At 41.9% G+C, this 46,889-nt stretch carries 45 protein-coding genes and 2 pseudogenes; 17 read left to right on the top strand and 30 right to left on the bottom strand.

Annotation, left to right across the window (positions count from 1 at the left end; all coding sequences use genetic code 11):
• The 3 genes from ENH88_RS10320 to ENH88_RS10310 all read right to left on the bottom strand — a co-directional run.
• On the bottom strand, nucleotides 1–561 hold a 561-nt coding region (locus tag ENH88_RS10320), incomplete at its 3' end, for a GIY-YIG nuclease family protein (RefSeq protein WP_304182176.1).
• Between the two features lie 9 nt (nucleotides 562–570).
• Nucleotides 571–1,221 (bottom strand): UvrY/SirA/GacA family response regulator transcription factor, encoded by a 651-nt coding sequence (gene uvrY / locus ENH88_RS10315; protein ID WP_016707677.1) that lies wholly within the window; start codon nucleotides 1,219–1,221, stop codon nucleotides 571–573.
• Between the two features lie 108 nt (nucleotides 1,222–1,329).
• Complete coding sequence (locus tag ENH88_RS10310; RefSeq protein WP_304182175.1) at nucleotides 1,330–2,481, bottom strand: dicarboxylate/amino acid:cation symporter; 1,152 nt, start codon at nucleotides 2,479–2,481, stop codon at nucleotides 1,330–1,332.
• 344 nt (nucleotides 2,482–2,825) lie between these two features.
• Between ENH88_RS10310 and cysK the strand changes: the two genes are divergently transcribed.
• Together cysK and ENH88_RS10300 are read left to right on the top strand one after the other, a co-directional pair.
• The gene (gene cysK / locus ENH88_RS10305; RefSeq protein ID WP_304182174.1) at nucleotides 2,826–3,794 is read left to right on the top strand and encodes a cysteine synthase A; all 969 of its coding nucleotides are present in this window, start codon (nucleotides 2,826–2,828) and stop codon (nucleotides 3,792–3,794) included.
• 141 nt (nucleotides 3,795–3,935) lie between these two features.
• Entirely contained in the window at nucleotides 3,936–4,376 is a 441-nt protein-coding gene (locus ENH88_RS10300; RefSeq protein WP_304182173.1) for a hypothetical protein, read from the top strand.
• Nucleotides 4,377–4,466: 90 nt separating this feature from the next.
• On the opposite strand, the gene ENH88_RS10295 is transcribed toward ENH88_RS10300, so the two are convergent.
• Nucleotides 4,467–6,743, bottom strand: coding sequence for an acyl-CoA dehydrogenase (locus tag ENH88_RS10295; protein ID WP_304182172.1), 2,277 nt, complete (start codon nucleotides 6,741–6,743; stop codon nucleotides 4,467–4,469).
• Nucleotides 6,744–6,924: 181 nt separating this feature from the next.
• On the opposite strand from ENH88_RS10295, the gene ENH88_RS10290 reads away from it, so the two are divergent.
• Nucleotides 6,925–8,769 carry a M2 family metallopeptidase gene (locus ENH88_RS10290; RefSeq protein ID WP_304182171.1) on the top strand — a complete coding sequence of 615 codons (1,845 nt, stop codon included), beginning with the start codon at nucleotides 6,925–6,927 and terminating at the stop codon, nucleotides 8,767–8,769.
• An 86-nt stretch (nucleotides 8,770–8,855) separates the two neighbouring features.
• Here ENH88_RS10290 and ENH88_RS10285 read toward each other — a convergent pair whose 3' ends face one another.
• From ENH88_RS10285 to ENH88_RS10225, 13 genes are all read right to left on the bottom strand, one after another.
• Nucleotides 8,856–9,650, bottom strand: a complete 795-nt coding sequence (locus ENH88_RS10285; RefSeq protein WP_304182170.1) for a putative porin — start codon at nucleotides 9,648–9,650, stop codon at nucleotides 8,856–8,858.
• A gap of 212 nt (nucleotides 9,651–9,862) precedes the next feature.
• A complete protein-coding gene (locus ENH88_RS10280; RefSeq protein WP_304182169.1) occupies nucleotides 9,863–10,237 on the bottom strand; it encodes a PH domain-containing protein in 375 nt (124 codons plus the stop codon).
• A complete protein-coding gene (locus tag ENH88_RS10275; RefSeq protein ID WP_304182168.1) occupies nucleotides 10,237–11,151 on the bottom strand; it encodes an ABC transporter ATP-binding protein in 915 nt (304 codons plus the stop codon). The genes ENH88_RS10280 and ENH88_RS10275 overlap by 1 nt, the downstream gene beginning before the upstream one ends.
• Nucleotides 11,148–11,966 (bottom strand): ABC transporter permease subunit, encoded by an 819-nt coding sequence (locus ENH88_RS10270; protein ID WP_304182167.1) that lies wholly within the window; start codon nucleotides 11,964–11,966, stop codon nucleotides 11,148–11,150. The genes ENH88_RS10275 and ENH88_RS10270 overlap by 4 nt, the downstream gene beginning before the upstream one ends.
• A gap of 123 nt (nucleotides 11,967–12,089) precedes the next feature.
• Nucleotides 12,090–13,271: a cystathionine beta-lyase gene (locus ENH88_RS10265; RefSeq protein ID WP_304182178.1), complete on the bottom strand. Its 1,182-nt coding sequence runs from the start codon at nucleotides 13,269–13,271 to the stop codon at nucleotides 12,090–12,092.
• A 43-nt stretch (nucleotides 13,272–13,314) separates the two neighbouring features.
• Nucleotides 13,315–14,238 carry an NAD(+) diphosphatase gene (nudC, locus tag ENH88_RS10260; protein WP_304182166.1) on the bottom strand — a complete coding sequence of 308 codons (924 nt, stop codon included), beginning with the start codon at nucleotides 14,236–14,238 and terminating at the stop codon, nucleotides 13,315–13,317.
• A 133-nt stretch (nucleotides 14,239–14,371) separates the two neighbouring features.
• Entirely contained in the window at nucleotides 14,372–15,166 is a 795-nt protein-coding gene (gene nagB, locus ENH88_RS10255; protein WP_304182165.1) for a glucosamine-6-phosphate deaminase, read from the bottom strand.
• Between the two features lie 213 nt (nucleotides 15,167–15,379).
• Complete coding sequence (nagX, locus tag ENH88_RS10250; protein ID WP_304182164.1) at nucleotides 15,380–16,522, bottom strand: transmembrane glucosamine N-acetyltransferase NagX; 1,143 nt, start codon at nucleotides 16,520–16,522, stop codon at nucleotides 15,380–15,382.
• Nucleotides 16,523–16,585: 63 nt separating this feature from the next.
• Nucleotides 16,586–17,704: an N-acetylglucosamine-6-phosphate deacetylase gene (gene nagA / locus ENH88_RS10245; protein WP_304182163.1), complete on the bottom strand. Its 1,119-nt coding sequence runs from the start codon at nucleotides 17,702–17,704 to the stop codon at nucleotides 16,586–16,588.
• Entirely contained in the window at nucleotides 17,704–18,618 is a 915-nt protein-coding gene (nagK, locus tag ENH88_RS10240; RefSeq protein WP_192541971.1) for an N-acetylglucosamine kinase, read from the bottom strand. The genes nagA and nagK overlap by 1 nt, the downstream gene beginning before the upstream one ends.
• Before the next feature lie 375 nt (nucleotides 18,619–18,993).
• A complete protein-coding gene (locus tag ENH88_RS10235) occupies nucleotides 18,994–19,206 on the bottom strand; it encodes a helix-turn-helix transcriptional regulator (RefSeq protein ID WP_304182162.1) in 213 nt (70 codons plus the stop codon).
• Between the two features lies 1 nt (nucleotide 19,207).
• Nucleotides 19,208–19,636, bottom strand: a complete 429-nt coding sequence (locus ENH88_RS10230; protein ID WP_304182161.1) for a hypothetical protein — start codon at nucleotides 19,634–19,636, stop codon at nucleotides 19,208–19,210.
• Between the two features lie 124 nt (nucleotides 19,637–19,760).
• Nucleotides 19,761–20,267: an NYN domain-containing protein gene (locus ENH88_RS10225; protein ID WP_304182160.1), complete on the bottom strand. Its 507-nt coding sequence runs from the start codon at nucleotides 20,265–20,267 to the stop codon at nucleotides 19,761–19,763.
• A gap of 149 nt (nucleotides 20,268–20,416) precedes the next feature.
• Here ENH88_RS10225 and ENH88_RS10220 point away from each other — a divergent pair, with 149 nt between their 5' ends.
• Nucleotides 20,417–21,043 carry a hypothetical protein gene (locus tag ENH88_RS10220; RefSeq protein WP_304182159.1) on the top strand — a complete coding sequence of 209 codons (627 nt, stop codon included), beginning with the start codon at nucleotides 20,417–20,419 and terminating at the stop codon, nucleotides 21,041–21,043.
• Nucleotides 21,043–21,789 (top strand): DUF3307 domain-containing protein, encoded by a 747-nt coding sequence (locus tag ENH88_RS10215; RefSeq protein ID WP_304182158.1) that lies wholly within the window; start codon nucleotides 21,043–21,045, stop codon nucleotides 21,787–21,789. The genes ENH88_RS10220 and ENH88_RS10215 overlap by 1 nt, the downstream gene beginning before the upstream one ends.
• A 73-nt stretch (nucleotides 21,790–21,862) precedes the next feature.
• On the opposite strand, the gene ENH88_RS10210 is transcribed toward ENH88_RS10215, so the two are convergent.
• Entirely contained in the window at nucleotides 21,863–23,257 is a 1,395-nt protein-coding gene (locus ENH88_RS10210) for a DEAD/DEAH box helicase (protein ID WP_304182157.1), read from the bottom strand.
• Nucleotides 23,258–23,457: 200 nt separating this feature from the next.
• Entirely contained in the window at nucleotides 23,458–24,297 is an 840-nt protein-coding gene (locus ENH88_RS10205) for an isopenicillin N synthase family dioxygenase (protein ID WP_304182156.1), read from the bottom strand.
• A gap of 241 nt (nucleotides 24,298–24,538) precedes the next feature.
• Between ENH88_RS10205 and ENH88_RS10200 the strand changes: the two genes are divergently transcribed.
• Complete coding sequence (locus ENH88_RS10200; protein WP_304182155.1) at nucleotides 24,539–25,741, top strand: bifunctional alpha/beta hydrolase/OsmC family protein; 1,203 nt, start codon at nucleotides 24,539–24,541, stop codon at nucleotides 25,739–25,741.
• 31 nt (nucleotides 25,742–25,772) lie between these two features.
• On the opposite strand, the gene ENH88_RS10195 is transcribed toward ENH88_RS10200, so the two are convergent.
• Nucleotides 25,773–26,510, bottom strand: a complete 738-nt coding sequence (locus ENH88_RS10195) for an alpha/beta hydrolase (protein ID WP_304182154.1) — start codon at nucleotides 26,508–26,510, stop codon at nucleotides 25,773–25,775.
• A gap of 175 nt (nucleotides 26,511–26,685) precedes the next feature.
• Between ENH88_RS10195 and ENH88_RS10190 the strand changes: the two genes are divergently transcribed.
• On the top strand, nucleotides 26,686–27,009 hold the full coding sequence (locus ENH88_RS10190; protein WP_304182153.1) for a hypothetical protein: 324 nt from the start codon (nucleotides 26,686–26,688) through the stop codon (nucleotides 27,007–27,009).
• Nucleotides 27,010–27,044: 35 nt separating this feature from the next.
• On the opposite strand, the gene ENH88_RS10185 is transcribed toward ENH88_RS10190, so the two are convergent.
• The 3 genes and pseudogenes from ENH88_RS10185 to aspS all read right to left on the bottom strand — a co-directional run bounded on the left by ENH88_RS10185 (nucleotide 27,045) and on the right by aspS (nucleotide 29,744).
• Entirely contained in the window at nucleotides 27,045–27,635 is a 591-nt protein-coding gene (locus ENH88_RS10185) for a pentapeptide repeat-containing protein (RefSeq protein ID WP_304182152.1), read from the bottom strand.
• Nucleotides 27,628–27,851 (bottom strand): annotated as a pseudogene (locus tag ENH88_RS10180) (hypothetical protein). The gene ENH88_RS10185 and the pseudogene ENH88_RS10180 overlap by 8 nt, the downstream one beginning before the upstream one ends.
• A gap of 114 nt (nucleotides 27,852–27,965) precedes the next feature.
• Nucleotides 27,966–29,744, bottom strand: coding sequence for an aspartate--tRNA ligase (gene aspS / locus ENH88_RS10175; RefSeq protein WP_304182151.1), 1,779 nt, complete (start codon nucleotides 29,742–29,744; stop codon nucleotides 27,966–27,968).
• Nucleotides 29,745–30,028: 284 nt separating this feature from the next.
• Here aspS and ENH88_RS10170 point away from each other — a divergent pair, with 284 nt between their 5' ends.
• On the top strand, nucleotides 30,029–30,877 hold the full coding sequence (locus ENH88_RS10170; RefSeq protein ID WP_304182150.1) for a DUF72 domain-containing protein: 849 nt from the start codon (nucleotides 30,029–30,031) through the stop codon (nucleotides 30,875–30,877).
• A gap of 37 nt (nucleotides 30,878–30,914) precedes the next feature.
• Nucleotides 30,915–31,415: a M48 family metallopeptidase gene (locus tag ENH88_RS10165; RefSeq protein WP_304182149.1), complete on the top strand. Its 501-nt coding sequence runs from the start codon at nucleotides 30,915–30,917 to the stop codon at nucleotides 31,413–31,415.
• Between the two features lie 57 nt (nucleotides 31,416–31,472).
• Here ENH88_RS10165 and ENH88_RS10160 read toward each other — a convergent pair whose 3' ends face one another.
• Together ENH88_RS10160 and ENH88_RS10155 are read right to left on the bottom strand one after the other, a co-directional pair.
• Nucleotides 31,473–32,486 (bottom strand): DUF5924 family protein, encoded by a 1,014-nt coding sequence (locus tag ENH88_RS10160; protein WP_304182148.1) that lies wholly within the window; start codon nucleotides 32,484–32,486, stop codon nucleotides 31,473–31,475.
• A gap of 135 nt (nucleotides 32,487–32,621) precedes the next feature.
• Nucleotides 32,622–33,512 (bottom strand): LysR family transcriptional regulator, encoded by an 891-nt coding sequence (locus ENH88_RS10155; RefSeq protein ID WP_304182147.1) that lies wholly within the window; start codon nucleotides 33,510–33,512, stop codon nucleotides 32,622–32,624.
• A 122-nt stretch (nucleotides 33,513–33,634) separates the two neighbouring features.
• Here ENH88_RS10155 and ENH88_RS10150 point away from each other — a divergent pair, with 122 nt between their 5' ends.
• Nucleotides 33,635–34,891 carry an adenylosuccinate synthase gene (locus ENH88_RS10150; protein ID WP_304182146.1) on the top strand — a complete coding sequence of 419 codons (1,257 nt, stop codon included), beginning with the start codon at nucleotides 33,635–33,637 and terminating at the stop codon, nucleotides 34,889–34,891.
• Nucleotides 34,892–35,013: 122 nt separating this feature from the next.
• Here the strand turns inward: ENH88_RS10150 and ENH88_RS10145 are convergent, their stop codons facing one another.
• Complete coding sequence (locus ENH88_RS10145) at nucleotides 35,014–35,703, bottom strand: DUF3334 family protein (protein WP_304182145.1); 690 nt, start codon at nucleotides 35,701–35,703, stop codon at nucleotides 35,014–35,016.
• A 116-nt stretch (nucleotides 35,704–35,819) separates the two neighbouring features.
• Here ENH88_RS10145 and cmoA point away from each other — a divergent pair, with 116 nt between their 5' ends.
• The 5 genes from cmoA (at nucleotide 35,820) to ENH88_RS10120 (ending at nucleotide 40,208) form a co-directional block, all read left to right on the top strand.
• Nucleotides 35,820–36,545 carry a carboxy-S-adenosyl-L-methionine synthase CmoA gene (cmoA, locus tag ENH88_RS10140; RefSeq protein WP_304182144.1) on the top strand — a complete coding sequence of 242 codons (726 nt, stop codon included), beginning with the start codon at nucleotides 35,820–35,822 and terminating at the stop codon, nucleotides 36,543–36,545.
• 15 nt (nucleotides 36,546–36,560) lie between these two features.
• Nucleotides 36,561–37,529: a tRNA 5-methoxyuridine(34)/uridine 5-oxyacetic acid(34) synthase CmoB gene (gene cmoB, locus ENH88_RS10135; RefSeq protein WP_304182143.1), complete on the top strand. Its 969-nt coding sequence runs from the start codon at nucleotides 36,561–36,563 to the stop codon at nucleotides 37,527–37,529.
• A 228-nt stretch (nucleotides 37,530–37,757) separates the two neighbouring features.
• Nucleotides 37,758–38,810 (top strand): phosphoribosylformylglycinamidine cyclo-ligase, encoded by a 1,053-nt coding sequence (purM, locus tag ENH88_RS10130; protein WP_145242360.1) that lies wholly within the window; start codon nucleotides 37,758–37,760, stop codon nucleotides 38,808–38,810.
• Nucleotides 38,810–39,457 (top strand): phosphoribosylglycinamide formyltransferase, encoded by a 648-nt coding sequence (gene purN / locus ENH88_RS10125; protein ID WP_304182142.1) that lies wholly within the window; start codon nucleotides 38,810–38,812, stop codon nucleotides 39,455–39,457. The genes purM and purN overlap by 1 nt, the downstream gene beginning before the upstream one ends.
• 55 nt (nucleotides 39,458–39,512) lie before the next feature.
• The gene (locus ENH88_RS10120) at nucleotides 39,513–40,208 is read left to right on the top strand and encodes a DUF3108 domain-containing protein (protein WP_304182177.1); all 696 of its coding nucleotides are present in this window, start codon (nucleotides 39,513–39,515) and stop codon (nucleotides 40,206–40,208) included.
• A 99-nt stretch (nucleotides 40,209–40,307) separates the two neighbouring features.
• On the opposite strand, the gene ENH88_RS10115 is transcribed toward ENH88_RS10120, so the two are convergent.
• The gene (locus ENH88_RS10115) at nucleotides 40,308–41,072 is read right to left on the bottom strand and encodes a class II glutamine amidotransferase (protein ID WP_304182141.1); all 765 of its coding nucleotides are present in this window, start codon (nucleotides 41,070–41,072) and stop codon (nucleotides 40,308–40,310) included.
• A 307-nt stretch (nucleotides 41,073–41,379) separates the two neighbouring features.
• On the opposite strand from ENH88_RS10115, the gene fadE reads away from it, so the two are divergent.
• The gene (gene fadE / locus ENH88_RS10110) at nucleotides 41,380–43,836 is read left to right on the top strand and encodes an acyl-CoA dehydrogenase FadE (protein ID WP_304182140.1); all 2,457 of its coding nucleotides are present in this window, start codon (nucleotides 41,380–41,382) and stop codon (nucleotides 43,834–43,836) included.
• Between the two features lie 4 nt (nucleotides 43,837–43,840).
• Here the strand turns inward: fadE and ENH88_RS10105 are convergent, their stop codons facing one another.
• Together ENH88_RS10105 and ENH88_RS10100 are read right to left on the bottom strand one after the other, a co-directional pair.
• Nucleotides 43,841–44,956 carry a DUF6136 family protein gene (locus ENH88_RS10105; protein ID WP_304182139.1) on the bottom strand — a complete coding sequence of 372 codons (1,116 nt, stop codon included), beginning with the start codon at nucleotides 44,954–44,956 and terminating at the stop codon, nucleotides 43,841–43,843.
• The gene (locus ENH88_RS10100; RefSeq protein ID WP_304182138.1) at nucleotides 44,953–45,543 is read right to left on the bottom strand and encodes an ABC transporter ATP-binding protein; all 591 of its coding nucleotides are present in this window, start codon (nucleotides 45,541–45,543) and stop codon (nucleotides 44,953–44,955) included. The genes ENH88_RS10105 and ENH88_RS10100 overlap by 4 nt, the downstream gene beginning before the upstream one ends.
• A 191-nt stretch (nucleotides 45,544–45,734) precedes the next feature.
• Here ENH88_RS10100 and ENH88_RS10095 point away from each other — a divergent pair, with 191 nt between their 5' ends.
• Nucleotides 45,735–46,790 carry a hypothetical protein gene (locus ENH88_RS10095; protein WP_304182137.1) on the top strand — a complete coding sequence of 352 codons (1,056 nt, stop codon included), beginning with the start codon at nucleotides 45,735–45,737 and terminating at the stop codon, nucleotides 46,788–46,790.
• On the opposite strand, the pseudogene ENH88_RS23210 reads toward ENH88_RS10095, so the two are convergent.
• Nucleotides 46,744–46,889 (bottom strand): annotated as a pseudogene (locus tag ENH88_RS23210) (alpha/beta hydrolase family protein); the annotation flags it as partial. The gene ENH88_RS10095 and the pseudogene ENH88_RS23210 sit on opposite strands and share 47 nt — an antisense overlap.

Here is a 46,889-nt window from a genome sequence, read left to right as displayed (position 1 = left end):
GCTATATTCAGCATCAGTGACTTCGCCAACGCATGGGGCTGAGCAACGTTTTAATTGAAATTGCAAACAAGGGCGACTGCGAGCACGATAATAGGCATCTTCGCATTGACGAACTGGAAATATTTTTTGCATTAACCGCAAACTTTCAGAAACAGCGCCCGCACTTGGAAAAGGACCAAAATACTCCCCTTTTACTTTGCGACTACCGCGATGAAATGCAAGTCTAGGATGTTTGTGTGCCGTTAATAAGATATACGGATAGGATTTATCATCACGTAGTAAGATGTTGTAACGAGGCTGGTATTTTTTTATTAGGTTGTTTTCAAGCAGTAAGGCTTCAGTCTCAGTGTTAGTTAAGGTGATATCAATATCACTAATATTACTAACCAGGGCACGCGTTTTACCGTCGGTGACATTACTGCGAAAATAGCTGCTAACACGTTTTTTAAGGTTTTTAGCTTTACCGACGTAAATAACCTTGTCGTCACTATCAAGCATCCGGTAAACGCCTGGATCGCTTGATAGTGTTTTTAAGAAGTGGGCGTGATCAAATTCTGCCATGGGGCAAGACTAATGAGCGCTGTCGATGTCAATCATCTTATGGCGAATAGCTAAATGGGTAAGTTCAACATCACCACCCACATTGAGCTTTTCAAACATTCTATAACGATAGCTGTTCACTGTTTTAGAGCTTAAATTAAGGCGCTCGGCAATATCTTGCACTTTCTCACCTTTGGTGATCATTAGCATGATCTGCAATTCGCGCTCAGATAAACTCTGAAACGGGCTTTCATCTGTACGACCCGTCACTTGTGCTAAGGCAATTTGTTGCGCGATTTCAGGTGCAATATAGCGTTGCCCCGCATTTACTGCGCGAATAGCATTGACCATTTCGTCAGAGCCTGCACCTTTGGTTAAATAACCGTGCGCACCAATTTGCATCACTTTGCTTGGGAATGGATCTTCACAATGCACAGTTAACACGATGATTTTCACATCGGGGCAATAACGGCAAATCTTTTTAGTCGCTTCTAATCCGCCAATACCTGGCATATTCATGTCCATTAACACAATATCAGGAGAATGCTGACGGCAAAATTGTACCGCTTCTTCACCTGTTTTAGCTTCACCAATTACTTTAAACCCACGAACATCATCTAAAATACGTTTGATACCCGTTCGTACGAGTTCATGGTCATCAACTAAAAGTACATTAATCAATGGGACACCCTCATATAACCTAACAGTATGTCAGTGTGACAATTTAATTCGCCACACTAACACAGAAAATCTGAAACGATAACTCAATTATAGTTCCAGATAACTAATTTACGATGACGCTTTTTCACTAAAGCGGTCTACCCACAAGGCAATAACTCCATCACCGGTAACATTACAGGCTGTACCAAAGCTGTCTTGGGCTAGATAAAGCGCGATCATTAACGCCACTGCACCTTCATTAAATCCTAGCATACTGGTTAACAAACCTAATGCTGACATCACAGCGCCACCTGGTGCACCGGGTGCGGCAATCATCACCACGCCTAGCATCATGATAAATGGCAACATGCCAAATAATGAAGGAACGTCCATATTAGGTGATAAGAACATCACCGCCATCGCACATGTAACAATGGTAATTGTTGAACCGGATAAATGTATAGTGGCGCACAGTGGTACAGTAAAGTTGGCTACATCTTCTTTCACATTATTTGCTTTGCTCGAACGAAGTGATACTGGGATCGTCGCCGCACTAGACATTGTACCTAATGCAGTAAAATACGCGGGGAGCATATTCTTAATTAATTCTATTGGGTTGCGCTTTAATAATAACCCAGTACCAATATAGAGAATGCTTAACCAAAGCCAATGCATGATTAATGCAGCAATCAACACCACACCAAACGTTTGCAAGGTATCGACGACTGTACCTGCGACCGTCATTTCAGCAAATACACCTGCGATATAAAAAGGTAATGCCGGAATGATCACTTTCGCTAATAAACCATCAATAACGTCACGACCTTGATCTGATACTTTTCTCAATGTTTCTAGTTGTAATTGACTCATCCCAATACCAAACACGAATGCTGTCGCAAGCGCTGTCATCACGCCCATCAGCGGTGGAATTTCTAAATCAATAAAACTGGCTACTTCAGTAGCAACTTCGGCTTCAAAACTCAAACCACCATCGAACAGCGGAATAATCGCACTAACGGCTATCACCGCAAGTATACCTGCTATAATTGTTGAGCCGTATGCAAAGCCGACTGTTTTGCCAAGTAAATGGCCAGAACCTTTCGGTAAACCAGCAATACCAGAGGCAATAAAGAACAAAATAATCAACGGAATCGTGAAAGTGATCAACTGGCCAATTATTTCTTTTACCGTGTAAAGGAGTTCAACTCCAGTAAGTGGAACATATAAGCCCACTAAAATACCGCCTAAGATGCCGGCAATTAATTTTAAGATTAATGTCATTGTGATCACTTTATAAATTTTGGTGGATGTGGTTTTAACATGTTTTTAATTACTTGTATCATAAAACCGCTCAACAGCGGCCTGTTTGCACAAAATACCACCATTTTTATCATTAAACACCCAACCTAATTTCTTAGCCATTATAATATGCTATACCTTGTGCATTATGATCTAACGCATGTGAACGTTAAGCTGTTTTTATTTCATTCAATTATAACTCGAATAGATATATCTTATAGCCAAACTTTACTTTAGTTTTTTTAATTCAGCAGTAAAGTGTCAGTATTACAGATCGATTGCTTAAAATCGGTCCCGATTGAATAAATTGCACCTAAGGGAACATTATGTCTACAATTTTTGAAGATAACTCACTCAGTATTGGTAATACACCATTAGTAAAGCTAAACCGTGTAACTACTGGTAATATTTTTGCTAAAGTTGAATCACGTAACCCTAGTTTTAGTGTTAAATGCCGTATCGGTGCATCAATGATCTGGGAAGCTGAAAAATCAGGTGAGCTAACGAAAGACAAAGAATTAATTGAACCAACCTCTGGTAACACAGGTATTGCGCTTGCCTTTGTAGCTGCTTCTCGTGGTTACAAGTTAACACTTACTATGCCAAATACCATGAGCCTTGAGCGTCGTAAATTACTAAAAGCATTAGGTGCTAATTTAGTATTAACGGATGGCGCTAAAGGAATGAATGGTGCAATTGAAAAGGCTAAACAAATTCAAGCCAGTGATCCTGAAAAGTTCATTCTATTACAACAGTTTGAGAACCCAGCGAATCCAAAAATTCACTTTGAAACAACCGGTCCTGAAATCTTCGAAGCAACAGACGGTAACGTTGACTTCTTCGTAGCAGGTGTGGGTACTGGTGGCACGATCACTGGTGTTAGTCGTTATTTGAAACTTGAAAAAGGCCTTGATGTTAAATCAATCGCTGTAGAGCCGACAAATTCTCCAGTTATCAGCCAAACTTTAGCGGGCGAAGAAATTAAGCCCGGCCCTCATAAAATCCAAGGTATTGGTGCAGGCTTCATCCCTGGTAACTTAGATCTTAGTGTCATTGATGGCGCTGAACTTGTTTCAAATGAAGAAGCAATTGAAATGGCCCACAAGCTTATGAAAGACGAAGGTATCTTAGTCGGTATTTCGTCAGGGGCTGCGGTTGTTGCCGCTAAGCGTATTGCTGAGTTACCTGAAAATGCAGGTAAAAATGTGGTAGTTATTTTACCAAGTGCAACAGAGCGTTATTTATCAAGCCCGCTTTTTGCTGAAGAGTTTACTGAACAAGAGCTTGTTCAATAACTGTATTGACCTTGAAAAAAGGATGCTAAATGCATCCTTTTTTATTATTTATTGTACTAACCTCACTAATTCTTATCGTAAACTTTACATCTGCCGCATTTCGTCACACACTAAATCATCACTAATAAGTCTATTTATCTAATGAAATTATTTATAACTCTTTTTACTGCTACATTTTTATTGCTACTAAGCGGCTGTGGCAATGATGATTCACCTAAAGGTGAAAAAAATACGCCAGGAAATAGTGCCACACTATTTTTTGATACCCTGTATAACGAACAAGATCTTACCAAAGCCAGTACCATGGCAACGCCAAGAATGGCGCGGATCATGATGTCATATGGCACATCTAAACAATTTGCTCGTAATTTAGTCAACATGCAATACGATAACGTGGTTATTGAAGTTGATATGACTAATATGAGCTTAAGAGAGCAGTACGGTGATACAGCAAATATCAACCTTATTTTTACTGGCCAATTTAATGGTAATAAAGTCGATGATATGCGCAGCGTAAAAATGGTCCGTAAAAAAGGCAACTGGTATGTTGATAAAATTAATGCCGATCCATTTGCCCGCTAAAAACACATTATTTGCGAGTTAAACTAGCAAAAAGCCTTGCATCAGCAAGGCTTTTTATTATTCAGTTAATCATCATAAATGATGCTAAAATTACAATTCACCCGCTTGATAATTATCTACCGCTATGGCCTGTTTGCGTAAATTATTTGCCCCGTGTAGTTTTTCTGCTTGCTCATCGGTGATCAACTGTTTCTCACGCGCACTGTTAATCGCAGTCTCAATATCATGGTTACGATTAAGCGTGCCCTCACGTTGCCATTTTTTTAATCGTTTAAATGCCGCACTAGTATCATGCATAGCTATAAAGGCATTTTCCATCACCCCAGTTCCAGCATTATCATCTACATAGCATAAGTGGGTTAAGCGGTTTCTAAATACCCCTGGTTGAGTCATATGCTCACAGATTGCTTGTGCAACCTCATCACTTGGCCGCTGGTAATGGTTACCAAACGGAAATACGATACGTTTAAGTATAAAATTAACAACGGGATTTGAAAAGTTTTTGAAAAAACCATCAAATGCTTGGCCAATTTCAAACAATGATAATTCCACCGCATATTTAACAAAGGGTAAATCAGCCTGTTGACGCCCTTCATCTTCAAAGCGTTTTAATACACATGATGCCAAATACAAATGACTTAACACATCGCCTAAACGCGCTGAAATCATTTCTTTGCGTTTAAGCTCACCACCGAGGACTAACATGGCTACATCAGTACTAAAAGCAAGCCCGCGGCTCATTCGCCCTAGCTGCTTATAATACGTTGCAGTTGCACCACACACCGGCGATTTAGCAAAGTAGCTGCGCGTTAAACCATGCACAAATGCCATACCTGCATTGGTCGCAGCAAAGATAATATGCTGTAGTAATAATGAATCGAATTCTTTTAGCGCTAAATCATCATCCTCCATCGCCGCAGCTGCCATTTCTTTGAGCACAAATGGATGACAACGGGTTGCACCTTGACCAAAAATCATCAAGTTACGGGTTAAAATATTTGCCCCTTCAACGGTAATTGATACCGGGATCCCCATGTAACCGTGGGCTAAATAGTTGTTCGGACCTACTTGTATCCCTTTGCCTGAGTGAATATCCATCGCATCATTCATCACCGTACGACCCATTTCTGTCATATGGTATTTAGCAATGGCTGTTACTACTGACGGGCTTAATTTTAAATCAATGGCGCCTGCGGTCATTAGCCGACACGACTCTAAGCTATAGGTTAAACCGCCAATGCGAGCTAGTGCTTCCTGCACGCCTTCAAACTGGCCGATAGATACACCGAACTGTTGACGCACTGTGGCATACGCTGACGTCATTCGAGCACATAAGTGCCCAGTTGCACTGCTAAGCGCTGGTAATGAAATACCACGCCCGGCGCTTAAACACTCGACTAGCATACGCCAGCCTCGCCCTGCGCCTTGTTGACCGCCAATGATCCAATCAAGCGGAATAAACACATCTTTTCCGTACGTTGTGCCATTCATAAACGCCATATTAAGAGGGAAATGACGCTCCCCGGTTTCAACACCCGGATGATCTGTGGGGATCAGTGCACAGGTAATACCAAGCTCTTGTTGTTTACCAAGTAATCCTTCAGGATCATACATTTTAAAAGCAAGCCCCAGTACAGTCGCTACAGGTGCGAGTGTAATATAGCGCTTTGACCAATTTAAACGTAAGCCCAGCACTTCTTTACCTTCAAACTCACCTTTACATACGACCCCTGAATCAGGAATACTGCCCGCATCTGAGCCTGCTTCTGGGCCCGTAAGTGCAAAACAGGGCACATCTTTACCATTAGCTAAACTGGGTAACCAACGCTCCTGCTGTTGTTTAGTACCATAATGTAATAACAATTCACCAGGGCCTAAACTGTTAGGCACCATCACTGTCACTGCCGCGGTTAAGCTTTTAGTGGCAATTTTAGCAACTATGGTTGAATTTGCGATTGCTGAGAACTGCCGACCACCAAATTTTTCAGGAATGATCATCGCAAAGAAACCCTGCGTTTTCAGGTAATCCCATACTTCTTTTGGTAAGTCTTTATCTTTTTGTACTATTTGATAATCATCAAGCATTGCCAGTAATGTTTCGACTTCATTGTCTAAAAATGCCCGTTCCTTCTCACTAAGTTCAGGTTTTGGATAGCTGTGTAATACCTGCCAATCAGGATTACCACTAAACAGTTCGCCATCCCACCATACGTCACCCGCCTCCATCGCTTCTCGCTCGGTTTGTGAAAGTGGCGGAAGTACTTTTTTAAACATTTTAAATGTCGGGCGACTAACTAAGTTTAAGCGGATATCTTTGACCGCAAAAATAACGATTACTACCACCAGTAACAAGATAAATACTGACATGAAAACTATCCTTATTAATTAATGAAATGCATTGGCTTAATTATGACCGATCCTTTAATAAATACAATGTCACTGTAAACTCGCCTTGCTCATTGGTTGGCGCTTGGTTACTGATAAACTTTGCCTAACAAAGAGACACTGCTATTATCCTCTGCGATAAATAACAAATATAAGGGTCAACATGACTACTCCACATTTTAAGCTTAGTTTGAGCGCCATACTGGTTGCCAGCACATTAGCATTAAGCGGCTGTAACCAAGAAGCGAGTAACACCACTGCGCAAACTGCCAGCCCGGCACCTGCAACCGCAAAAGATGCGCAAGCATTTTTAGATGCAACCGAGCAAGAGCTCAGCGCGTTATACTTAGAATCCAGCCGTGCTGAATGGATCTACGCAAATTTTATAACGCACGATACATCTGCGCTTTCTGCAGAAGTAAACCGTAAAATGACTGCCGCGGTGGTTCGTCTTGCGAACGAAGCTGCACAATTTGACTCACTTGAACTTGATTACGACGCACGTCGCAAGCTCGATAAATTAAAATTAGCACTCACCTTACCTGCCCCACAAGATGCAGAAAAAACAGCTAAATTATCACAGCTGGTGGCTGAACTTGGTGGCATGTACGGCAAAGGGAAATACTGTAAAGACGATGGCAGCTGTTTAAGCCTAGGCGATATGACTGCAACAATGGCCACCAGCCGTGATTACAATGAACTGCTTGATTTATGGCAGGGCTGGCGCTTGGTATCAAAACCAATGCGGCCACTGTATGAGCAGCAAGTTGCACTAACCAATGAAGGTGCGAAAGAGCTTGGTTATGCCGACACTGGTGCAATGTGGCGCAGTAAATACGACATGCCCGCTGATGACTTTGCAACAGAGCTTGATCGTATCTGGGGCCAAGTAAAACCACTCTATGACTCACTGCATTGTCATGTTCGCGCCAAGTTAGGTGAAAAATACGGTGAAGATAAAGTACCCCAAGATCAACCTATCCCAGCACATTTGTTAGGCAATATGTGGGCACAAACATGGGGTAACATTTACGATGTCGTCGCACCTGAAAATGCCGATCCAGGTTATGATGTAACTGCATTATTAGCCGAGCATAACTACAATGAATTAAAAATGGTGCAAGGAGCTGAGAAATTCTTCACTTCTATGGGATTTGCGCCTTTACCTGAGAGCTTTTATGAACGCTCGTTATTTACAAAACCTGCCGACCGTGATGTACAGTGTCATGCCTCAGCGTGGAATATAGATAGTAAGGACGACCTACGCATTAAAATGTGTATTCAACGCACTGGCGAAGAATTTTCGGTTATTCACCATGAGTTAGGTCACAACTTCTATCAACGCGCTTACAATACCCAGCCGCTTTATTATCAAGAAAGTGCCAATGATGGTTTCCACGAAGCGATTGGCGACACGATTGCCCTTTCTGTAACGCCCGGTTACTTAAAAGAGATTGGTTTATTAGAGCAAGTCCCTGATGAATCAAAAGACATTGGCTTATTAATGAAAATGGCGCTTGATAAAGTTGCCTTTATTCCATTTGGTTTACTTGTTGACCAATGGCGCTGGCAAGTATTCTCTGGTGCAGTGACGCCTGAAAACTACAATAAAGCGTGGTGGGAATTACGTGAAAAATACCAAGGTGTACAAGCTCCGATTGCGCGTAGCGAAACTGATTTTGATCCAGGTGCTAAATACCATGTACCAGGCAATACACCGTATACGCGTTATTTCTTAGCACATATTTTACAGTTCGATTTCCACCGTAGTTTATGTGAAATAGCAGGTAATAAAGAAGCCATTCATCGTTGTTCTGTTTATAACTCTAAAGCAGCTGGCGAAAAGCTTAATGCGATGTTAGAAATGGGCTCAAGCCGCCCTTGGCAAGAAGCATTAGCCACCGTAACAGGTAAACCTGAAATGGATGCCACTGCCCTCCTTGATTACTTTGCACCACTGCAAAAGTACCTTGATGAGCAAAACAAAGGCCGTCAATGTGGTTGGTAAATAAACCTAGTTAAATAGCAAAAATGCAAAAGCCCGCTTAATTAAGCGGGCTTTTTTAGTATTGCAGTACTAATATTACAGTGTGATTAGAACTGTAAGCTTACATTTGCAAAGTAAGCATCATAACCAGAATCATCCCAGTTATTACCGTAACCTGCTTTTAAGCCAACATTTTTGTTGAAGAAGTGTTGCGCACCAAAAGTGTAATCATCGTTTTTGTTAAATGTAACAAACGCTGATGTTGCTTTTGTGAAGTAGTAGTTTGAACCAAGTTCCCATGAGCTGCTACCATTATCGGTATCTGAAACAGTACCTTCAACAGTTAGGTAGTTACCTTGCTTAAGGTCCATGAAGTATTTAGCGTTCACGGCACGGTAATCAAACTCGTCATCAGATGTTACAGTGAAACCGATGTAATCAGTGCTGTTTAACTGGTGGTTGTATGCTAAAGCAAATAAAACACGATTTTCGCCATCTTCAACATCTTCAAATGTTGCTTTTAAAAGAAGGTTAGGATTAAAGAAGTAACCTGCAGAAAGCTTAATCACGTCAGTGCTTGAACCAGCGTCAATGTCTTTATTACTGTACTCAGCACCAAGTACAAAATCTTGTAAGAAATACTCACCACCAATAGTTGCTACATCACTAGAGTCATTATCAAGGTATGAACCATAAACATTAGTTTGTTTATTGATGTACTCAAATTGATCGTAAGGACCTAAAGTCGCTTTTGGCGAGAAGTAATACGTTGAATCAACGCTTACTGTGTCGTTGCCATCGGTGTCCTTATATCCTAAATGGCTGATTGACTGATAGTTATCCGCAGCAGTCGCGGCACTAGAAAGAAGAATACTCGAAATAATAACTGCTAATTTTTTCATAAAAAGATTTCCCTATTTTACATTGTTTTATTGCTACAAGGTTTAACGTTTAACCGGTTGGTTAAGACGGGGCACATGCTAACGCGAGTAAACTGAACGGGAACTTAACTAACTCATTGTATTAATTAGGAAAATGTAAAATTATGTAAGCTATTGTAAAAATAATGTAGCGATTATTGAAACAACCACTACATTTCTCTTTTTTCTTCTCTTTACAGGGCATACTGACTGATGATGCGATAAACATCATTGATGTTATCCCCTGATTTAAAATCTTTGCTAATAGGAGTTGGATCAGAGCCAACCCAAATCTTTAATTCTGCATCTAAATCAAAATGCCCAGCACTTTCTTTACTAAACTTGGTAATTTTTGAATAGGCAATGCTGATCATTTCCATTTTTGAGCCAGTCACGCCCTGCTTGTCGAGTAAAATTAAACGCTTATTAGTGAAGATAAACATGTCGCGAACAACTTTATAGGCTTTTTCGACTTGTTCACCTTCAATCAGTGTATTTGCCAATACTTTTTCTAAATCATCGTCATCAACTTCACTGGCATTACCCATTAAACCACTTAATAAACCCATTATATTTGCTCCTGTTTAAATATTTGATTTTCTAACGTGTGCCCATTTACTAATTGGCGATAACGCCAACCTTGCTGATAACAATATTGTAATAACGTGATATCAAATGGCGTGGCTGCTTTTTGATATTCAATAACATATTCTTTAGCTTGGCTCATATATACCTTAGACACCTCTGCTAATGCTTGAATTTTAGCCTCAACATCAGCATATTGCTCATTTAATAACAAGGTAATAAAGCCAAATTGCTGTTCACTATTATTACTTTGCGTTGGATGCTCTGTGAGCTTGCCTTTATCAAGGTGCAGTACATGTGAGCATAAGCGCTCTAGCTCAGTCAAATCGTGTGAGCTTAAAATAAAGGTAGCCTCTGAGCTTAATTCAGCGACTAATTGACGGATTTCACGGGCATGAATTGGATCAAGTCCTGCGGTGGCTTCATCGAGCATAACAATTTGCGGTTTACCGATCAGTGCCTGCCCGATTGTAACCCGCTTGCGCATACCGTGTGATAAGTCATCAGAACGCTGTTTAGCAACGTCAGCTAGTCCTACCAACTCCAGTACGCGGATCGCTTCTGCTTGGCTTTGCTTATTTGACAGCCCTTGCAACTGGCCATAAAACGCCAATTGGTGGGAAATACTAAAACGGGGATCAAGTTGTGCATCTTGCGGTAACGCACTGAGCTTACCAAATAATTCACTGCTGCCAGGGTTATGACCCAAAATACTGAGCGTGCCTTTAGTCGGCAATATATAGCCACATAACACACTAAACAATGTGGTTTTACCTGCCCCATTAGGCCCGACTAAAGCGACCGGCGCGCCTTTTTGAATTTCAAAACTCACGTTATCAAGTGCTAATTTGCTGCCGTACTGCTTGGTTAAAGCTGTTGCCTGTATTAATGTGCTCATAATGAACTCCTTGCAAAAATACGCTGGGCTAGGGCTAACATAACCGCTGTTTGAATAATTGGAATACCTAAACTGTTAAACAATCCTGCATTTTGCCCCGCCATTTGCTCTAACTGCACACCCGGGAAAATATAGTCAAGCATTGCCATCGCTGGAATTTGCCAGCTTAATATGCCAACCACAATATTGCCACCGGCAAAAAACAAGATTGCCAGCACCACAGTTAAGCGTGCCGAGCGCGCAAAGGTATTTAACAAAGTCATCAGTGCTATAAAGGGTAAAACTGCTATTAAAAGGTAACAGAACAAAATGAAACTGCGACTTAAACCCGTCATTAATAATGCCGGCTCACGAAATGCCATCACCGCGACAGCAGCCACTAAGGTCACAATTAACAACGCGGCTAAAATAAATACTTGCCCAAGAAACCGGCCAAATAGCATTTCATTACGGGTTGCTCTAAGAGATAAAAATCGTAGGGTTCCTCGCTGTTTATCACCAACAAGTTGGTCGCTACATAAAAACAAGCAAAAACTGGGAAAGCTATACAATGCAATTAACCAATACATAGCTAATTCAGCTTCAGGCCAATCGAGTAATTTACTCAGCCCAATAGCACCAAACACTTGTTGTGCAAAATCGGCTATTTGAGGCGAACTAATTAAGCTGACAGCTTGACCTATCGGATAGCGTAAAATCAATAACCAACAAATTGAAAATGCGGCAACAGCAAGTAAGCCGCGTTTGGTTAAAAATAATCTCACCAGTTCAAACTGGGCAATCTTTAATAATCGCTGAGGGTGGAGTTGCGTCACAGATATTCCTTATTAATCTATATACAGCTTACACTAAGGGCAAACGTGTTGAATTACTAGCAAAAAAAAGCCCACCGAATGGTGAGCTTTGTAACAATAGATGAAAATGTAACAAGTACATTATTATAAATGTTGCTTATATACATCCAAAGCTTGCGATAAATCAGTAATTAAATCGTCAACATCTTCAAGACCAATATGTAAGCGGATCACAGGGCCCAACTGCCAACCCGTCGCTGAGCGCAGCCCTTTCATCGTCAAATTAGCGGTGACTAAACTCTCAAAGCCACCCCACGAGAAGCCCATTTTGAAATGCTCTAGGCTATCTAAAAAGGCATCAATCGCGCTTTGGGTCCCTTGTTTCATAACAAAAGAAAACAAGCCATTACTGCCATCAAAATCACGTTTGAAAAACTCATGACCGGGGCAACTCTCAAATGCAGGATGACGAATATGATCAACCAGTGGATGCTGCTCTAACCAACTTGCCACTGCTAGCGCAGCTTTTTCGTGCTGGTTTAAACGTACTGCCATGGTGCGCAACCCTCGAAGTGCTAAATAAGCATCATCAGCAGAGGTACATTGACCAAGTAAATAAGATTGCTCACGTAACGTTGGCCAATATTTTTTATTCGCAACCGCAACGCCCATCATCACGTCAGAGTGACCAACAATGTATTTAGTCGCAGCTTGAATACTGATATCGACACCGTGCTCTAATGGACGGTAATGTAAGCCATTGCCGTAAGTGTTATCAAGCATCGTCATCACGCCTAGCTCGTTTGCGACAGCAACCATTGCCGGTACATCTTGCACTTCCATGGTGATGGAGCCCGGCGACTCTAAAAATAACACTTTAGTGTTTTCTTTGATCAGCGCTTTAATACCAGCACCAATAGTTGGCGGGTAATACGCTGTGGTGACACCAAACCCAGCTAAAATTTTATCGCAGAAATCACGGGTTGGCTCATAAGCATTATCAACCATTAGGATATGATCGCCCGCTTTAACAAAAGCCAATAGCGCACTACTAATAGCAGCAGCTCCACACGGGTATAGCGCGCAGCCTTCTCCACCTTCCAGTTCAGTGATCGCTTCTTGCAGTGCAAAATGAGTCGTGGTACCGCGACGACCATAAAAAAGCGTTTTGTCACCTCGTTTTTTTGCCGCTTCTTTGAGCTCGGCCACAGAATCAAAAACAACCGTTGACGCTCGTTGCACTACAGGGTTAACAACCCCATGGGTATACGCTTTCTTACGCCCAGCACTGACTAACAGCGTATTTTTATTACTTGTCGTCATTATTAATCCTTAAAAATATTTCGTTAGAACATGCATTAAAAAATGCTTAATCGTTTAAATTACACCAATGATCAATTAAATAGCGTGATATAGAGTCGGTGCGGGGCAGCTTTAAATGCTCGCCTTCTTCATGCCAATTACCAAAGCATTTAAGCTCTTCACGGCTAAACCACTGCGCGTCATCCAGCTCGTCTTTATCAACGTGAATTTCTTCAGTAACGGCTTCTGCGATAAAACCCAACATAATTGATGACGGAAACGGCCAAGGTTGCGAGGCGATATAACGGACATTGCCAACAACAATACCCGCTTCTTCCATTACTTCACGTGCGACGGCTTGTTCAAGGCTCTCGCCGGGATCAACAAAACCAGCTAAAGACGAGTACATGCCGGGCGCCCATATCGCTTGACGGCCCAATAAGCAACGTTCAATACCATCGGCAAAGGTACGCGTTACCACCATGATCACCGCCGGATCTGTACGTGGGAATGTTTGATGCTTACACTTCTCATTACTACATAAACGAGAGTGCCCTGCCTCAACAAGCGTATTTTTGCTTCCACAACGTCCGCAAAAACAATGCGTTGCATGCCAGTAACACAAACCACGAGCGAGTGCTGCCATTGAGCCTTGTTCAAGTGCGACGTGTACGCCATAGCGACGAATATCAACAAACTCAGCATCACCAATCAATTGTGCTAATATCGCTTCATCTAGTTGGCTTACATCAAGCGCAAAATGGCTGGTTTGCTGCTCATCTAAGCCTAAGAATATCGCCTCAGTTAAATCTAAATTACGCACAGTTACAAAGCTCAAAAACGTCACAGAATAACTATTACGGTCAAATAAAGTTTGATTATTATTCACTAATAACCAACGACTTTGCTCATTGACTTGAGCTGCTAGCCAGTTTGGTTCTTTACGTAAATTTGATGCTCGATTTAACGACATAGCAGTGTAATTAAGCATGCTCGTCCTTTTAATTGTTTAGATGGCTAAAACTACCATAACACTCAGCCAAACCCAATTGTTAGCCACTGATAAACAGACAAAAAAAAAGCCCTTACGGACTTTTTGAACACACAATAAATTCTTTTTACAGTTACAATGTAGCTAAATGAGCCTGTAACTTTTGATTTTCAGCTTCGATATGCTGATAAAACTCTAAATCTTCAAGTTTGCTTGCTGCCGCTTTATCAATAACAATCACGGCATCTTTATGTAACTGCAACGCAGATGCGGGACATTTAGCCATTAATGGCCCTTCAATCATAGCGTGCACTGCATCGGCTTTATTTTCACCCGTTGCAAGTAATACCACCTTTTTAGCTTCTAAAATGGTACCAATTCCCATGGTAATAGATAGGTGTGGTTGATATTCATCCGCAGCAAAAAAACGCGCATTATCATCAACGGTTGCTTTGGTTAGGGTTTTTACACGAGTACGTGAACATAGACCGGATGAAGGTTCGTTAAACCCGATATGACCATTACGGCCAATGCCTAATAACTGCACATCAACGCCACCTGCTTTGGCTATTTTATCTTCATATTCTTTACATGCAGTAATTGGATTGACGGCATCGCCAGGCGGTACAAAAGTATTCTCTTTATTGATATCAACATGGCTAAATAGCTGCTCGTTCATAAAGTAACGATAACTTTGTGGATGTTCACCCGTTAAGCCTAAGTATTCATCCAAGTTAAATGTTGTCGCTTGCGAGAATGAAATATCACCGGCTTTATTTTTAGCGATTAACTGTTGATATAACGCAACCGGCGTAGAGCCCGTTGCTAAACCGAGCACTGATGTTGGTTTTTTTTGTAATTGGGCTGCGAAAATATTTGCGCCATATGCAGCGACGGCCGCTGCATCATTTAAAATTACTATTTGCATATTTGTTTGCTCAGTTATTAAATTAGTTGATGAAAAAATGGGATCTAAGTCCCAACTCCACGTGCAATCGAATTGGGCCTTAGATCAGACCAGACAGGGATACGCTGCTTGGTCAATACCATTATGACAACGCTGTCATTATTACCATTTCAGTTTCGTTTGTAAAGTAAAAGTGAATAAAAAATTATTTTTTACCGTTTTTAGTGCCACGTTTTACACGCTGACAAATATTTTACGCTTGTACATCCAGTGTAAAACAAGGATTTGTACTAATAATAAAGCGATAACGCTAAGCAGTGGCTGCCAAAGTTCAGGGACTGCATTAATAAAGCCACCAAATACACTGCGGCTGATAAATGTCCAATCAACTAAACTAGACGCTAAATAAATAATAATCGAGTTCGCGCCAATAATAACAAATGGGTAGGCTAATTTTTGGCCATTTAAAATATCGACCAAGGCATAGAAAACAGCCAGTAATATCGCGCTCCACCCCACCGTGACAAGTACAAAAGAACTTGTCCATAGCTCTTTATTAACTGGGAACTGTAAATCCCACAACCAACCAAGGCTGACACTAATCACACCGGCGACAAACAATATCCCGGTAGTTTTCCACTCACCAATTTGCGCTGCTCTGGCTATGAGTTGCCCAGCAAAAACGCCAATCATGGCATTAATAATGGCCGGAAAACTTGATAATATTCCTTCCGGATCGACCGGCCGGTTTTGGTAACTAATCCCTGGTAAAAAGTGTCTATCAAACCACGCGTTCCAACTACCAGCAGCGCTTAAGTCGCCAGCAACGCCGCCTGGCACAGGAATAAAGCACATTAATACCCAATAGCCTAATAATAAACCAACCGCCGTAAACACTTGCGTGCGAATACTGGTATGCCATACCAACATAGCGCAAAAAAACCAAGCGATTGCAATACGACCCAACACACTGGTATAGCGAATTTCATCAACCGCTAAAGGAATACCTGTGCCCCAGCCATGGTTGTACATCACCCCTAACCCGCACAATAACAATAACCGTTTTATCGCTTTAGCATAAAAAACTTTGCGCTCATGCCATGCGAGGTGATCAATACGTTTAGGCGAGAGCCCCATTGCCACACCAGATAAGAAGATAAACAACGGGAAAATTAAATCGTAAAAAGTAAAGCCATGCCAAGCACTATGTACTGTATGTGCTGCAAAGACTTTCCAACCACTCCAGTCAGTTAAGACAAATAAGGCCGCGAAAATTGATTGGCCTCCCAAAATCCAAAACATATCCATACCACGTAATGCATCAAGTGATGCAAGACGTTTTTTAATCGGTTTTTCAACTGTGCTTGTTGTTGTCATATTTTTACTCTTAAAACAAAAAAGCCCCGCGATACAACGGCGGGGGTTTTTTCCAGGGAAACGTTAGATTGCAATGCCTGCAATATAAGTTGCTTTGACATACTGTTGCTCATCGAGCACCACAAAGTCTGCGTCAAAGCCATCAAGTAAACGTCCCTTGTTCTTGAGGTTCAAATATTGTGCCGGATACAATGCTGCCATCCGTAAGCTTTCACTCAGGCTAACATCTAAAGTATTGACGGTGTTGCGCACTGCGCTTGCCATATCTAAAACACTGCCCGCTAACTCGCCAGTGCTTGAATTTAATCTATCTCCGGTACGAATTACCTTTCGCCCATCAAAGAAATCAAATTCCATGTCATCAGTGCCCACAGGTGGCATCGCATCCGTGACCAACATAATTTTGCCACGTTGCTTACTGCGAATTGCTAATTTCGCAGACAGCGGGTGCACGTGGTGGCCATCAACAATCAATCCACACCAGCTGTTATCATGCCAAAGGGCGGCACCAACAACACCCGGCTCACGCGATGTAAACGGTGACATGGCATTGTATAAATGCGTGAAACCATCGGCGCCTGCATTAAGTGCCGCCATGGTTGTTTGATAATCAGCATTGGTATGGCCTAGTGATACTTTCACACCACAGGCTACTAGACGCTCAACATCAGCAATGCTGACGTTTTCTGGCGCTAAGGTAACCATTTTAATACCTAAGTCTTGGCGCGCATAAATGGCAAATTCTTGTTCGCTAATTGGCCGAATAAACTGCTCACTGTGAGTGCCTTTTTTTGGAAATGATAAATGAGGGCCTTCAAAGTGGATGCCTAATACACCCGCTACGCCTTCGTTAATTGCTTGTGCCGTTGCATCAGCCGCCGCTTGCATTACTGCAACTTTATCTGTAATGAGTGTTGGCATCAGTGCGGTAGTACCGAATTGACCGTGTGCTTTTGCGATACGATCTAAGCATTGTGTGCTTTGCTCAGCATTAAAAAATGCACCACCCCCACCATTAACTTGAACGTCAATAAAACCCGGTACAACTAGGCCATTTAACTCGACAACTGACTCAGAAGTTGAGTCTTCGTGCTTAAATACACCATTTTCAACACTAAATAATGCGTTATCAATAAAGTTTTCTGCGGTAAATAAACGCGCTGCACGATAGAAGGTTTTCATTATAAGGCTACCTTTTGATCTTGTTCTAATACCGATTGTTGAGCAAAATAAATAGCGCCCATTTCTGGCGGTTGTTTTGGCATTTCAACACGTTTTGCAATTTCTGGATCAAGCCATTTATTTAATGGCTCAGCAAGGCCACCAATCATAGATAACCGTGGTGGGTTATTTGCTAATAAACGATGTGCTAACTGGCTCACGTAGGCTGCGCCGTCTTTAACAATGGCCAATGCAATAACATCACCTTGATGGGCAGCATCAAATACATAACGAGCAAGCTTGGCATAGCTGCTTGACGGCTGTCCAGCCATTTGCTCGGCTATATCCATTGCATTTACTGCATTAAAATGATTTTTCATTATTTGGGTCAATGCGGTTTGAGGGCCTAAACCATCTAGTTCAACCAACACCGCTTTGATTGCCTCAAGCCCCATCCATGCGCCGCTACCTTTATCACCAAGAGCAAAGCCATGACCACCGTAGTTCACTGATTGCCCTTTGACATGTGAAAAACCACATGAACCAGTGCCAGTAATAATCACCGCACCATCACCGCCTTCATGAGCGCCAATACATGCAGTGTGTAAGTCCGTCGTTAGGAACATTTGTTTAAATGGATGTTCCCATTCAGTTATTTTTTCATACAAGCTTGGTAAATTAACGCCCGCCAACCCTAAGCCAGCATAGACTTGGTGAATAGTTTCTAGCTGCAAACCTGCATCACGCATCGCCAACTGTGTAGACACCATTATTGACTCTAATGTGCGCTCTAACCCATGTAATGGATTCGCGGGGCCACCTAGACCAGTTCCTAATACCCCATGTTGTGCAGAGTATATAGTTGCACGGCACTTAGTTCCGCCACCATCGATACCAATAAACAATTGGTCCTCATTCGCACTCTTAGCCATCATCTAACGACCTCTAACCTTCGTTTAATATTTGTATTAATCGCATGTTTTTTTATTATCTTAATGCGATCCACCCTCAACCCATGTTGAATTAATGTTACACAACAAATGACAGCGTTGTCATTATATTTTTCACAAAAAATCATATATATTCCATATTCATCTCTAATTAACTGAATTAAATAAACAATTAATATTCATTAAATTAGTGTCGACTACTTTTCAACGTCGCGATCAGGCTTAAAAATGACATTATTACCTAAAAAAACACCTAATATAGTGATTTAATATACTATTTTATCGGTGTGAATGGCCAATAACGTAAATAAACTGTGTAATGCTGCTCCAGTTTACCTAAAATAATAGTTTAGTAAAGAATCACTGCTTATATTGGAATATTTTTTCTAGTGGTTGATTAAAAACAATCGCTATTTTAAAAGCAACTTCCAATGACGGTGAATACCTTGCAGCTTCAATTGCAGCAATTGTTTGCCGTGTAACTCCTACAGCGTCAGCTAATTGCTGCTGGGTCATTTCATCATGTTGAAAACGTAATGTGCGGATGGAATTGCTAATTGCTAACTTTGCCATTTTAACCTCTTTGCAATAACCATACTTCCACAACCCCACCAATGACTTCACTCAGTAATGCAGCGATCACTAGCTGGTGTACAGGACTCATGGGTATCGGATATACAGAGTTGATTAACAACGCAAATACTGCATTTACTACACCTAATTGCAAAATGAACAAGCTCACGCTTTTGGCTTTTAATGCGATTGCCTGCTCGCGCTCATCTTTTGGCTGGTTTGCATACTTACTATTAAATGCAGCCAAAATACTGTGCATAACAGCAAGCATAACGACAGTTTGTATAACAAGCTTGATCAGCAGCCCACTGGCAAGTGTTGGATCCATCTGTGCTTCTGGTGTCATAGACAGTACAGCTTGCAGGTAATTAAATAAGACAACTAATGTTATAACCACCTCAAGTAAGCGTGATTTTTGCGTGTAACTCATATCCCCTCCGGCCATGTAAAGTAAAACTAACGTAATGTTAAAATTAATTAACATTTAAAACTATAGTTCCACATGCCCATCATGTCAAAAATATTTAACATTGGGTTAAGTTTTTTATACTTTTCTACAGTAACAAAGCGTCATCTATACAATAAAAATGCTCTGCACTTTGTTTCAGCGCTTCTGCCGTCAGTTTATCAGCCCCATAGACATCACACGGGACATTATACTGATGCTGTAAATGCCCCAACAATAACGCAAAGTCACCATCACCAGAGAGTAAAATAACTTTATCGAGGTGCTTACCTTGCTCGAGCATATCGATGGTGATGCCAACGTCCCAGTCACCTTTAGCACTACCATCCTTGCGCTGGATAAACGGTTTTAGCTTTACCTCAAAACCAATCGCACGCAGGATGTTTTGAAACTGAGATTGCTTTTCGTCACCACGATAAATAGCGTACGCAATCGCACATTCAATATCATAGTCATCACTGATTTTTGCCCAAAAAGCATTGTAATCAAAATTTTTTCGGTAACTCTCTCGACAGGTGTAATAAATATTTTGTACATCAACAAAAATCCCAACCTTAGGTTTGGTGCTTGCTGGACTGTGTGTTTCTTGATTCATGCGGTATCCTTTTTATTATCACCCTACTGTAACATACCCGCTGCCATTTCAGGCCCTTGCATTTATTCCATAAGTAACCTAAATTAGTTACATGGCATTATGTAACCATTATTGGTTACATTTTAATATGTAACTAAGTTAGGACATTTATGATTGCGGTGATCAGCGGCGATGTGATCAAATCACAACATATTCCAAAGCACGACTACGATGCAATGCTCTATCAGCTTGACCAAAGTTTACGAGCGATCACTGAAGGTAAACACAATCAAGGGATTATTTACCGAGGCGATGCATTTCAGCTGCAAGTAAATCAACCTGCGCAGGTCTGCAATGTCGCACTGTTATTGTATTTACATTTAAAGGCGTCAGGTTATGAGGTTCGCCAAAGCCTCGCCATAGGTGAAATAGATAACGCCAGAGCTGATATTAAAACAGCCACAGGATCTGCATTTACCTTATCGGGCCGCGGCCTTGATGAAATGCACAGTCAACGTTTTATATTTAACAGTATTATCGAGCCTACCAACGAAGGGTTAGCCCTTAATCTCGCTTTTATTGATGTGTTGCTGACCAAAATGACTCAAAAACAAGCAAACGCGCTCTATGTCTACTTAACCTGCGAGAATAACCAACACAGTGAAGTTGCCAAACAATTGCAAACAAGCCGAGAAAATGTCACTAAATTACTCAACCTTGGCCACTATCAATTAGTCGAACGGTTTTTGCAGTATGCAGAAAAAACCATCGCAGACACATTATCAGGAGCAATATAATGAGCTTTATGTTGTTATTCGTGGCATTAATTATCGGCCATATTTTAGCTGATTTTTACTGGCAACCAATGAGCTGGGTCCATAACCGTAACACGCGTCATTTCCGTGCTAAAAAACTGTATTTGCATGTGCTAGTACATGGCATAACCACTGCTGTTATTGTCAGCTGGTGGGAATTTAGTTTTGGTTGGCAAACCATTGCCCCTATCTGTATCGCCACCAGCGTTGTGGTTGTCACTCATTACTTAATTGACTTAGCTAAATCGTATTCAAATAAAGGGGTGGTTGCTTTTATTGTCGATCAACTCGCTCATTTAGTCGTCTTGCTGTTATTAGCCATATGGCTGAGTGACAGTAGTGAATTTTTTACACATGCTTGGCAATGGTTAATACAACCTGCAACATTATGGGTGCTCTGTGGGTATTTATTGATATTGAGTCCAAGTGCGGTGTTTATTCGCATGATGTTAGAGCGGATCACCTCCGGCTTTAGTACTACCGGGAGTTTACCGGCAGCAGGACAAAGCATCGGCATGCTTGAGCGAGTATTAATGCTAACATTTATTTTGCTGGACCAATTTGCAGGAGTCGGCTTTTTACTCGCGGCAAAATCTGTGTTTCGGTTTGGCGATTTAAGTGCCAGTAAAGATAAAAAGCTGACTGAATACGTGATGCTCGGTACCTTACTCAGTGTCAGCGTGACTTTATTTATTGGCTTGGCGGTTAATTATCTCAAAGCACTGTAACTTTACAAGCCCATAAAAAACGCGCCAAGGTAGGCGCGTTTTTTATCAATCAACAGATCAATTATGCGTTGCTTTAGCCATCATTATTTGGACGGCGACGACGCTGAGAATTGCCACCAACAGATTGACGCTTAGCCCATGGGTTTTGTGTTTGCTCACCACCCGCTTTATTAGCATCTGGCTTTTTACCTGAACCACCACGGCGTGGGCCTGTACCACTGCCATTACTATTTGGCTTTTTACTATCCGACTTAGGCTTAGAAAACGGCTGTTTGACTTTTTTCGGCTTTTTCGGTTTTGTTGGTCGTGCATCAAGCTCTCTTTCTGGCACTGGATTACTTGGTTCAAAGCCAGGCTCTTGAGCGCGTGGGATCAATTCACCAATAAAGCGTTCAATACCATATAAGTCATCCGCATCATCAATCGTTACAAACGAAATAGCATCACCCGAAGCACCGGCACGGCCAGTACGACCAATACGGTGCACATAATCTTCATACACATTCGGTAAATCATAGTTAACTACATGGGGTAGCTCTACAATATCCAAACCACGGGCAACGATATCGGTTGCCACAAGTACACGTACTTCGCCGCTTTTAAAGCCATCAAGCGCTTTAACACGCGCACCTTGTGATTTATTACCATGAATAGCAGCACCGACAATCTCATCACGCTCAAGTTGCTTAACTAAGCGGTTTGCGCCATGTTTTGTACGGCTAAATACTAATACTTGTTGCCAATCATTACTGCGAATTAAGTGACTTAATAAAGCCGTTTTACGCGCTTTATCAACAGCGTAAACACATTGGGTAACGCTTTTAGCGGTGGTGTTTTTAGCCGCAACTGAAATTTCTACCGGATCGTTAATAAGTCCTTTTGCAAGCGCTCTAATATCGTCAGAGAACGTCGCTGAGAACATCAAGTTTTGACGTTTAGCCGGTAATTTACTGATAATACGTTTAATATCGTGAATAAAGCCCATATCAAGCATACGGTCGGCTTCATCAAGCACCAACACTTCAAGGTTATCGAACTTCAATGCATTTTGATTGTGTAAATCAATCAAACGCCCAGGCGTGGCCACTAAAATATCCACGCCCTTACGAAGGCGCTGCATTTGCGGATTAATTTTAACGCCGCCGTAAACAACAAAAGAACTGATATTAGAGTGCTTAGCATACTCTTCAACATTTTCGCTCACTTGTAATGCAAGCTCGCGTGTTGGCGTTAAAATTAACGCGCGTACTTGATTCCCCTTGGCTTTTTGCCCCTTAGATAGAGATTCAATCAGCGGTAATGTAAAACCCGCCGTTTTACCCGTACCCGTTTGTGCTGCAGCCATTACATCACGACCTTCAATGATCGCGGGGATAGCTTGAGCCTGAATTGGTGTTGGCGTTTCATAGCCCTTTTCTAAAACTGCATTAACTAAAGACTGTGATAAACCTAACCCATCAAAACTCATATAAACTCTCTTTTAAATAAGGCCAAAGTGACCAGTTGCGCGCATTATACCGATCGTGACCAATAATGCATTGAATATTAACCTTTGCAGCCCTTCTCGTGCGCTTAAACGTTAAAAACTAGCGCATGGCAAAGCTAAAAACAAAAAACGGCACAATGGCCGTTTTTTATAAAAATAAGATTTATTATCCGATGTTCTAGTTACTTAACACCTAACTCGCGTAGACGCTCTTGTAAGTAGCTATCTGCGGTATAACGCTCGGAAAGCACCACATCAGGACGCGGATGCAAAAATAATGGCAACGAAATACGTGACTTAGTTGACGCTTTCCCCGTAGGGTTAATAACGCGGTGAATAGTCGATGGAAAATAACCACCTGACGCTTCTTGCAGCATGTCGCCAATATTAATAATTAAACTACCAAAATCGCATGGCACATCTAACCAACCGCCGTCGGTTTTTTGCACTTGTAAACCAGGCTCGTTTGACGCTGGTAGTACCGTTAATAAATTAATATCACCGTGTGCAGCGGCGCGAATTGCCCCTGGCTCTTCATCACCGGTCATTGGCGGGTAATGTAATATACGTAATAATGTTTGCTCAGAGTTCGCGATCATGTCTTTTAAATCGATTGAAAACTTAGCACGTACATCCGCTGGTGCCTCTGCTTGCACCCAGCTTAACAGCGTGGCAGCAAACTCATTGGCTAAGCGATAATATTCGCGAATATCGGCTTCGAGCTGTGCAGGTACACGGCCATTAGGATAAACATGGAAATATTCTTTAATGTCTTTTACCGTAAAGCCTTTTGCAACTTCCGATACCGATGGCGGAAAATACCCGTCTTGGGTTTCTTTAGAGAATAAAAACTCATGCTTTTGCTCAGAATTAAAAAAATCCTGCCAATTTTTATAAATTGATTCAACTAGAGACTGTGGAATTGGGTGGTTTTTTAATACACCAAAGCCCGTATTTCTAAGAGACTCAACAAACTGAGCGGCCGCATCGCTCGCTTTATAATCAACGGTAGGTAATTGCATGTTCGTTTCCAATGAATAAGTTATTAGAAGCACTTACTTAGCATAGCAGGTGCATCAATATAGCGCTTCGCGAGCATAGTAAACCAGCCTAAAAAACATAAGGACTTATGTCCGCACTAAAATAGTAACAGCATTGACTTTGACACAGATCAACGGTTAATTAATAACAATGAAAGTAAAAACAGCGTAATGTGGTCTACCCTTTAATGCGTCCCTATTCACAATAACTAAGGCAATTTACATGCGACAAAAAGTAACATTTAAAAGTGGTGAACTAAGCCTTGCCGGGCAATTAGAAACGCCAGCCAGTGATATTAAATTTTATGCCTTGTTTGCTCATTGTTTTACCTGTGGTAAAGATATTGCTGCAGCAAGTCGGATCAGCCGCGCGCTCACCCAACAAGGTATTGCGGTATTACGCTTTGATTTTACTGGGCTGGGTAACAGTGATGGCGACTTTGCTAACAGTAATTTCTCATCTAATATTCAAGATTTAATTGCCGCGGCAGATCATTTACGAGAGCACTTTAAAGCACCACAATTACTGATCGGCCACAGCTTAGGCGGTGCAGCGGTATTAGCAGCAGCCGAGCATATTGCTGAAGTACAAGCCATTACCACTATTGGCGCGCCCTCTGACGCACAACATGTAACCCATAACTTTGCCGCTCATCTAGATGAAATTAATAGCAAGGGCGAAGCAAAGGTTAATTTAGCTGGACGAGAATTTACCATCAAAAAGCAGTTTGTGGACGACATTGCCCAATACGACCGCAGCCATATCAGCAAATTAAAGCGAGCATTATTAGTAATGCACTCCCCTATTGACGCCACTGTGAATATTAGCGAAGCTGAAAAAATTTACGCCGCGGCAAAGCATCCAAAAAGTTTTATTAGCTTAGATAAAGCCGACCACTTACTGACGGATAAACACGATGCCGACTACGCAGCAGACGTTATAGCATCATGGGCAAAACGTTATGTAGATTTTGATAACAGCCAATACAGTGGCAAACTCAGCAGCGGCAATGTATTAGTTGAAGAAAAAGATCATGTTTTTACCCAATATGTTAGTACCAAAGATCATACTTGGCTTGCCGATGAACCCGTAACAGTAGGCGGCAGTAATTTAGGCCCAGATCCGTATCATCATTTACTGGCAGGACTTGGCGCATGCACCGCGATGACTTTACGTATGTATGCAAGCCGTAAAAACTTGCCACTTGAACACGTAAAGGTAGAGCTGGATCACAGCCGTGACTACCACGCTGATTGTGATAACTGCGAGCAAACAAGCAAGCTTGAAGCCATTACCCGTAAAATCACCTTAGTAGGCGATTTAAGTGACGCTCAGCGCCAGCGCCTATTAGAAATTGCCGACAAATGCCCCGTGCATAGAACCCTGCATAATGATCCATTAATCGTCAGTGAATTGGTAAAATAATAACTCTCAAACGCGTAACATTGTTTACGCGTTATATTTTATTATTTAAAAATGCATCGATTTCTTTAGCCATCCTTGCAACTAACCACTTTGGCCCGCCATCATACATATCGTTATGACGGGATTTTTCGACGGTAATTTGCGTAACAGGATACTGTGCTAATTCATCTTCATTGAGTAATACCTGATTATCCGCAGGATAATCACTGCCGCGTAGCGTTAAAACCCGAATGTTTTTATTACGAGGTAGCAACATGCGGCGATGATCAAGCGTGATAATTTGGCTCACTTGCTTTGGGTAAATCGCCGCGTAGAGTGCAGATATATCACCACCATTTGAATGACCAAATAAAGTAAGTTGGCTAAAATCGTATGCCGGATATTTAGCGGATAATTGCTCAACTAAGAATTTGAGGGTCACTACACCACGATGCCAGTTCTCTATACGGGTAGCCATATAAGGCGGTGTAAGATTGAGCGCAGGATCGCTTTTTAATTCATGAGCTACGGCAATCGTTAAATAGCCTTTTGCTGTAAAAACATCTGCCGCAAACTGATAGTCAGTGTGCGCAATGCCATACCCAGCATTAATAAACGCCACTGGGCATTTTATTTGTTGGCTACAATGAGCGTTCGGTGTAGGGAATGAAACACTGATCGGGATGACGCGATCACGCGCTTTATCAACAATCACTTCGCTGTTTGCGTAGCTGTTTACACTAAACAAAAAAGAAAGGAGGATCACCAAATACTTAGAAGTTCTCAGCATTATTTACTAAACTTATTTTTTATTTGAATTGCCGTTATTTTAAGACTACCAATACTAATTACAATATAATGGGGTACTAAAAAAGCAGAAGAGTTTTAAAGAAAGAAATAATTATTGTGGATTTATGCGATAATAGTCGCATTGTCCTAACGTCTATTTAGAAAAGAACCTATCCATGAAATCATACAACAGCATCGAAGAACGTATCGATATTTTACAAAGCAGAATTGCAGCGTATAAAGATGAAATCGAAACGCTAGAAACAGAGCCGAAAAGCAATAACGAACGTATCATTTTTAAGTTTATTGAAACGGGCAGCACAGGGAAAACCAAAGATTTTGTGCGTGAATTAGGCATTAAATCACCACGTGATAGCCTATATTCATCGGGTGATGTATCAAAACTAATTAAAGATGGCGCTGATGATATTAACCCTGCACTACTTGAGATTGCCCGCGCACTTGCCAGCGCTCGTAATAAAAACGGCCCAAGCTGTTAATTGCCCCCTATTAAAAGCTGTGTAATTCACAGCTTTTAATCCACCAGCTCTATATCAAGTCCGGTTAATAAGTTTAGCGCTTCGAATCGCTCAAACTTGGCACCACTCACATGGTTATTTTTAATATCAATATTAAACTGCGTCGCCCCCACAAAATTCGCGCGACTCAAATTAGTCTGCTGAAATAAACTATCCCGAAAGTCAGTACCGCTAAAGTCACTCGCGGCTAAATTAGCGTGTCTAAAATCAACATCTTTGGCAAAACAATCAACCATAGTTAGCCCTTTTAATGCTAATTCATAAAACGAGCTATGACTGAGTTGGCAATCTTTAAAACTCAGCGGCGCAGTTAACGCCAGTTGCGGCCAATTTACCTGCGCCCATTGGATACTGGTGAGCTTACAATCAACAAAGCTGACTTCTTCTAACGAACTATAGCCCCAATTTAAATCGCTTAAATTACAGTTAATAAATTCGCACTCAATAAAACGACAATTACTAAATTGACTGTGGCTAAAATCACATTCAATAAACTGGCACTGTTCAAATTCAATATCACTAAAATGCTGCGTGCTAGCAACACATTTTGAAAATTGCTGGTCGTAATAGTCTAACTCTTTAAACACTCGAATGCTTAACCTCTAAATCGTTTTTCAAAGCAAGAACTGCGATATAGATCAATCCAAAAATAAGAATAATCGCTAATAGCCCGCCAATTACAGCAACGATAACCGGTGTTGTTGTTTTTCTTTTACCAAGGCGATAACTTATCCACGTAAATAATGGGATGCATAAAATACCAAAGCCAAAAACTCACCAAACAAAGTCGCACTGATATTCATTTACTATCCTTAATATATTTTTTATTAAACGATTTTGATTACATCATAAAAAAACCCTTAAGCCTACACTTAAGGGTTTTCAATCAATTGCAAGATTAAGTACTAATTAATCACTTATTCTGCTGATTTTTCAGCTTTTTCAACAACACTAATAGCAAGCTCTGTCAGCGAATCTGCATTGGCTTTACTTGGCGCATTGGTTAATAAACACGACGCTTGAGTTGTTTTAGGGAAAGCAATCACGTCACGGATATTATCTGTGCCGCAAAGTAACATTACTAAGCGATCTAAACCAAATGCGAGTCCTGCATGCGGTGGCGTGCCGTACTTAAGTGCATCAAGTAAGAAACCAAATTTATCTTGCTGCTCTTGCGCATCAATCCCTAATATTCTAAATGCCGCTTCTTGCATATCAGCATTGTGAATACGTACCGAACCACCACCAACTTCGTAGCCGTTTAATACCATGTCATAGGCATCAGAAATAGCCGCTGCTGGGTTTGCTTCAAGCTCGCTTGCGCTAATTTCTTTTGGTGCAGTAAATGGATGATGCACGGCGTGTAATGTGCCTTCGTCATCTTCTTCAAACATTGGGAAGTCAACAACCCAAAGTGGTGCCCAGCTGTTAAGATTAGTGATCTCTAAATCAACACCAATCTTAAGGCGAAGTGCGCCCATTGCCTCATTCACTGTATTGCGTTTATCAGCACCGAATAAAATGATATCGCCAGTTTGTGCATTAGTACGCGCAAGTAGTTCGTTGATCACGTCTTCGTTTAAGAATTTAGCGATCGGTGATTGCACACCTTCAACACCTGCTGCACGGTCGTTTACTTTCATCCATGCAAGCCCTTTTGCGCCGTAAATACCGATGAACTTAGTGTAGTCATCTAGTTGCTTACGAGAAAGCGCAGCACCACCAGGTACAGTTAATACTGCAACACGGCCTTTTTCGTCATTTGCAGGGCCAGAGAAGACTTTAAACTCAACGTCTTTTACTAAATCAGCAACGTCAATCAGTTCCATTGGGTTACGTAAATCAGGTTTATCTGAACCGAAACGGCTCATTGCCTCTGCGTAAGGCATGATAGGGAAATCGCCTAAATCAACATTGAGTAGTGACTGCCACATATCCTTGATCATTTTCTCAGTGATACCACGTACTTGCTCAGAGCTCATGAACGAGGTCTCTAAATCGATTTGGGTAAATTCTGGTTGACGATCGGCACGTAAATCTTCATCACGGAAACATTTAACGATCTGATAGTAACGATCAAAACCCGACATCATCAACAATTGTTTAAACAACTGTGGAGACTGCGGTAACGCGTAAAAACTGCCTTTATGTACACGGCTTGGTACTAAGTAATCGCGCGCACCTTCAGGTGTTGCTTTGGTGAGTACTGGGGTTTCGATATCTAAGAAACCGTTTTCATCTAAAAAGCGACGCACAAAGCTGCTGGCTTTAGCACGTAATTTAATACGGTCGCTCATCTCTAAACGACGAAGGTCTAAGTAACGATATTTTAAACGACGCTCTTCAGAGTTCACTTGGTTAAAATCAAGTGGTAATGGCTCTGAACGGTTGATAATAGTTAAGCTGGTGCCTAAGATTTCAACTTCACCGGTCGCCATGTCTTTATTTACTTGGCTATCTGGGCGAGCACGTACAACACCTTTAAGTTGTACACAGAATTCTTGGCGCAATTTATTCGCTGTATCCATTAAGCCTTCAACTTCAGGATCGAATACAACTTGTACTAAACCTTCTCTATCGCGTAAATCGACAAAAATTAGTCCACCTAGGTCACGTCGTTTATTGATCCAACCACATAGTTCAACTTCTTGATCTACGTGAGTTTTATTTAGCTGTCCGCAGTATATAGAGCGCATAGTATTCCTGTCAGTGTAAAGACGAATAGCCGCTTCCCCTAAGAATTGCTGTTTTTGAGGGAGAATAAGCCACTATTTATAAATCATTTTAGGCTGGGTATTATACCCAAGTTACTTCAAGATGCGAGTATCGTTGGAATTAAACTTATATGAAACGCTGCATTTTATCTTTTGCTGTAACCTGTATTTATGCGACTAAAAAGAACCAGTTTCATAACGGGCTCTATGCTTTGAGTTTACAGGTTTGATATACTTGCTAAAACACACAATCAGTTAGTCGGTTTATGTTGTATTTAGGGTGTCCGCAGTGGTCAAGTACCGCGTGGAAAGGCAATTTATTATCAAGTCACTGTAAAAATGCCGATATGTTGCACGAATACGCACAGGTGTTTAATTCAGTCGAAGGCAATACCAGCTTTTATGCCGATCCTAGTGTTGAATCATTAAATCGCTGGCGTGATGCTGTCGGCAATGACTTTAAATTTACTTTTAAATTCCATCGACGCTTTAGCCATGAATTAAAGCTTACTCATATCGATGCCGAACTCACTGCATGGTTTAATTTATTCGAGCCAATATTGTTTCATGTTGGGCAGATCATGTTGCAGCTACCGAGTAGTTTTAGCCCTAAACAACTGCCGTTGTTAGCGCAGTTTATTGCCAAGCTCCCGACGGGTTTAAACTACGGCGTTGAAGTTCGCCACCCTGAATTTTTTAACAAAGGGGCAGCGGAAATTGCATTAAATCAGCTATTAATTGCAAACAATATTAACCGTATTGCCATGGATACCCGCGCCCTGTTTGCAGTGACACCTAACACAGCGGCACTGCTTGATGCCCAGCAAAAAAAGCCGCATTTACCTGTACATGCCATTGCAACTGGCAATCAACCCATGGCGCGCTTTGTGATTGCCGATTTAGATCATGACTATAAACGCTATTACCAACCGTGGCTGAAAAAAGTAAAACAATGGCTTGCTGAAGGCAAACACCCGTATGTATTTTTTCATACCGCCGATAACCGCCAAGCACCATTATTAGCGCGGGAGTTTTGCCAAGATTTAGGTTATGACCACCCAGTGTTAAACCCCTTTGCTGGTGAGAAAGAAGCCAGCCAAGCCAGTTTGTTTTGACTTAGAATAGAAATTAACGACAAAAAAGAAGTATTGAATGAGTGATTTTAAACGCTATTTTACTGGCTACCCAGAGCAAATCGTAAACCAAGTAACCCAGTTAATTGAAAATGATAAACACGGCGCGTATTTAACTAAAAAATACCCATATGCCCACACCATTACCAGTGACAAGTCGTTGTACGCATACGCCACTGAGCTTAAAAAACGTTATTTAAAAAACGCCCCGCCGTTTGGCCGCGCCGCATTTAAAAAGCAAGGTGATATGGTGACTAATGCACTCGGTACGCACACCTATCGTATGCAAGGGAAAACCCGCAAACACGATTTGGCCATTAACAGTGATTTACTGTGCGCCCCCGAGCAATTATTAAAAGCTCTAGTGGTACACGAACTCGCCCACTTTAAAGAAAAAGACCATAACAAAAGCTTTTATCAACTGTGTTGTCATATGGAACCACAGTATCATCAGCTCGAACTCGATTTACGGATATTTTGTGTGTTGGTCACGCAGGGCAACAACCCTTATTTAAAATAAATGTTATTACTCACAACTGAACATGCCACGCGACATTGGTTTCACTAACAGGCTATGCTATAGAGTGACCGTAAATTTAGTTAAACCTATCAGTTGCCCTGACTCAGTTACAACCTGTACTTGCCATTTACCAACAGGGTTTGCTGGAAAGTTCACTTTATGCGTCCAAGCTCTGTAGCCTTGCTCTCGCCCGCCACTAATGTTTAATGCAATGCGATCAACCACGTTATTGTTATGTAGCCAAACATGGAATACTTTTTCATTTAATCCTCTGGGGGCTTTAACCGCGGTCCAACTATACAAACCTTGCTGATGTAATGAATTAGCATCTAAATGCTTGATACTGCCAACCGGCTTGCGCTGCTCGATATCAACCTGATGCGATAAGGTAATGTCGGTTAAACGCAGCGCCGCAGGTGGCACCCAACTACGTAATTGCCATAAACCGGCACTTAAAACACAAAGCAGTAAAACCAAGAAAGGGAAACGCCACCATCTGGCGTTGGGCATTAACTTACCTAAACTCGGTATGGTAAAGATAATCGCGGTGATCAATGCAATCTTTACACTTTGGCTAGTAGTGAGATTAAATAAAATAGGTAAAATTACCGACAGAACGACAAATAGCGCAAAGTTATGAAACACCGTAAAGAGCACGCTGTGCTTCGCTAATTTTTTATAGTAAAGCGGATCGACAACCGAGATAAACGCGCAGAGAATAATTAATGAGGTAAAAATAGCTTGTGGATGGTTCCATGAAGTGACTGCAAGAAAAAAAGGCAAAGCAAAAAACAGGCTTTCTTGTTGCACCATTTGCAGCGCAAAACGCATAAAATTAGGAGAGACAGTCACGCCAAAGCGCTGCTCTACTTTATCCCGCAGCCAGTTATCAACAATCAACCACCCCCAACTAACCAACAGCAGTATGGCTATAATTTGCGAGAATGACTCTTTACGCTCAACCAACACATAACTTGCTACACCGCTACAAAACGCAAATACCGCCAATAAACCAGGCCGCTGTTGCATCATCATTATAAATTTTGTGATTAAATTCTTAAAATAGCTCATTCAAAAAGAGGATCCGTATAAGTCTGTATAATTGCAGCTTAAAAGCCACCAGCGCAGCATCTTAATATAGGCATGAGAGCTTTACACTTTTTGTTGTGAAAATTAACTAATAAACAATTAGCTGCCACTTAGATTTTATTGGTGATTACGGAAGATCTCTTCACTCACCCAATGCAGCAATTGTTTAATTGCTTTTGAGGGCACCTGATTTTGCCGCACAATATACCCTAAGCTGGTAGTTGGAAATTGTGGTAATGCGGTCACTGTGGTGGTTAAATTTGCTTTACTGCGCAGGGAAAACTCCGGCACGATGGCAACACCAAAGCCCGCTTCGGCCCAATCAATTTGTGCATCCACACTGCCCACTTCCATTACCCGATAATTTGGTAAATTTAAAGACGGCAATGCGCTATCGAGTAACTCTCGGGTTCGCGTATCATGGCCGAGCAAAATTAAGGTTGGTGGCTCAGTCAGCGTTATAGTGTTGTTATTTTTAGCTTGTTGCCATAGCTGTAAATGATTACCCAGCGCACACCATTTTATTTGCTGTAATTGGGTAAAATGCAGTGGTTCACTTTCTTTTTGAGCAATCACAAAACCAAGATCCGCCTCCGCACTTTTAACCAACGCCGATGCTTGTGAAGACGTTGTATTGAGCAAAGTAAAATCAATGCCTGGAAACTGGCGCTTAAATAGCTGAAACGGTTCAATCAACAATAAACGAGAAATAATATCACTGGCGGCAATTGTCAGTGTGCCTTGGCGAAGGTCATTAATCGCATTTAAGTCAGATTGGCAGACCTGTAATTCCCATAAGGTTTTTTGGCCTGACTGCAATAGCCGTAACCCAGCCTGAGTGAGGCTAAAGGGATTACGTTCAATCAATTTTACCCGCGTCATTTTTTCTAACTGTTTAATATGCAAACTAACATTGGGCTGTGTCATATGCAGCGCATTAGCTGTTTTACCAAAGTGCTTTAATTCAGCTAATGTGACGAAGGTTTTTAACCACTGAATATCTAACATCTTGATGACCTTAATTATGTAAAATCGATATGAAATTCTTATCAAGATAATAATTATAATTAATTTCTCTTATTTAGATAGTGGGCATACCATATTCATTCAATCAATTTGGAGAGTAAATTATGCCGTCAATTGTTGTTGTAGGTGCAAACTGGGGTGATGAAGGCAAAGGCCGCATCGTCGATTTTCTAGCTGAGAACGCATCTGCGAGCATTCGCTTTCAAGGTGGTAACAACGCCGGACATACCGTTGTAAATGACTTTGGTACGTTTAAACTACACCAATTACCAAGCGGTATTTTTAATCCAGATTGTATTGCCGTACTTGGCCCCGGCATGGTGATTAGCCCAGCCGCATTAAGCGAAGAAATCGCCGAAGTTAACGCAGCAGGCGTTGCTGTAAAACTCTGTATTTCTGATCGTGCAACGCTGTGCTTACCATTACACGCCCTTGAAGATACCCTCGAAGAAATACGCTTAGGCGATGCCGCTTACGGCTCTACCCGCCAAGGAATTGCCCCTGCGTACGGTGACCGAGTAATGAAAAAAGGCATTTTAGTTGGCTGGTTAAATCAACCCGACGTTTTATTAGCGCGTATTCAATTTATGCTGGATTGGAAAATGCCACAATTAAAAGCACTTTATCCTAGCTGTGATTTTTCCCAAACGGCTGAACAAATGACTGAGTGGCTATTAGAGGTCACCGCGCCGTGGCGTGAATTTATCTGTAATGTCACTGAGCCTTTAAAAGCCCTGCAACAGCAAGATGCCAACTTATTGTTTGAAGCACAATTAGGCGCAGGCCGCGATTTAGTCTATGGCGAATACCCTTATACTACCTCTTCAAACGTAACCGCCGCTTATGCAGGGATTGGCAGCGGATTACCAGCTTTGCGCCCTGAGCGTGTTATCGCGGTGGCAAAATCGTTTAGTTCATCTGTTGGTACGGGCACACTGGTTACCGCCATGGCAGAGCAAGACAACTTTCGCGAAAGCGCGAACGAATATGGTGCAGTCACTGGCCGGCCACGTGATATGGGTTATTTTGACGCAGTTGCCACCCGTAACGGAGTTGAATTACAAGCTGCCACTGAAATTGCATTAACTAAAATTGATTGCCTATCTGGCATGAAAGATTTAAAAATCTGTGTTGGTTATGCAGGCGATCACAGCGAAAACCCTATTTGGCCACAAACAGCAGCTTTAACGCCAATCTATGAAAGCATGCCAGCGTGGGATGAAGATATTACCGGTTGTCGTACCTTCGACAGCCTACCAGCCGCGGCGCAGTACTATGTTGAACGTATTGAAGTGTTAATGGGCGTGCCGGTGAGTATGGTGTCTGTAGGGCCTGAACGCGAACAAATGATTATCCGCTAGTCGATAGGTTGAGAGTGCATACGATTATTGTCGAACATTAAATTGAATCTAAGCTATTGGGTTTCATCACGAAACCCAATATACAGTTTTAATTTACGATTGACTCAGCTACGGATAGTTATTTAAAGTCCGAGCTCTGCCATAAAGTCGTCATCTAAATCACTTGCTTTAGCAGCATCATCAGCAGCTTTTTGTTTTTCAGCTTTATGTTTCGCTTCGTTTTCGATGATGTCATCTGGGTCTATCGCTTCGACAATATCAAAGTCATGTAGCTTAATAAACTCAGTTTTATCCATCGCTAATTCTAAATAAAAGATATTTTGTTTACTGGTGGTAAATGTCACGCGCCGTGCTTGTGGTCTATCCATAGTGGTATCAACCGAAATTTGCACTTGCTTGTTAATCGCCATCATTTTTGGCTGATTTTGGGTGATTGAAGTGTGTAATTGCTCGCGCACTTTTGAAGTGAAATCACCAACGATTTGGTTCATCAGCTCACCCAATACATTTGACACGTCATCCGACAGGTGACTATGCGCAATCTCGTCTTCAGGCATCCCCATGCTGCGCATATAATCGTGATAAATTTCCATTGCTGCTTGCGAAGTAAAGTTAGTGATAACCAGCCCCGTAAAACCACCATCAAATAATACAAAACAGCCAATATCTGGTCGCATACAGGTGCGGGTAATCTTTTGCACCATGGCTGAATAGCTAATGCTGTTACCGCTGGCCGACGACAAAACGCCCGTTACAGAATGGCACAGGGTTGCCAATATATCATCAGTACTAATTACTTTACTTTTAGTCATTAAATGTCTCTTTTTATACTTGTTATTCATTATTCTAGCCAAGCTACTGAAATTATCACTGACTATCCAGCATAAAATGCTAAAATAGCCCTATTATTTTTCAAGAGACTGTTTGTGTGAACATAAAAGACAGCATTTATGCCACTGAGCAAGCGGTTAAAGACTTTAGCTTTGACCAACATGTAGTAGAAGTTTTCCCTGATATGATCCAGCGCTCAGTGCCGGGTTACGCCACCATAGTCAGTACTATGGGTAAATTGGCCGGTGAATACGCGCAAAGTAACTCAAATCTGTATGATTTAGGCTGCTCGCTGGGTGCCGTCACTTTGAGTATGCGCCGTAATATTCGCACTGATAATTGCCATATTATTGCCGTTGATAACTCACAGGCCATGGTTGAACGCTGTAAGTTACATTTACAGGGTTTTCGCTCAGAAGTACCTGTTACTGTGACCCTTGGGGATATTAACGAGCTAAATATCGAAAATGCCTCAGTGGTAGCGATGAACTTTACGCTACAGTTTATTCCACCTGCGCAACGCCTAGCGGTACTTGAAAAAATATACGCCAATTTAAAACCCGGCGGTGTACTGCTATTGAGTGAAAAAGTCAAAGGTGAAAACGAGCAATGCGACAATTTGCTGATTGATTTACACCATGATTTTAAACGTCATAACGGCTATTCAGAATTAGAAATTAGCCAAAAACGTACCGCAATTGAAAATGTCATGCGCCCAGATACATTAAACACTCACCTTAAGCGCCTTACTGATATTGGCTTTAGCCAAACCCAAGTATGGTATCAGTGTTTTAACTTTTGCTCGCTGGTAGCAATTAAGTAATTTAGGAAATATTCAATGTCTTTATGGTTTAACCAATTTTACGCCGCTATCGCACAAAGCCCACTGAGTCACTGGCTGGAAACGTTGCCTAGCCAATTAAAACACTGGCAAAATGAGGCCAGCCACGGTGATTTACCGAAATGGCAGAAAGTGTTAAAAAACTTACCTGAAGTGGCGACCAAACACGTCAATATTATCGACAAAGTTGAAATTGGTGCCCCTGGTGAAATGACTGAAGGCGAGCAAAAGCAAACCATTCATTTATTAAAACGCATGATGCCTTGGCGTAAAGGCCCGTTTAGTGTGCACGGTATTGAGATTGATACCGAGTGGCGCAGTGATTGGAAATGGGACAGATTATTACCGCATATTGAACCACTTAAAGGCCGCACGGTGTTAGACATCGGCTGTGGCTCAGGTTATCACTTATGGCGGATGCGCGGTGAAGGTGCTGAGTTTGTGGTTGGTATTGATCCGTCTGATTTATTTTTATGTCAATTTCAAGCCATTAAACACTTTAACCCAGACGAAAACGTACATTTATTGCCGCTAGGCGTTGAAGCGCTGCCTGAATTAAAAGCCTTTGATACGGTGTTTTCGATGGGGGTACTTTATCATCGTCGCTCGCCCATCGACTTTTTAGCGCAATTGAAAGCGCAGCTTCGCCCAGGGGGTGAGCTCGTGCTTGAAACCTTAGTCATTGAAGGCGACGAAAACACCGTATTCGTGCCCACTGACCGCTATGCGAAGATGCGTAACGTGTGGTTTATTCCCAGCACGGCAGCACTGAAACTCTGGATGGAGCGTGTTGGTTTTAAAGATGTACAAGTGAAAGACTGCGCTATCACCACACTTGCAGAGCAACGTAAATCAGATTGGATGGAAAACGAGTCCCTGATCGACTTTTTAGATCCAGACGATACCAGTAAAACGATTGAAGGCTACCCTGCACCACTTCGCGCTATATTAACGGCAAAGGCTTAGGCTCTATAAATTTTAAACCACTGCACTTTAGCGTCGAGGCAATCATCGACGCTAAAACAGTCACCTATAACCTATTCCCTAGCGCCTTTATCTCATTATACGGACAAGTGTCCTTGTCAATAATAGTAAACTCATATTTGAACTAGCCGCGCCCTTGCAATTGTTGTAAAATACGCGCGTTTCTAAGCATACACATGCAAAACCATGCAACTTTTTTGAGGAAATCCTGTGAGCGAACAAAAACAGTCTCTAAGTTATAAAGACGCGGGCGTAGATATCGATGCCGGTAACGCACTTGTTGAGCGTATTAAAGGCGTAGTTAAAAAAACCCGTCGTCCTGAAGTTATGGGCGGAATTGGTGGCTTTGGCGCACTTTGCGAAATCCCAGCTGGTTATAAGCAACCAGTTTTAGTTGCAGGCACTGATGGTGTTGGTACTAAGCTTCGTTTAGCTATTGACCTTAAAAAACACGATACGGTAGGTATCGATTTAGTTGCAATGTGTGTGAATGACCTTATCGTTCAAGGTGCTGAGCCATTATTTTTCCTAGATTACTATGCAACGGGCAAACTTGATGTTGATACTGCCGCAGACGTAGTAACAGGCATTGGTAAAGGCTGTGAGATCTCAGGCTGTGCATTAATTGGCGGTGAAACTGCTGAAATGCCAGGTATGTACGAAGGCGAAGATTACGACATGGCTGGTTTTTGTACTGGCGTAGTTGAGAAAGCCAATATCATCGACGGCACAAAAGTAGCTGCTGGTGACCAACTAATCGCGCTTGCATCTAGCGGCCCGCATTCAAATGGTTTTTCTTTAATTCGTAAAGTACTTGAAGTATCAAATGCTGATACAAGCGCTGAATTTGAAGGCAAAACATTAGGCGAGACACTGCTTGAACCAACACGCATTTACGTTAAACCATTACTTGAGCTATTCAAGCAAGTTGACGTGCATGCTCTTTCGCACATCACCGGTGGCGGCTTTTGGGAAAACATCCCACGCGTATTACCTGAATCTGCAAAAGCAGTTGTAAAAGGTGATAGCTGGCAGTGGCCTGGTATTTTTAACTGGTTACAAGAAAACGGTAACATCACCACCCACGAAATGTACCGCACATTTAACTGTGGTGTGGGTATGGTATTAGTAGTCCCTGCTGACAAACTTGAGCAAAGCTTAAGCATCTTAAAAGAGCTTGGCGAAAACGCATGGCACCTTGGTGAAATTCATGATGCTAAAGCGGGCGAAGAGCAAGTAGAAATCCTAGGCGGCCGTGATTAATGGTCCCTGCTCGTCTAGTAGTCTTAATTTCAGGTAGTGGCTCAAATTTACAAGCCATCATTGATGCCTGTAATAACGGCGAGATCAACGCAAACATAGCGGCTGTCATTAGCAATAAAGCAGACGCTTATGGCCTTGAGCGAGCAAAACAAGCGGGCATTGCAACAGCAGTGCTTAGCCATAAAGATTTTGACTCGCGCGAAGCCTACGATGCAGAGTTAATGCACGTTATTGATTCTTTTGCACCAAATCTAGTTGTATTAGCTGGGTTTATGCGTATTCTTACTCCTAGCTTAGTGCAAAAATTTAAAGGAAAAATGTTGAACATTCATCCTTCTTTGTTGCCTAAGTACCAGGGGCTGAATACCCACCAAAGAGCAATTGATGCAAAAGACGACGTTCATGGCGTAAGTGTACACTTTGTTACTGAAGAATTAGACGGTGGTCCGGTAATTCTTCAAGCCAAAGTTCCTGTGCTGGCAGAGGATACTGCCGATACACTTGCACAACGCGTGCACGCGCAAGAGCATATAATCTATCCTTTGGTGGTCAAGTGGTTCAGTGAACAACGACTTACTATGGAAGCAGATTATGCAGTTCTTGACAAAAAACAACTTCCTGCACACGGTGCGCACTACCCAGAATAAAAAACAAAGTGCCTTGCTATTTTGTGCAGGCACTTTATTACTTCCTACTGGTTTAATGGCTGGTGAACTCACTCAATTTGAAGCCAACTATGATATTTTGCGCAAAGGCGAAAATCATGGTCAAGGTGTACGCACATTAAAAAAACTAGCTGATAACAGCTATCAAGTTAGCTATCACAGTGATATTGAGTGGATGATCTTCTCAGACTCACGCAAAGAAACATCAAACTTTACCTACACTGACGAAAAAGTAACGCCTGTCAGCTACAGTATGATCCGCACAGGCACTGGCCCTGATAAAGAATATACACTGCAATTTGATGGCACTAAAAAGCAAATTAGTAGTAGCGAGAGTAAATACCCACTCGAATGTCAGTGGAGTGATCAATTTCAAGATTCAATTTCATACCAAGTACAAGTACGTGAAGAGCTAAAGATGGGTAAAACCAGCTTTTCCTACCCACTGGTGGATAAAAAAGGCAACTGCCGCGACTACAATTTTGAAGTGGTTGGCAAAGAGATGATCTCATTACCTATTGGTAATATTGAAGCGGTAAAAGTTAAACGTCTTTACGATAACGACAAGCGTCAAGCGCTTGCGTGGTTCGCCCCTGAAATGGACTACATGTTAGTGAGAATGTGGAAAGGCGAAAAAGGCATGGAACAATTTGAAGTACAACTTAAGTCATTCACAGTAACCAGCCCTGTTGCGTTACCTAACGCTGTGAACAGCGAAATAGCCCCAGAGTAAATTGGCATAAGATTCAAGATGAAAGGCTCAAGTATGACAATCATAACTTGGGCTTTTCACCTTATGACTTATAACTAATCCAAACTTTAAAACTGACGGCTAAATTAACTCACCCATTTTAAACAGTGCAAATTCACCGGGCGCCATTTTTTGCCAGCGCTCATCGTTGGTCAATGGCCGAGTGGCGATCACAGTTACCACATCATTTGGCGTGGTTTCTTGTTGAAAATCCACCACCATATCCGCATCAATCAAGGTCGCTTTACCAAACGGCGCACGGCGCGTGATCCAATGCAAGTTATTAGTACAATACGCTAACACATACACGCCATCAGTCAGCAGCATATTAAATACCCCTTTTTCACGTAACGTGTGTGCAAGCTTTGCCGCATAACGAAACACTGACGCCATATTAGCTGGACGTTTCGGGTATTTTTCACGAATTTGATCGAGTAACCAACAAAACGCCAGTTCACTGTCGGTATTACCCACTGGCCGATAGTATTCCGGCTTTAAATCATGATAATTAGAAAGCTGGCCATTGTGTGCGTAAGTCAGCTCCCTGCCCCACAACTCACGGGTAAACGGATGCGTATTTTCAAGACAGACACGACCCCGGTTACCTTGGCGAATATGGCTTATCACCGAAACACTTTTAATGGGATACGCCTTAACTAACTTAGCAATCTCAGATTGGCAGCTAGGCTCAGGATCTTTAAAAGTACGACAGCCCTTGCCTTCATAAAAAGTAATGCCCCAGCCATCTTTATGCGGGCCTGTGTTACCACCGCGCTCTAACAGCCCTGAAAAGCTAAAACAAATATCCGTAGGCACATTCGCCGACATGCCAAGCAACTCACACATAAAATAAATTAACCTTTAAACTATTCTTATACTTTTAAAATACTGCTTTTTAAAAAGAGTAAACCCGTAACGCAGGCCTTAGCTGCATTGTTAAACATAAGCTGCGGCAAGGCAAGCAAGAAAAACTTAAATGCATGGCTTATTGTTTTCTTAAAAACCATACAGACTAATTGCTGCTTTAGCAGTATGCTGAGGTATACAGCGTGTAAATTGTAGTCTCTGATATTTTCACTAAGCTACTTGATAATTATTCGCTCTAGCGCTACTCTAACCAAAGGTGGTCTGACCTCTATTAAGGATTGAATACATGACACTCATATTTGTACTTGGTTTAATCGTGTTGCTTAGCATCGCGAGTTACCACAGAGCGAGCTGGAATACTGCCCTAGGCGTTTCCATCGCAACACTAGTTATTGGTACCTTTGCAGGTGCTTTTGGCGCTATCAGCTGGTTGATCTTTTTGCTCATCGCAGTGCCGTTATCTGTTACTGGTATTCGCCAGCAATACATCATTAAACCTATTTTTGCCGCGTTTAAAAAAGTAACGCCAACCATGTCTGACACTGAAAAATCAGCGATTGATGCCGGTACAACCTGGTGGGAAGCCGATTTATTCTGTGGTCGCCCTGATTGGAATAAGCTACATCAATACCCTATGCCAAAACTAACGATCGAAGAGCAAGCCTTTATCGATGGTCCAGTTGAAGTGGTATGTAGTATGTTAGACGATTGGGAAGCAACCCATGAACTAACTGATTTACCGCAAGATGTTTGGCAATATCTAAAAGATAATAAATTCTTTGCCATGATCATTAAAAAAGAATATGGCGGCCTGCAATTTTCTGCCTTTGCACAATCGTGTGTACTACAAAAGTTAACCAGTAAATCAACCCTGCTTTCATCAATTGTCGGCGTTCCTAACTCATTAGGTCCAGGAGAATTACTGCAACACTATGGTACTAAAGAACAAAAAGATCATTACCTACCACGTCTTGCCAGTGGCCAAGAGATCCCCTGTTTTGCGTTAACCTCACCAGAAGCAGGCTCTGATGCCAGCGCCATTCCTGATTACGGGGTTGTTTGTAAAGGTATGTGGGAAGGTGAAGAAGTCGTTGGTCTTAGCCTTACGTGGAACAAGCGTTACATCACCCTTGCACCTGTAGCAACTGTACTTGGCCTTGCCTTTAAAATGCAAGATCCAGACGGCTTACTAGGTGACACCAAAGAGCTTGGTATTACCTGTGCGTTGATCCCAACGGATATGCCAGGGATTGAGATTGGTCGTCGTCACTTCCCGTTGAATGTGCCGTTCCAAAATGGCCCGACTCGCGGTAAAGATATTTTCGTACCACTTGATTACATTATTGGTGGCCCTGAAATGGCAGGCCAAGGCTGGCGCATGCTGGTTGAGTGTTTATCAGTTGGCCGTGCAATCACGCTACCATCAAACTCTGTAGGTGGTATTAAAACCATCGCCCTTGCCAGTGGTTCATATAGCCGTATTCGTCGTCAGTTCCGTTTACCAATTGGTCAAATGGAAGGGATCGAAGAGTCACTTGCAAAACTTGCAGGTTACGCCTACAGCTCAGATGCAGCGGTAAGCATGTCTACCGGTGCGGTTGATTTAGGTGAAAAACCGTCGGTGGTATCGGCGATTATTAAATATCACTTAACTGAGCAAATGCGTGATTCAACTATCCATGCGATGGATATTCACGGTGGTAAAGGCATCATGCTTGGGCCAAATAACTACTTAGGTCGTGGCTATCAAGGTGCGCCGATTGCCATTACCGTTGAAGGCGCCAACATCTTGACCCGTAATATGATTATTTATGGTCAAGGTGCCATTCGCTGTCATCCATTCGTACTCACTGAATTAGGTGCCTGCGATATTGAAGATCGTGAAGAAGCGCTGGCAGTATTCGACAAAGCCTTAATGGGTCACATTGGCTTTACTATCTCAAACTTAGTGCGTACTAAGTGGATGAGCTTTACCGGTGCTCGCTTTGCAAGTACGCCATTTAAAGATGAAACAGCCGAGTTTTACCGCACCGCTGCGCGCTTTAGTGCATCACTTGCATTGATGTCTGACATCAGCATGGCGGTATTTGGTGGTTCATTAAAACGTAAAGAACGTATTTCAGCCCGTTTAGGTGATTTACTAAGTTACCTTTATTTAGTATCTGCAACACTGAAACGTTATAACGACGAAGGCCGTAAAAAAGAAGATTTAGCACTGGTACAATGGAGCTGCCAAGATCATCTTTACCATTGCCAACGTGCACTGGCTGATTTAATTAACAATATGCCATCAGCGCCGCTACGTGCCGCACTTAAGCTCATGTTGTTCCCATTTGGCCGTCCGGTGCGTAAACCGACTGACAAACTTGAACATAAACTAGCGCAAATTTTACAAGTACCGAGTGAAACCCGTAATCGTTTAGCAAGCTATGTATACTTGAAAAATGAGCCGCTTAACTTAGTGGGTCGCCAAGAGCAAACGCTTAAAGACGTGCTAGCCGTTGAGCCATTGTTTGATAAGGTATGTCGTGAAAAAGGCGTGAAACTGCCTTTCTTCCAGCTTGATAAAGTCGCGCAAATGGGCCTTGAAGCAGGTATTTTAACGCAAGCCGAAGCAGATAAACTAGCTGAAGTTGAAAAAGCCCGTTTAGCTGTGATTAACGTTGACGACTTTGACCCTGCAGATCTACTCGCAGGCAAAGCCGCACGTAATAACACGGCGAAAAAGGCGGATGCTGCTTAACGTATTACATTAACGCAGCCAACAGCCCACCTGTTGTGATCATCCAAACCAGCGCATAATGCGCTGGTTTTTTTTGTGCTATATATAATTGTAATCCACACCAGCCAACACTCAGGCTTAGCAATAACCACTCTATTTGAGCGACAAACAACAGATAGCTGATCAAGGTTATCAAAAGGAATAGGCAACTTGGCACAAATTGGCTAATAAAAAACAGCCGCGATTGGTTATTTGCTTGAAAAAATAGCTGGTACTTATCATGTAGCTTGCCACAATCAAATTGCAGTGAGCTGGTAAACAACACCATAAAAGCGGTGGCTATCACGCTAAATATAGCCGCTAAATCAGCACGCTCATGCAGTAACGTAGTGATTGCCATAAACACACACAACAATAATGCTACTCGCCATACTAATACCCAGCTATGTTGAATAAAAAAGCTTAGCCAAAAAGTAAACAATGAATTGACCGATAATCGGTCGCTCAGCGAAAATGCTGGCAACAACATGCTCAGCGCAAATAATATAATAAAGCCACAGTGATAAGCTAACGGCGCTATATTAATTGGTAACAAGACTAAAATAGCAGTGAATACTAAGCCATATATTAACGCTCTTGGCTTGTACAAACACAGCACGCCTAAGCCAAACTGCAGTAACATAAACAGCACAAAATGCGGTGCTCTTAGCCATTGTGATAAGGTTAAATCCAGTGCAATAACTGCACTTGCTAGCAACCAGCCATTGCTTAAAAGTAATAGTTTTATATCCATTAACTTAAGCCAGTTTGACCTTACAATCGTACGTTGGAAGAGCCGTTGCTGACTATTTTTAATGGCTGATTTCATCGCACTGAGCATCACGCTTTGCAGTAATAGATACAGCCACGCCATTTGGGCACCATATTGCGGCGCATCACTGCTGTCGATAATTTTGCCCAGTCCTAAAAATAATAGCAAAATCATACCAAGCATGGCAGAGCCAAGTACCACTAAGAATAATAAACCAAAGTTTTTTAGTTGCAGTAGTAATTGTGTCAGCTCAATTTTATAGGCCTGATAACGATACTCCATAAATGCGCGATATTGTGCCATCACCAGCTTAATAGCTAACTTGCTCATAACGCCATACACTCAAAGCCATGTTCAATAAACGGCGCCGGTTCATGGCAAGTGATAATGATTTGCCCATGCGCTTTATCAGCTAAGTAATCATCAAGCAAACCAAGTAAATATTTAATGCTAGCTTGATCAAGCGCTGCACTGGGTTCATCGAGTAATAAATACGGCGCACCGCGCATTAAAGCTAAAATTAACTGACACTTTTTTTGATTACCCGAGGACAACGCATCAAAACGAGTGTCTAAAAACGCTGTAAAATTAAAGCCGCTGATAAGCGCTGTCGGCCAAGCGCAACCTAAACTACTAACCGTTAACTTGATAATTTGTTGCGCGGTTAAAAATTCAGGCAGCGCGATACGATCACTGGCAATAGCCACCTGTTTATAAGGTTCAGGCAGCACCTTGCCTGCAAATAATATTTGCCCACTTTGTGGTTGCTCAAGTCCAGCAAGTATCATTAGTAGCGTAGTTTTACCTTGGCCGTTTGGCGCTTCAATACATACTCTCGGTACTGTAAAGCTGATGCGGTAATCTTTATAGAGAATGTTTTGGGCAAATTGCTTATGTAAACCACTAACTTCAATCATCACTTTCCTTTTATATGAGAGAGCCTTTTATATAAGTGAGCATTATAACGCGAGCGGTATTTTTGACGAGATAGGCTTTGTAACACTTTGTTGCAGTTAAAATCAGCCAAAAACTTGCGTTTAAATAGGGTTCGGGCAACACTAAAATCGGTAAAAATATGATTAGATAACAATAAACCAAGGAATCGACTATGAACAACAGATTGAAATTTGCCGCACTCGCCTGTGCAATCAGTATTGCCTTGAGCGGTTGTAGCCAATCAACCTCAACGACAGCCGTCGCCACAGTACAATCGCAGCAAACTCAGCAAGTTAACACCTACAATGCAAAAACTTTCTTTGATACCACCGCAATTATGGGCAGTAGCTTTTCACCGAGTGGCGATAAAGTACTGGTAAGCTCTGATGAAAGTGGTATTTACAGCTTGTATGAAGTAGATGCAACCACCGGCGATAAAACCCGTTTAACCAATTTTGCAGACAGCACCTACCCTGTGCGTTATTTTCCCCATGATGAACGGGTACTATTTACCAAAGATTCAGGTGGTAATGAGCGCTTTCACGTTTACGTGCGAGAGCTTGACGGCACAACCAAAGACTTAACTCCAGGCGATGAAACTCGCGCACGCTTTGCAGGATTTACACAAGATGGCAGCCAGTTTTTTATTACCAGTAACCAGCGCGATGCTAAATTTATGGACTTATACCGCGTTGATAGTAAAACCTATAAAATTACCCCTGTTTATCAAAACACCCTAGGTTTAGATGTCGGTGCGATCAGCCCTGATGGTCGTTATATTGCGCTATCTAAAAATAACACCAATAAAGACAGCGATACCTTTATTCTTGATACTTATAAAAAGACCCTCAAGCCACAATTAATTTCTAAACACGATACTCCTGCTCAATACGGCCCTGAAACCTTCTCAGCCGATAGCAAATCTTTATATTACTCTACAGACGCTAAAGGCGAGTTTTCACAAGTGTGGCGCTATGACTTAGCCTCAGGCGAACACAGCCCTGCATTAAAAGATGACTGGGATGTCAGTTTTATTTATTTTTCTAAATCGGGCCGTTATCAAGTCAGTGGCGTCAATGCCGATGCCAACACCAAAGTAACAGTAATAGACACACAAACAGGTAAAGAGATTGCAATGCCTCAGTTACCCGCAGGTAACTTACGTGGGGTTAACTTTTCTGCAAATGAAAAAAGGTTTTACCATAGCCGGAACTGCCACGGTTATTAACCGCAAAAATAGCATAACCATGATTGACTAAATGTTGTTGCATCGCGCTGTAACCGGTGCGACTTTGCCCACCTGGGCCGCCATGCACCCAAATAAGCG

This window comes from Pseudoalteromonas prydzensis (genome assembly GCF_011050055.1).
In the GTDB taxonomy this organism is placed as follows: Bacteria; Pseudomonadota; Gammaproteobacteria; order Enterobacterales; family Alteromonadaceae; genus Pseudoalteromonas; species Pseudoalteromonas prydzensis_A.
The sequence above is the reverse complement of the archived record's forward strand: the minus strand, read 5'-3'. Positions and strand labels throughout refer to the sequence as shown.

What these genes read in the sequence shown, in the direction of transcription:
- ENH88_RS10310 (WP_304182175.1), bottom strand. Translation starts at nt 2,481, where the DNA reads ATGACATTAATCTTAAAATTAATTGCCGGCATCTTAGGCGGTATTTTA.
- cysK (WP_304182174.1), top strand. Translation starts at nt 2,826, where the DNA reads ATGTCTACAATTTTTGAAGATAACTCACTCAGTATTGGTAATACACCA.
- ENH88_RS10300 (WP_304182173.1), top strand. Translation starts at nt 3,936, where the DNA reads ATGAAATTATTTATAACTCTTTTTACTGCTACATTTTTATTGCTACTA.
- ENH88_RS10295 (WP_304182172.1), bottom strand. Translation starts at nt 6,743, where the DNA reads ATGTCAGTATTTATCTTGTTACTGGTGGTAGTAATCGTTATTTTTGCG.
- ENH88_RS10290 (WP_304182171.1), top strand. Translation starts at nt 6,925, where the DNA reads ATGACTACTCCACATTTTAAGCTTAGTTTGAGCGCCATACTGGTTGCC.
- ENH88_RS10285 (WP_304182170.1), bottom strand. Translation starts at nt 9,650, where the DNA reads ATGAAAAAATTAGCAGTTATTATTTCGAGTATTCTTCTTTCTAGTGCC.
- ENH88_RS10280 (WP_304182169.1), bottom strand. Translation starts at nt 10,237, where the DNA reads ATGGGTTTATTAAGTGGTTTAATGGGTAATGCCAGTGAAGTTGATGAC.
- ENH88_RS10275 (WP_304182168.1), bottom strand. Translation starts at nt 11,151, where the DNA reads ATGAGCACATTAATACAGGCAACAGCTTTAACCAAGCAGTACGGCAGC.
- nudC (WP_304182166.1), bottom strand. Translation starts at nt 14,238, where the DNA reads ATGCTTAATTACACTGCTATGTCGTTAAATCGAGCATCAAATTTACGT.
- nagB (WP_304182165.1), bottom strand. Translation starts at nt 15,166, where the DNA reads ATGCAAATAGTAATTTTAAATGATGCAGCGGCCGTCGCTGCATATGGC.
- nagX (WP_304182164.1), bottom strand. Translation starts at nt 16,522, where the DNA reads ATGACAACAACAAGCACAGTTGAAAAACCGATTAAAAAACGTCTTGCA.
- nagA (WP_304182163.1), bottom strand. Translation starts at nt 17,704, where the DNA reads ATGAAAACCTTCTATCGTGCAGCGCGTTTATTTACCGCAGAAAACTTT.
- nagK (WP_192541971.1), bottom strand. Translation starts at nt 18,618, where the DNA reads ATGATGGCTAAGAGTGCGAATGAGGACCAATTGTTTATTGGTATCGAT.
- ENH88_RS10235 (WP_304182162.1), bottom strand. Translation starts at nt 19,206, where the DNA reads ATGGCAAAGTTAGCAATTAGCAATTCCATCCGCACATTACGTTTTCAA.
- ENH88_RS10230 (WP_304182161.1), bottom strand. Translation starts at nt 19,636, where the DNA reads ATGAGTTACACGCAAAAATCACGCTTACTTGAGGTGGTTATAACATTA.
- ENH88_RS10225 (WP_304182160.1), bottom strand. Translation starts at nt 20,267, where the DNA reads ATGAATCAAGAAACACACAGTCCAGCAAGCACCAAACCTAAGGTTGGG.
- ENH88_RS10220 (WP_304182159.1), top strand. Translation starts at nt 20,417, where the DNA reads ATGATTGCGGTGATCAGCGGCGATGTGATCAAATCACAACATATTCCA.
- ENH88_RS10215 (WP_304182158.1), top strand. Translation starts at nt 21,043, where the DNA reads ATGAGCTTTATGTTGTTATTCGTGGCATTAATTATCGGCCATATTTTA.
- ENH88_RS10210 (WP_304182157.1), bottom strand. Translation starts at nt 23,257, where the DNA reads ATGAGTTTTGATGGGTTAGGTTTATCACAGTCTTTAGTTAATGCAGTT.
- ENH88_RS10205 (WP_304182156.1), bottom strand. Translation starts at nt 24,297, where the DNA reads ATGCAATTACCTACCGTTGATTATAAAGCGAGCGATGCGGCCGCTCAG.
- ENH88_RS10200 (WP_304182155.1), top strand. Translation starts at nt 24,539, where the DNA reads ATGCGACAAAAAGTAACATTTAAAAGTGGTGAACTAAGCCTTGCCGGG.
- ENH88_RS10195 (WP_304182154.1), bottom strand. Translation starts at nt 26,510, where the DNA reads ATGCTGAGAACTTCTAAGTATTTGGTGATCCTCCTTTCTTTTTTGTTT.
- ENH88_RS10190 (WP_304182153.1), top strand. Translation starts at nt 26,686, where the DNA reads ATGAAATCATACAACAGCATCGAAGAACGTATCGATATTTTACAAAGC.
- aspS (WP_304182151.1), bottom strand. Translation starts at nt 29,744, where the DNA reads ATGCGCTCTATATACTGCGGACAGCTAAATAAAACTCACGTAGATCAA.
- ENH88_RS10170 (WP_304182150.1), top strand. Translation starts at nt 30,029, where the DNA reads ATGTTGTATTTAGGGTGTCCGCAGTGGTCAAGTACCGCGTGGAAAGGC.
- ENH88_RS10165 (WP_304182149.1), top strand. Translation starts at nt 30,915, where the DNA reads ATGAGTGATTTTAAACGCTATTTTACTGGCTACCCAGAGCAAATCGTA.
- ENH88_RS10160 (WP_304182148.1), bottom strand. Translation starts at nt 32,486, where the DNA reads ATGAGCTATTTTAAGAATTTAATCACAAAATTTATAATGATGATGCAA.
- ENH88_RS10155 (WP_304182147.1), bottom strand. Translation starts at nt 33,512, where the DNA reads ATGTTAGATATTCAGTGGTTAAAAACCTTCGTCACATTAGCTGAATTA.
- ENH88_RS10150 (WP_304182146.1), top strand. Translation starts at nt 33,635, where the DNA reads ATGCCGTCAATTGTTGTTGTAGGTGCAAACTGGGGTGATGAAGGCAAA.
- ENH88_RS10145 (WP_304182145.1), bottom strand. Translation starts at nt 35,703, where the DNA reads ATGACTAAAAGTAAAGTAATTAGTACTGATGATATATTGGCAACCCTG.
- cmoB (WP_304182143.1), top strand. Translation starts at nt 36,561, where the DNA reads ATGTCTTTATGGTTTAACCAATTTTACGCCGCTATCGCACAAAGCCCA.
- purN (WP_304182142.1), top strand. Translation starts at nt 38,810, where the DNA reads ATGGTCCCTGCTCGTCTAGTAGTCTTAATTTCAGGTAGTGGCTCAAAT.
- ENH88_RS10120 (WP_304182177.1), top strand. Translation starts at nt 39,513, where the DNA reads ATGGCTGGTGAACTCACTCAATTTGAAGCCAACTATGATATTTTGCGC.
- ENH88_RS10115 (WP_304182141.1), bottom strand. Translation starts at nt 41,072, where the DNA reads ATGTGTGAGTTGCTTGGCATGTCGGCGAATGTGCCTACGGATATTTGT.
- fadE (WP_304182140.1), top strand. Translation starts at nt 41,380, where the DNA reads ATGACACTCATATTTGTACTTGGTTTAATCGTGTTGCTTAGCATCGCG.
- ENH88_RS10105 (WP_304182139.1), bottom strand. Translation starts at nt 44,956, where the DNA reads ATGAGCAAGTTAGCTATTAAGCTGGTGATGGCACAATATCGCGCATTT.
- ENH88_RS10100 (WP_304182138.1), bottom strand. Translation starts at nt 45,543, where the DNA reads ATGATTGAAGTTAGTGGTTTACATAAGCAATTTGCCCAAAACATTCTC.
- ENH88_RS10095 (WP_304182137.1), top strand. Translation starts at nt 45,735, where the DNA reads ATGAACAACAGATTGAAATTTGCCGCACTCGCCTGTGCAATCAGTATT.